Below are 47638 nucleotides of genomic sequence, written 5' to 3' on the forward strand. Positions count from 1 at the left end.
ATAGCTAGAACTGGTATAATATATTTTTTCATAAAAATAAGTTCCTCCTAAGTTTAAATAAAAAATTCCAATTGTCTTTCAAATTTGAATTCTAAGTGCTTTACAACTAAACGCACAATGACAAATCAACTTGAAGTTAAGCTGTATAGCTTCGATAAAGTTTGTGGGCTCGCTACACCGTCTGCTTTGAACCCATATATTCGTTGGAAATCGCCAACCGCATATTTTGTACTCGTATTATAAATTCCATTGATTGGGCCGTTATAGAATCCTAAATTACTCAGCGCTCTTTGTAATTCCGTTACAGCAGCGCCACTAGAACCTGGTCCAAGTGTAGAATAAGAAACACTCGTTTTATTAGCTGTAATTTCATCTATTTTCGCAAGTGTTACAGGGCCAGCAATGCCATCTGCTTTAAATCCATAAGCTCGTTGAAAATCACCAACTGCATATTTCGTGCTCGTATTATAAATCCCATTAACAGGACCTTTATAATAACCCAAACTTTTTAATGTATTTTGTAAAGCGGTAACTTTAGCCCCGCTAGATCCTGTCTTTAATGTAGGATAGCTCACAACTTGATCTTGTGCCGGAGCTGACGGGGGATTAATGGCAGATGTTATCTCATTTATTTTAGATAAAGTTTGTGGGCCAGCTAACCCATCGGCTGTTAGATTTAATGCTCGTTGGAAATCACCAACCGCGTATTTCGTACTTGTATTATAGATGCCATTAATAGGTCCATCATAAAAGCCCAAGTTTTTTAATGTAGTTTGTAGAGATGTAACAGCAACACCACTGGAACCAGGTCCTAAAATAGAACTTGGAGCATCTGTTTGCGGTACTGTAGGTGCTGCTTTATTGCTAGTCACTTCTGCCAATTTCGTTAATGTTTGAGGACCAGCAAGACCATCTGCTTTAAGACTGTATTCACGCTGGAAATCACCAACTGCATATTTGGTACTTGTATTATAGATACCATTAATAGGCCCATCATAATAACCTAATTTTTTTAATGTGTTTTGAAGTTCAGTCACTGCCGTACCAGAGGAACCAGGACCTAACACACTGTTTTCATTACTCGGGGCGGAAATTGCTCCAGGAGTATTAGCAGCAGGTGCTTCAATCTCAGAGGGAACATCGGGATTTGAAACCTTTAATACTTGACCAACAACTATCGTATCACTCGTTAAATTATTCATCGCCTTTAATTGATCGACTGACATATTGTATAAAGTGGCAATTCGCCATAAAGAATCACCAGATTTAACAGTATAGGATGCAGTTGAGTTTACTAGTTCTCCATACTGTCCCGGTGGTAGAAAATCATCTTCATTTGTATGAGTTGTCCAAGAATTATAATATTGCCACATTGAAGCACTTTCCTGTCCTAAACTCCAGCTACCAGCGCCCTTTAAGTTGTATTGGTGAATTAAGTCAAATTTTGCTGCAATGGATTCGTTATTTTCATAATAAATGTGATATGTTCCCGGGCTTAATGTTTTTCCTGCTACGGTACTAGCGGGATCACCTTGTTTAATTGTGATGGTAGCCATAGGCGTTTTAGATACCTGATCAAAAGTCACAGTGCCACCATATTTATTTAAAAGTTCATCTACTTTTACATTGGAAATACCTGTGCCCCACGAAGATATTGGATCTCCAACTTTCCACATCCGTCCGTAGAATGGAAGACCTAAGACTACTTTTTCAGCAGGTACACCTTGATTTAAAGCATATTGAACAGAACGCTCCACCCACTTGTAGCTTGCAACTGGACCCTCAGAACCGCCTTCATAGCTCTCATCGTATGCCATAATCATAAGGTAATCCGCATACTTTGCTAAACCGTTATAGTCGTAGGAACCATGCCAACCTTTCGTCCAGTTGTTCGGATTAGCTGCAACTGCAACAGATACTTCCTTATCACTAGGTAGCTTTTCACGAAGTAAACGAACGAGATCAGTATAAGCTACTCGATCAATTTCCGTAACATTTTCAATATCTACATTGACACCATCTAAATTATTTTTAATGATAAAGTTTGCAATTTGAGTCGATAGCTGCTCTCTATTTTGTAAGGCGGCGCGCCCCACAGTTCGATCCCAATGGTTACTCAAGAATGGGACCACGTCTATTCCTCTGTTATGCATTTCTTTTACGAAATTTGCATCATAGAGATTTGTTATTTTTAAAGAGCCGTCAGAGTTCAAATCAAAATAACTAGGAGAGACGAGACTAAGATTTCCTTGAGCTTTATCGACTTGTGAAATCATTGTTTGAGCACTGCCAAAATATAAATAACTCATATTAAAGTCTACATCATGGGCTTTTGCAGTATTCATTGGAATACTTGTTAAAATAACAGCCCCTGCAACAACTACAACCGTAGCAATTTTTAGTTTTGGATAATGTTTTTTTACAAAGTTGATAGCTGACTGTTTAATATCCGTAACTTTATCCTTTGTAGATATAAGAAATTCCTCTGCAAATTCAGTATCATTTCCACCTCTAACTTCATCTACATGTAAAACAACCGTTAATTCACCATTTACAATTTTTAATTCTACGTTTTCAAATGTCATTATTCACACCGCCTTTCCTTACTGTATATGGTTTACCTTCACAAACCAGCTATACACAAAAATTCTCATAGGATTTCAAAATAGGAAAAGTAGGTAATTAAGTTAATTTTATGTGAAATTAACACTATCTTAATAAAACTTAAACAGCGCCTATACATTTGTAAGCTATCTTTAACATATCAGATTGTATAAGGGGTCGTTTTAAAAGTGAAAATATCACGATACATAAAAGTGAAAGATCGATTAATTCTCTTAATGATTGTGTGTATTATTTCGAATGTTATTCTGGCGGTATTTAGTATTGATTATTTAAGAAAGATGGAAAACAATACGGAAATGATGTACGAACAAAGATTACTAGCTATGAATGCATTCTCTGAATTTGAACTAGCAATTGATCAAGAAGATTTTGATAAAGCAAGTGAAATTCATGCATCTCTTTCAACCTATCAATTTGATTCGAAAATGGAATATTATATAAAAGATCTAAAAACGAGTTTGGAGACTCGAAATATAGATCAAATATTAGCGATTACGGAAGAGACAAAGTTATACATAATTGATCGAGCTGAAAATCAAATACAAATGTATAAAAAGGATATTTCCTTCGGTTATTCGTTGTTAATATCGGTTTCATTAATCATGATTGCCTTTGTCATTTACTTTAGTGTAGTTGGCTCAAGAGCAGTAAACATACCAACAAAGGAATTAAAGAAATTACTTAAACTTGCAGGACAAGGTGACTTCACTAGAAATGCAACCTACGATTCAAAGGATGAACTTGGTGAAGTAATGCGAAGCTATAATGAAATGGCATCAGAAGTAAAAGAATTGCTTAAAATCGTTCATAAAAGTGCAACTTCAGTAGATGAATCAAACTTACGTCTTCAAAATGCTTCTGAAAAAACAACACAGGCTGCTATTCACATTTCAAATGATGCCAGCGATTTAACAAGATCGACGGAGCGTTCAGCAGAACAGTTAATGCTAAATACAGCGGCAGTTCAAGAAATCTTTACTGGCATTGAATATATAGCTGAGAAAATTCATTTTATTGAAACGAGTATGAAGCGAACTGAAGATGAAGCGAATGAAGGCGTACAATTTGTTTCAGACAATAAAGAAAAGATGAGAGAAATTGAAGTCGCTGTAAATCAAACAAATGAAAAAATGCAAATACTTAATGGTCACACAAAGGAAATTGGACAAGTTATTCAATTAATTAACTCCATTGCTGAACAAACGAGCTTACTTGCATTAAACGCTGCCATTGAAGCTGCAAGAGCAGGAGAGTATGGTAAAGGATTTAGCGTAGTTGCAGATGAGGTACGTAAATTAGCAGATCAATCTGTTAAATCAACGAAGGTTATTGAAGAAATTGTGGCTCAAATTCAAATTGATTCAAAAGAGTCGATTCAGTATATGAAAAACGCTATCGAATCCGTTCAAACAGGTATCGAAACAACTGTTCTAAGTGCTTCAAAATTTGAACATATTGCCTCTAGTGTAAATGAAATTAGTCCACATATTGAGGAAGTATCAACTACTATAAATCAAATAAAACAAAATACAAAAGAAGTAGCAGATCACTCCACAGAATTAAGCGATTTGTTCGACCATAATAATGAAAGTATAAAACAAGTATCTAAATCAACGGTTGAGCAATTAAACGCAACAAGAGAAATGCATAGTGAAATTCAAAAAATTACTAAAAATATACGGTCTCTAACTCATTCCATTAGAAGGTTTACAATAAACTAACGATACTAATGACTGAATTCTAGCTTAAACCCTCTCCTAATTTTCATTAAAATGGTAAATAGGAGAGGGTTTTTTGTTTGAATTTAACCATTCTATGTTAAAGTAAAAACGGAATTGTCTTTGCAGGAATTAGAAAAAGTATCTCCTGTAGAAAATGGCTTACAAATTAGGTTTAAGAGGTATGTTTCATCTTATATAAATATGTCGAGGTCACTAAGTATAATAGCAGTTATTAAATTTGAAAAGAAGGTTGCTAAAATGGATAACGTCATTGATTTCATTTCCATTAAAAATAAAAAAATTAATGATGAAATACTGAAAATATTCAGCAGATCCAACTCTTTAGATGAAGCTGAACGAATTGATAAACTGGTAAAAGAAAGTACTCTGTCAGTTACAGATCATCATAAGTTCCTTGCTTTTGTTTCGTTTTTAGAAGAAAAGAAATTAAATCCCGAGGGTATATTCTTGTCAGTTCTAGAATTATCGACACATCAATTTAAGATGAAATATGATTTGAAATGGTCGTCAATTGCACATATGTGTTTTATTTTCATGAAAATATTAAATGATAGTGATCCTGATAAATACGATAAGTTCATAAAGCTGAAGAAACGACAATAAAATGATGGCCATTTTTTAAGATCATAAAATGACAAAATACATAACAATTACGAATTTTTGTTGGTGATTTTTTACATTGTATACATCTTTTAAATTTGTCAAAACAGTATCATTTCAAGCAATGATATTGTTCTTTTAGCCTATTTTTCGTTATAATATTAAAATGGGATTCGAATGTACGAAACCAACCTGAAAGGAGTACTTTAGTTCGATGAATGAAGAACAACGAGTTGCAAGTCAGCAAGTAAATCAACCTAAACCCATCAATACAAAAACTGAAAAAGATTATAGTAAATACTTCGAACGTGTCATTACAGCACCTTCCTTAAAAGATGCAAAAAAACGCGGTAAAGAAGAAGTGAAATATCATAAAGATTTTGCCATTCCCCAAGAATTTAAAGGCATGGGCGAGGGGCGCAAATTTTTCATTCGTACTTACGGTTGTCAAATGAACGAACATGATTCAGAAGTCATGGCTGGTATTTTCATGGAATTAGGCTATGAACCAACTGATAAAATTGAAGAAGCTGATGCTGTATTACTAAATACTTGTGCCATCCGTGAAAATGCTGAAAATAAAGTGTTTGGTGAACTTGGCTACTTACTTAAATATAAACGTGAAAATCCTGAAATGTTAATCGGTGTGTGTGGCTGTATGTCACAAGAAGAATCAGTTGTAAATAAAATCCTTACAACTTACCAGCATGTTGACATGGTATTTGGTACACACAACATTCACCGTTTACCACACATTCTAAAAGAGGCATATATGTCGAAAGAAATGGTAATAGAAGTGTGGTCTAAAGAAGGGGATGTACTTGAGAACCTTCCCAAAAAACGAAACGGTGCGATTAAGGCTTGGGTTAACATCATGTACGGTTGCGACAAATTCTGTACATACTGTATCGTTCCATACACTCGTGGGAAAGAGCGTAGTCGTCGTCCTGAAGAAATTATTCAAGAAGTCCGCGAGCTTGCAGCACATGGCTATCAAGAAATTATGTTGCTAGGTCAAAATGTAAATGCTTACGGGAAAGACTTTACTGATTTGGAATACCGACTTGGCGATTTGATGGACGAATTACGAAAAATTGATATTCCACGAATTCGTTTCACAACAAGCCATCCCCGCGACTTTGATGATCATTTAATCGAAGTATTAGCAAAAGGCGGTAACCTAGTTGAGCATATTCATTTACCAGTACAATCTGGATCAAATGACATTTTGAAAATTATGGCTCGTAAATATACACGCGAGCATTTTTTAGACTTAGTTCGCAAAATTAAAGAAGCAATTCCGAATGTTGCGCTGACAACGGATATTATCGTAGGTTATCCAAACGAAACGGAAGAGCAATTCCAAGAAACAATTGATTTATATCGTGAGGTTGGTTTCGAATCTGCATTCACTTATATTTACTCACCACGTGAAGGAACACCAGCTGCTAAAATGAATGACAATGTTCCACTAGAAGTGAAAAAAGAACGTCTTCAACGTCTAAATGCAGTAGTGGAAGAGTTTTCAGCTGCAGCTTTGAAAAAATATGAAGACCAAGTTGTAGAAGTTTTAGTTGAAGGAAGCAGTAAAAAACGTGATGATGTATTAGCAGGCTATACTCGTCGCAATAAATTAGTAAACTTTGCTGGACCAAAAGAATTAATTGGGCATATCGTTAAAGTAAAAATCACTGATGCAAAAGCGTATTCGTTACGTGGGGAATTTGTAGAAGTAGTAAATCGACAAGAGGTGGAAGTATAATGACAACAAAAGTTTTTACAAAAGATGAGATCGTTGAAAAAGCAAAAGAAATTGCACACATGATTGCCAATACAGAGCAGGTAGAATTTTTCAAAAAAGCGGAAGCACAAATTAATGAAAACCAATACGTTCGTGAAAAAATTGCTAGCTTAAAAACATTACAAAAACAAGCGGTAAACTTCCAACATCTTGGAAAAGAAAGAGCGTTAAAATTAATCGAAGAAAAAATCGAAAAAATTGAACAAGAAATTGATGAACTTCCAATTGTTCAAGAATTTAAACAGTCACAATTTGAAGTAAATAATCTGTTGCAATTAGTGTCTAATGCCATTGCAAACAATGTGACAAATGAAATCATTACTTCTACTGGTGGGGACGTACTTAAGGGAGAAACGGGTTCAAAAGTACAAAATAGCCAACCAGGAAGCTGTTCATAATTTTTACTAATGTTTAATAAACAAATGAGATATTTTGTTTTTAACTAAATGATCGCAAGTTTTAAATCTATACTGCATAAATAAGCAATCCAAAAGAGTCTGGTTCTCTTAAGGATTGCTTTTTACATATGAAATCACTCGTTTAGCCAAACATTATAAAATGTGAATGGCAAATTCACTATTTCTTCTAATTCAACAATTGGTGAAGCCACCTAAAAATTTTTATCCAAAATTCCACTTTTGTCACTATTCATTTTTAAAATTGCCATATCTTAATTATGTATAAAAGGGAGGTGGAATTAATGGGTTCATCTAACTTTGTAGGTGGAGCTGGCTTTGAGCACGGTCATAAAGAAAACGGTGGATTTGCATTGCTTGTTGTTTTATTCATCCTATTAATCATTGTAGGAGCAGCTTTCTTCAATAACTTTGACTATGGTTACTAATTATTAAAATTTCTTTAGTTGTTAAGCTACAGTTTTGACAATACCTTCTTTCGACCAGAACAAAAAAGTTCTGGTCTTTTAATTTTAGTTACTATCTATCATTGACATACGACTAAACGAAAAAAACTATTCACAAAGTTATAGAAAGTTTTAGTCTGTGTATCCGATATTTCGACCTAGTGAAAATTAAATTTTCTACTTACAATACTCCTTATTTTTCTCCATAACGTGGCTTATGCCATATCAAAAATGAAATCTATTAATGCAATAAGAATATGCTCCTATTATTTTTAGGAAATAAAATAGGAATGGCAGGGGATATAATTTTTTTTGATAGTTTAGGATAATGAAGGAAATAGAAAAGAAGATAGAATTCAAATTTAGAAAACCCATATCTTATTTAATCGTCTGATAAAGTAATAATGGCATTTTGAATAAGCTATCCAATATAAGGAGGGGTAATTATGAAAAATGATAAAAGATCCATTAAAGAATTGGAAAAGAAAATATATAGTGTACAGGCACGTATGATCGAAATTGGAATATCAAAAGGTTTAACACACCCCGATACTGTGAAATGTAGTCAGGAGTTAGATCATTTACTAAACGACTTTGAAACTAAGAGAACTTACCATTACGCTTAAGTAGTAATGAATTAGTAACTACTATAATAAAGAGATGAATATTGACTTACACCCGGAAAATGGACATGCTTAATACCTTGTTCATCTTCCGGGATTTTTATTTCCCAACATTTAAAAAATGAACAATACTCTTTAACTTTCATTTTTTCCTCATAAATTATAAACCAATTTTTACTATGCTGCATACAATACATCATGTGAATATAGCCCATATCTTACCATTCCCAACAAGCTTGGATTTCATTTAAAGGTGAATAGTAAGCTTACTTTCAATTAGGGGATTAAAAATGCTGGTTCATTTCACCAATTAGGCACATGCCGCATAGTATATGTCGACTAGAATAAAGGAGGAAATTACTGTGAAACGTTTGCGTCAAATAGTGACAAAAGCGGTTGTTGCGAAAGGTAAAAAGAGAATCGTAGCGAGTGAAGTGTTACGTCCACCAAATACACCGACAAGTATTTTAGGATGCTGGGTAATTAACCATCATTACCATGCAAAAAAGCAAGGTAAATATGTAGAAATTTCAGGGAAATTCGATGTAAACGTATGGTATGCGTACAATAATCATTCAAAAACTGCAGTTTATAGTGAAACAATTAACTATAAAGACCGCATTAAATTACATTATCGTGATGAAGATGTTATCGATTCTGATGATGTAAAAGTACGCGTATTACAACAACCTAACTGTATCGAAGCAGTGATTACAGAAAATGGCGATTGCTTCAAAATCGTTATTGAACGCGAATTCTTAGTGGAAGTAATTGGCGAAACAAAAGTTGTTGTTTCTGTACATCCAGTAGAATTTGAAGAAGAGTGGAAATTTGAAGAGGAAGACGAATCATCCTCAAGCTCATCAAGCTCATCTAGTTCATCATCTTCGAGCTCATCTAGTAGCAGCGAATACAGCCAAGAGTCGTCTTCATTTCGAAAATAACTTTTAAAGAGCGTCTTTTCTACGAAATAAGTAGATATTAGACGCTCTTTTTCCTACTTTTGTTATAATAAAGTAGTACAATTATAAAATTTATTCGAAGAGAAGTCCCATAGCTTGAAAACTTTTTAAAATTATTGATAACTAAAGTTTAAGGTGGGATTATAGAATATTGATTTTCAAGAGAGGTAACTAAAGGATATGACAACATATACACCGATGATGCAACAATATTTATCTATTAAATCTGAATATAAAGATGCTTTTTTATTTTTTCGTTTAGGTGATTTTTACGAAATGTTCTTTGAAGATGCAGAAAAGGCATCTCAAATATTAGAAATCACATTAACGAGCCGTGATGCGGGTAGTCCAGAACGTATCCCAATGTGTGGTGTACCTTATCATTCTGCAAAAGGGTATATTGAAACACTTGTTTCAAAAGGGTACAAGGTAGCCATTTGCGAACAAACGGAAGATCCAAAGCAAGCAAAGGGTGTGGTTAAACGCGAAGTAGTTCAGCTTATTACACCGGGTACGATCACAGAAGGAAAAACAATAGATGGAAAGTCAAACCATTATATTGCAAGTGCTGAACAATTATCGGAGGATTCCTTTGCCTTTGTTTATTTAGATATTTCAACGGGTGAGGCCAACAGTTCTATTATTGAAGGTGGTGCTAAAACGTTACTTCAACAGCTACAAGCCTACAATATCCAAGAGCTAGTGGTAACTGAGCAATTGCATCTAATGTTAGCAGAGCAGGCTATTCAGTTAGGAATTGTTCTATCTATTGAACAGGGAGAGATGAACAATCAACAAGTGGAGCACTATTTAATTGATTTGCCAGAAGCGATAAAAGGTGCTGCCAAAGTATTACTTCAATATATTGAAAGAACGCAAATGCGATCATTATCACACATTAGGCCGTTTAAATATACGGAATCAAAGCAGTACTTACGCATTGATACAAATTCCAAACGCAATTTAGAGCTGTTGGAATCTATTCGAGGTGGCGATCAAAAAGGAACTCTACTTTGGCTACTTGACGAAACCGTTACTGCAATGGGGGGGCGTAAATTAAAACAATGGCTTCATCAACCCCTTGCTAATTTGACTGATATTGAAAATAGATTATCCATTGTAACAGACTTACTGGATGAATTTTTCTTACGTAATGAGCTTCGAGAACTACTAAAAAGCGTATATGACCTAGAAAGGCTAGCAGGACGAATAGCTTTTGGAAATGTGGGAGGGCGTGATTTAGCGCAGCTTCGTGAATCTTTACGTCAGGTTCCTGCCATTAAATCACAATTGTTACAAAGCGGTAAAACGACTTTGATGGCGCTCGGTCAAAAATTAGATGAATGTGCTGAAGTGGAGCAATTGCTTTCACGTGCCATTACTGATCATCCACCGATTGCTGTTAAAGAAGGCGATGTAATACGTGAAGGTTATAACGAAAAGCTGGACGAATTGCGTTTTGCATCTCGCAACGGGAAGGATTGGATCGCTGCTTTAGAGCAAAAAGAACGTGAATTAACTGGAATTAAGAATTTGAAAATTGGTTATAACCGTATTTTTGGCTATTACATTGAAGTAACGAAGTCAAATATCGGTAATGTCGATTTATCTCGTTATAATCGCAAGCAAACATTAGCGAATGCAGAGCGTTATATTACTGAGGAACTTAAAGAAAAAGAAGCAATTATTTTAAATGCAGAGGAACAAAGTTTAGCATTAGAGTATGATTTATTTGTTTCATTACGGGAGGAAATTAAGTCATTTATTCCAAGGTTGCAAGCACTTGCTTCTGAAATAAGTGAGCTTGATGTTTATATTGGTTTTGCTGTTGTAGCAGAGAAATATCGATTTGTAAAACCAACTTTCCATAATGGACGAGCTATGAAAATTGTAAATGGACGTCACCCAGTTGTTGAAAAAATGCTACATAAACAGTCCTACGTGCCGAATGATTGTATTTTAACTGAAGATAAAAATATGATGCTCATTACTGGACCAAACATGTCAGGTAAAAGTACGTATATGAGACAAGTGGCATTAATCGTCGTACTTGCGCAAATGGGTTGTTATGTGCCAGCAGATGAAGCTAATTTGCCCATTACAGATCAAATTTTCACACGTATTGGTGCGGCGGATGATTTAGCTGCTGGTCAGTCAACCTTTATGGTAGAAATGCTCGAATCTCAAAACGCCATTACAAATGCAACGGATCGAAGTCTACTATTATTTGATGAAATTGGCCGTGGTACATCCACATATGATGGTATGGCCCTCGCACAGTCGATGATGGAATATATCCATGATAAAATTGGGGCAAATACACTGTTTTCAACCCATTATCATGAATTAACAGCACTAGAAGAGGACTTGATTCGTCTGCAAAATGTACATGTAAGTGCGTCGGAAAAAGATGGTAGAGTAGTATTTCTTCATAAGGTGAAAAAAGGGGCAGCAGATAAGAGCTATGGAGTCCATGTAGCACAGCTTGCAGAAATGCCAGAAGCCATTATTGAAAGGGCACGTATATTACTTGAACAGTTTGAGTCAAAGGACGTACAGTTCCAACCAAAAGAAAGTGTGAAAGAAGTAGCACAGCTATCCTTATTTGAAGAAGCGACTGTTGTTGAGGAAATTGCAAGTAGTGTCACGACGGATGCTTCAACGGATGAAGAAAAATTGGTTATTGAGAAGCTTGAAAAATTAAATATTATGGGGACAAGTCCAATTCAAGCAATGAACATTTTATATGAATTACAACAAATGTTGTTAAATAAAAAATAAGCGTTTAAATCGTAATACTCATCGTAAAATTGTTTTAATTCCCGAGCAAAACTTAAATAACCCTACAGATAAAAGAGCGGCATTTTTAATATTAAATGATCTATAAATAATCGAAGGAGGAGAATACAAATGGGGAAAATTCAAATTATGGATGAATGGCTATCCAATAAAATTGCTGCAGGTGAAGTAGTAGAACGCCCTTCATCTGTTGTGAAAGAGCTTGTTGAAAATGCCATTGATGCGAAAAGTACGCAAATTGAAGTTTTCCTAGAAGAAGCAGGATTAACCTCCATTCAAGTAACAGATAATGGGAGTGGCATGGATGAAGAAGATGCCCTCCTATCCTTTGGACGACATGCAACATCAAAAATTACAAAAGAACAGGATTTATTCCGTATTCGAACACTTGGGTTCCGCGGAGAGGCGTTGGCTTCCATTGCTTCTGTTTCCAAGGTAACTTTACGTACATCAGACGGTGAAACAAGCGGCATCGAGGTACATCTTGAAGGTGGACATATCGTTTCAAAAAAACCAACAGCCTTTCGTAAGGGGACGGATATCACAGTATCCCAGCTATTTTTCAATACACCTGCTCGACTAAAATATTTAAAAACGATTCAAACAGAGCTTGGTCATTCCATCGATCTGATGAACAGACTTGCCCTTTCTTATCCTAATATTGCTTTTAAGCTTGTACATAATGGTGGGGTTCTTCTTCAAACAAATGGACGAGGCAACATTCAACAAGTATTGGCATCCATTTATGGTGTACCAAATGCGAAAAAGATGATTCCATTTAGTACTGAGAACAAGGATTATAAAGTTTATGGTTATGCTACATTGCCTGAAGTAACTAGAGCATCCAAAAACTATATTTCACTATTTGTAAATGGTCGTTGGGTAAAACATTATTTAATCCAAAAAGCGATTATTGATGCCTATCATACTTACTTACCAATAGAACGTTTCCCTATTGTTGTTTTGTATATTGAGGGGGACCCGTATTTAACAGATGTGAACGTTCATCCTGCAAAGCAACAAATTCGTTTAAGTAAGGAGCAGGAACTATTGCCTTTAATCGAGGGGGCGATTCGTGAAGCAATTCGAAAAACGATTCATGTTCCACTTGCTGAGAAAAAGGAAAAGCCAGTCCGTGTTCCTAGTGAACAAATGAATATGTGGAAAAACTCCACAACTTCAACTTTTAATGAGCCGAAACTAAATGAAATCGTGCAAAAGTTAAATGAAGAAACATCTGTCGTAAGAGAATCTACTGAGGATGTTATGGCAGGAAATAATGCTATTTACAATGAATGGGCAACTGAACGGCATGAGACCGTAACGACTCAATCTGATTTAGCATCAACAATTTTAGTCGATGAAGAAAGAACTTTAGAAGAAATTGAACCACAGCCAATAAAAGAACCATTTCCTGAATTAGAAGTGGTTGGTCAAATTCATGGAACTTATATAGTAGCCCAAATGGAGGATGGTTTTTATTTAATCGACCAGCATGCAGCCCAAGAACGGATTAAATACGAATATTTTCGCGATAAAGTAGGCGAAGTGAACCCAAATGAAAGACAGTCCTTGTTATTACCACTTACTTTCCATTATTCTGCCGACGAAGCTTTACTATTAAAAGAAAACTTACATGTGTTAACAGAAGTTGGGGTATTTTTAGAGGATTTCGGACAATCTTCCTTTGTTGTTCGTGAACATCCAACTTGGTTCCCAAAAGGATTTGAACAGGAAATTATTGAAGAACTCATTGAACAAGTACTGCAACATAAAAAAGCAGATGTGAAAAAGCTTAGGGAAGATGCAGCTATTATGATGAGCTGTAAAAAATCGATCAAAGCGAATTATTATTTAACAAAGGAACAAATGGATGCACTATTAGCAGATTTACGCAAGGCGGAAAATCCATTTACATGTCCACATGGTAGACCAGTGATGATTCACTTTTCTTCATATGAAGTCGAAAAAATGTTTAAGCGAGTAATGTAGGAAAATGCAAGGTGAATTTTGATTCAGGAAGTAAGTAATGATAATGAAAAATCGACAGGATTACATAATTTAAAGGAGGCTTTCCCTTTGTATTCATTTAAGGAACGACCAAAAATAGTAAACACTTTAAATAGCTATTCTTTTGATGTGCTCGTAATAGGTGGAGGAATAACAGGTGCGGGAATTGCTCTTGATGCAGCGTCGCGCGGATTATCTGTTGCCCTTGTAGAAATGCAGGATTTTGCGGCAGGAACTTCTAGTAGATCTACTAAGCTAGTCCATGGGGGATTACGTTATTTAAAGCAATTGGAAGTCGGGCTAGTTGCAGAAGTTGGTCGGGAGCGTGAAATCGTCTATGAAAATGCAGTGCATGTGACGAAGCCTGAATGGATGCTACTTCCTATATATAAAGAGGGCTCCCTTGGTTCCATTACTACATCACTTGCATTAAAAGTATATGATCGATTAGCGCAGGTACGAAAAAACGAAAGACGTAAGATGCTTTCAAAAAAACAGACACTTGATAAAGTTCCATTTTTAAAGAATCAAGGGTTAAAAGGCGCTGGATATTATGTTGAATACAAAACAGATGATGCTCGTTTAACAATTGAAGTCATTAAAAAAGCAATTGAATACAATGCAGTCTGCCTCAACTACGCTAGAGTAACAGACTTTGTTTATAAAAAGAAAAGAATTGTTGCAGCAAATGTTCGAGATGAAATCACTGGTGAAACAATTACTATCCACGCTCATCAAATTGTTAACGCCACTGGACCATGGATTGACGAAGTTCGTAATTTAGATCATGCAAAAAAGAATAAAAAGCACCTTCGCTTAACAAAAGGAATTCATATTGTACTTGATCAAAAAAAATTACCACTAGACCAAGCATTATATTTTGATACACAAGATGACCGAATGGTATTTGCTATTCCAAGAGATGGAAAAACTTATGTTGGAACAACGGATACTTTTTATGATGGAGACCCAATCGCACCTGTTGCAAATAAAGAGGATGTGGACTATTTGCTAGGTGCCATTTCTTACATTTTCCCTGATTTAAGCATATCAGCCGAAGACGTTGAATCCACGTGGGCTGGAGTTCGACCTCTCATATATGAAGAGGGAAAAGATCCTTCTGAAATTTCAAGAAAAGATGAGATTTGGACTGCACCAAGCGGATTGATGACAATTGCTGGTGGGAAATTAACAGGATATCGTCAAATGGCTGAAGAAATAGTAGATAGGATTGTAAAAAAACACCGCTTTAAGCATGCAACAAAATGTATGACGAAAGCATTGGCTTTATCAGGAGCAAAGGGATTAAATTCACGAAATTTTAATGACTATATTAAAAATAAAGCAAAGGTTGGAGAATCCTTAGGCTTTTCCTATGAAGAAGCACTTGCGCTAACAAGCAAATACGGTACAAATGTTGATGATGTATTTACTCATACAAGAACCTATAACAAAATTAAGGACAAGCTTCCATTATCGTTATATGCAGAATTGCACTATTCTATTGAGAAAGAAATGGTCTATACACCATCTGACTTCTTTATTCGTAGAACTGGACTGCTCTATTTTGATATTTCAGCCGTTCAAAAATATAAAGAGACAGTCATTGATATAATGAGTGAAAGAATAGGCTATTCTGAAAACGAAAAGTTCATCTACAAAACGCAGCTTGACCAATTCATTAGCTGGGCAAAGGGAAATAAGTAATAGGCTTGTTACTTAGCATTGGAGCAAGGAAAAAGTTTCATAAACCATGCATTAAAATGCATCTAAACGTTGGACTAGAATTGTAATGAAACAAAGGGGGAATATGTTTGAAAAAGCGTTCGATGGAATTGTTGGTTAGTGATCATACAAGAATATATGTCCGTATTTATGAACCTGAACATGAAGTAATTGGGCGTTTTCATATTCTTCATGGGATGGGGGAACATGGTGGACGCTATGATGCTTTTGCGACAATGCTTTGTGAACAGGGCTATTTTGTCACAATGCATGATCACAGAGGTCATGGGAAAACGGCTGAATTAAACGGCAAACTCGGCTATTTTGCAGATGAAAACGGATTTGAACGTGTTGTAGAGGATGTCTATGATGTCATTCAAAATGTCCGCTATGATTATAAAAAAGTGCCGATTTTCATTTTTGGACATAGTATGGGTTCCTTTATCGCCAGAAGATTTATTCAAGTGTATGGTGAAATTGTAGATGGCTGTATTCTATGTGGTACTGGAGCAACGACTACAATGCACAAAGTAGGGAATATGCTAGCAAAAACAATGGCAAAAACAAAGGGTAAGGATGTCAGAGGCGATCTTTTAAATGAGCTAAGCTTAGGAAGTTTCAATAAGCAATTTAAAAATACTAAAACAGCATTTGATTGGCTTACATCAGATGAAGAAGAAGTACAAAAATATATTGATGACCCTTATTGCGGATTTATTCCAACCAACCAGTTCTTTGCAGATTTAACGGATGGTCTAATTATGATAAATCGTATAGAGGAAAATGCGCGTATTCCGAAAAATCTACTTATTTTATTGATAAGTGGCAGCTCTGACCCTGTTGGTAATAACGGGAAAGGCGTTTACAAGGTAGCGAATCAATTGAAAAATGCAGGTGCACAAAATGTGATCGTCTATTTATTTGAGGAAATGCGTCACGAAATTTTAAATGAACGAAATAAACAACAAGTATTTGATGTAGTATCACGGTGGTTAAAAAAATATGAAAAATGACAAACAAATAGACGTAGTGGCGATCGTAGGACCAACAGCGTCTGGAAAAACAGCATTAAGCATTAAAATGGCGAAACAATTTAATGGTGAAATTATAAACGGCGATTCCATGCAAATTTACAAAGGACTCGATATTGGGACTGCAAAAATTACGGAGGAGGAAGCTGAAGGTGTTCCTCATCACTTATTAGATATAAAAGAACCTACAGAAAGCTTTTCAGTTGCGGAATATCAAACATTAGTCCGAAATAAAATCGCTGAAATACAAAGTCGAGGGAAATTACCGATGATTGTCGGAGGAACAGGGCTATACGTGCAAGCGGTTTTATATGACTTTCAATTTACAGAAGAGGAAGTAGACGAAGAAGCTCGGAAAAAGTATTATGATGAATTGTCGAAAATTGGACCGCAAGCAATGCATGACAGATTAAATGCATTAGATCCAGAAACTGCAAAAACAATTCATCCCAATAATACACGTAGGGTTATTCGTGCCCTTGAAATGATTGAATTGAGCGGAGTATCGAAAGCTTCTGATGAAATGAATCGTGGGAATATTCCAATGTACAATCATCTCATCATTGGGCTTGATATGGATCGAGAAAAATTATATGAGCGGATAAATCTTCGTGTCGATTTAATGATGGAAAAAGGTCTTTTGGAGGAAGTCAAAGGATTATATGACAGAGGTATTCGTGATGTTCAATCTGTTCAAGCAATTGGCTATAAAGAATTTTATGCCTATTTTGATGGGAAATGTACATTGGAAGAAGCGATAGAGCAACTTAAACAAAATTCAAGAAGATATGCTAAAAGGCAGCTTACTTATTTCCGAAATAAACTGGATGTCGAATGGATAGGTCAAAATTGGAAACAAATTCTAGAATATTCAAAATTTTTCGCTTTTCAAGAAGGGAAATCGACATTGGAGATAGAATAGTTAGAGGAATAGAAGTAATGTATACAAAAGAAAATTAGAGATAAAGAGGTGTTTGTGTGAAATCAATTAATTTACAAGATACTTTTCTCAATACGTTGCGTAAGAATGGAACGTTTGTCACAGTATTCTTATTAAATGGGTTTCAGCTAAAAGGGTTAGTAAAGTCTTATGATAATTTCACAGTATTACTCGAATCAGAAGGCAAACAGCAACTAATTTATAAGCACGCTATTTCAACTTTTGTTCCTGCCAAAAACGTACCATTACAAGACAATGGTGAAGAAAATGCATAATGGATGATTAATCGGCAGTGTGTGATACTAGCCGATTTTTTCATTTTTCATTATAATGGCAATGGAAATATAAATATAAATAGAGAATCGTTCTATTTGTTTTTAGAATGTAAATGAGAGGATTTGTAAAAATGAAACATATTACCACTGATGAAATTGTAAATTTATTAGACGCAAATGAAGATTTAAACATTATCGATGTACGCGAGGATTTCGAAGTAGAAAATGGTATGATTCCTGGAGCTGTTCACATACCATTAGGTTCAATCCCTGAAAAAGTAAGCGAATTAGACCCATCAAAAGAATATATTCTTGTATGTCAAGGTGGTGTTCGTAGTGCCAATGCATGCGAATATTTAGAAGCTCAAGGTTTCAACGTGACAAACCTCGAAGGCGGCATGATGAGCTACGACGGAGAATTAGAATTCAAATAACATAATAAAAATGCACATAGAAAGTAATGTCATCTATGTGCATTTTCATTTGTAGGAAGAAATGCAGCTGTTTGCTCTGCATTCTTATTTAAAGTCCGAATAGGTAATTTCCATTTATATATATAGGATAATACCCGTAAGGATGTAATAACGATAAATAATCCATAAAGAAATAAATCATTTTGAAGCACATTCAGGCCTATAATTAACCCGGCTCCTGCTGCCCAAACGGCATAAATTTCATCTCGGAGGACAAGTGGCTTTCTTCGTGCTAACAAATCTCGAATAATTCCACCGCCAGAGCCTGTAAGAACTGCTGCGACAATAACTGCACTAATAGGTAGTTCTAGCGAAACTGCATATATAGCACCTTGAATAGCAAATGCAGATAATCCAATTGCGTCGGTAAAATTTCCCCATCGATTCCAATGCCTAATCAAATGATGCGGAACAAGGAAAAATATGGTAATTGCTGCGATGGCAATTTGGAACATCATTTCTTGCTCCCATAATGTTGACACAGGCAATCCAATTAATAAATTTCGAATGGCGCCCCCACCAAAAGCTGTCACAATTCCAAGAAGATATACGCCAAACAGATCATATTCTTCTTCCATTGCAACAATAGCACCCGATATTGCAAAGGCAATAGTTCCAATAATACTAAATACTTCCCATGCCATGAAAGCATCCCCCTTATATCCAATCCAATTTTGAGAATAGCAGTTTAAAAGGAATTCGTAAAGATGAATTTTTTGACTATGTTAGAGGTGTGAGAAAATGCAGTAGTTTTATTTATTTGAAAAGAAGAAAAGTATTGATATGATAATATAGGAATTTATTCAGAAACTTATTTAATGTGGATCCATACTATAGATATAATTTAGAACGGAGAAGTACATATGACATTTATTTCATCATTGAACGAAGAAACATTAGCATTAGCACAAAAAATTGAAGAAAAAGTTCGCCCGTATTATGAAAAAGTGGACAAAACGGCATTCTTTAATCAACAGAAAGTGCTGACGGCATTTAAAAACAATCAAGTAAGCGATTTTCATCTACATCCTTCAAGTGGGTATGGCTATGATGATGAAGGACGGGACAATTTAGAACGGGTATATGCGGAAACCTTTGGAGCAGAAGCAGCCATCGTGCGCGGACAAATTATTTCTGGAACACACGCCATTACGTTAAGTTTATTCGGCGTATTACGTCCGGGAGACGAATTGGTTTACATCACTGGGAAACCTTACGATACGTTACAATCTATTGTGGATGGCGGTGATAAGGATACTGGTTCATTAAAGGATTTTGGCATTAGCTATTCCCATGTCGATTTAATCGATAACCGTGAAATTGATTGGGAAGGTGTCCGTAATGCAATTAATGAGCACACGAAAATGGTTGCGATTCAGCGTTCAAAAGGCTACGCAACACGCCCATCTTATACTATTAAAGCTATTCAGGAAATGTGTAAAAAAATTAGAGAAATCAAATCAGATGTAGTGATTTTCGTAGATAACTGTTATGGGGAATTTGTTGAGGAATTAGAGCCTACTGAAATAGGTGCGGATTTAATGGCAGGTTCCTTAATTAAGAATCCAGGTGGGGGACTCGCAAAAATTGGCGGCTATATTGCAGGTCGTGCTGATTTAGTTGAAAAATGTGCCTACCGAATGACTTCACCTGGGATTGGCGCTGAAGCAGGTGCTTCATTAAATACACTAGCAGACTTTTATCAGGGATTCTTTCTCGCACCACATGTAGTAGCACAAAGTTTAAAGGGGGCTATTTTTACTTCCGCTATGCTTGAAGAAGTAGGAATGACGACTTTACCACATTATCGTGATGTAAGAACAGATTTAATTCAATCCGTTTCCTTCCAAACGGCTGAACAAATGGTGGCGTTTTGTCAGGAAATCCAAGCAGCATCTCCAATCAATGCCCACTTTGCCCCAGTGCCAGCCTACATGCCAGGATATGAGGATGATGTTATCATGGCAGCTGGCACCTTTGTACAAGGATCTAGTATTGAATTAACAGCTGATGGCCCAATACGCCCACCTTATACTGCCTATATTCAAGGCGGACTAACTTATGAGCATGTGAAATATGCAATCTGTAGCGCAGTGCAGAAGTTAGGTAAGTAGGGGTTAAGGTTTAGAAAACTGAGTAGGGCGATATGGACACAAAATAGATCGATATGGACACAAAAAAGGGCGATATGGACACAAAATAGGGCGATAAAAAAAGGTGAAAAATTGAACAGGGCGATATGGACACAAAATAGATCGATACGGACACAAAACAGGGCGATATAGACACAAAATAGGGCGATAAAAAACTAAACGAACGAGTACATTCCAAAAAGCGATTCAATCTCGAATCGCTTTTTCTTTTGAAATGATTTAACAAACTTGTAATTTGTGCTACTTTTGAAGTAGACAATTGATTAAATACGAATATGCTAGAATCCTAGAAGATTCATTAGCTATTTCTAATAGAACGAGGTTCAAATATGATTACACCAAATCAATTCATCAATCGAGGAGAATACATAGTCCTAACATCTGATACACCACTCAAAACTTTCAGCTCAGCAATGCTGAACCCTGGGTATGGAGAATTTCGAAATTTTATCAATCGCACAGTTGATTTTTCATATAATCCTCAAAATGCAACAGAAGAAATGCAGGATTTCGTTCAGCAAGAAGGTTTCAATACGAAAGAAACAGTTGCCATGATGACAGCGGTAGATATGAAATTTGCTCAGTTCCAATTTATTGAGGATGGGAAAACGTCTATCACATTATTTGTCACTCTCGGATTAGGTAATACAGTTGATGTGACAAAATCCTTTGACCATGCGTATCGTCCATCTGTTGGTACGATTAATATGTTTGTTTTTATTAATGGAATCGTGACAGATGAAGCTTTAATTCAAGCTATGATTTGTGCTGTGGAGACAAAAACGAAAGTAATACATGAGCGGGGAATTATCGATCTTCAAACAGACACCATCGCTACTGGAACTTCTACTGATAGTGTGCTTGTAGCTGCGACACAAGTAGGCGAATTCCATGAGTACGGGGGTTCCATAACGAGGCTTGGTTCATTAGTGGGGAAAGGACTTTATAAAACTTTAAATGATGCGGTTGATGAATATCTCCAATATAAAAAAGAACTGCTCTAAATCAGTCAATTTACATTGAAGCAATAAAAAAGGAGAATCATCATGCACATATTCGCTGTTATTTTCGGGCAAATACTAGACTTAATAATCGGCGATCCACCAAAGTGGCCACATCCCATTCGCTGGGTTGGGAATTTGATCACTTTCCTAACGAAACGACTCAATCGCGGTTCTGCACGGTTCCTCAAGGGTGCAATAGTATCAATAATTGTGGTCGGTTCTGTTACGATAATGACCATGACAATTGTTTACATTGCCTATCGAACCCACCTATATATAGGTATTGCGGTGGAAGTTTTATTAATCGCCATTGGGTTAGCTCAAAAAAGTTTAAAACAAGCTGCAATGGTTGTTTACGATGCGTTGGAAAAAAATGATATCGTAGAAGCCCGCACGAAGTTATCCTGGATTGTTGGCCGAGATACATCGAATTTAGATGAGCCTGAAATTGTTCGAGGTGTTGTTGAAACGGTATCTGAAAATACAAGTGATGGCATTACTGCACCATTATTTTACGCTATTTTATTTGGAGCCCCAGGATTATGGGCGTATAAAGCAATAAATACGCTAGATTCCATGGTAGGCTATAAAAATGAAAAATACATTCAATTTGGGAAGTTTAGTGCACGGTTAGACGATGTGGCAAACTTTATACCAAGCCGAATTACAGGGTTCATCATTTTATTGTTTACGAAAAATCATACAAATCTCCGGTTCAACAAAAGATTCAAATTATGGCTTACAGATGCTAAAAAACATCCAAGTCCAAACAGTGGCTATTTAGAAGCTGCCACAGCCTATCAGCTAGGCATCCGTCTTGGGGGATATAATAGTTATCACGGTATCACTTCATTCCGTGCATATATGGGGGAGCCCCTTGCGTCGCTAAACCGTACACAGATTAAAAAAGCCATCCGCCAAATGTACATAGCGTCTATTCTATTTACTATCATCATTGGAGGTGTATTTGTTGCAATTTCCTATACATGGCGCTAATTTTACTACACTATATCAACGCTTTGATATTGCTCAACCTGAAACAGTATACGATTTAAGTGAAAATGTGAATCATCTTGGTCCACCGAAAGCGGTCGTGGATTCTTGGCTTAGCTTGATTCAAGAAATAAAAACCTACCCGCATCCTGATGGAGAGCCGCTGAAATCCCTTCTAGTAAAAAAACATCATTTAGCATTGGATCAACTATTATTAGGAAACGGTGCCGCAGAGCTATTAACTTTTTTTGCGTTAAGGTTTAAAGGCAAACGAGTTTTGCTCATCCACCCAACCTTCTCAGAATATAAAATGACTTTAGAAGCGGCAGGCGCATTAATCGAAGAAATAAAAATGACTGAAATTCAAAACTATGAGCTGCCACTAGAACAAATTAAACAAGCCATGCAAAATGCTGCTTGCCTGTATCTTTGTAATCCGAATAATCCAACGGGTGCAATAATAAATCGCGCAATTCTTGAGGATATCATCGACCATGGTAAAACTGTCGGTTGTGAAGTGCTAGTAGATGAAGCGTTTATGGACTGGACAGACGAATCGAATTCAGTCATCGATATAACAAAGGAAATGAAACATGTTACAGTATTGCGTTCAATGACGAAAATGTATGGAATTGCGGGACTTCGCCTTGGCTATATCATCGGAAACCCACAGCTAATAAAGGAAATGAAATCAAAACTCCCCCATTGGAATGTAAATGCATTAGCCATTAAAGTAGGGGAAATCTGTTTACAAGATACTCAGTTTCATAACAAAAGTATTCAGTTCATAAAAAATATGAAACAAGACATTCAAGATTACTTAGAAAATAAAGAGTGTATCGTTATGGATAGTGCCGCAAATTTTCTTTGCTTTCAATTAAAAGAGCCAAATAAAACGCGGGATTTTTATTTTTATTGTCTTGAGCGTGGAGTTGTATTACGACATACGGAAAATTATAGTGGGATGGATGGAAAATGGCTTCGTATTGCGATTAAAGGAAATGAAGCAATGAATTATTTTAAAAATGTAATGGATGAATGGAATGGGTAAGATAGAGTTTTATTTTGTAAGGCATGGGGAAACGGAATGGAATAAGGATGGGCGGTTGCAAGGGTGGCTTGATTCTCCTTTAACTAATAAAGGTCGCGAAAGTACCCGTAAGCTATCGGATTTTTTACAGATGCTCGATTTTGATGCTGTCTATTCAAGTATATCCGGACGAGCATTAGAGACAGCAAGAATTTTAATGGAACATCCCATTGAGATTCAAACGGATGAACGTTTGCAAGAAATTCAATTAGGAGCTTGGCAAGGTCAGTACATACAACGGATTTTAAAAGAAGATAGAGTACGTTACCTCAATTATTGTAACCGACCTGAAAAGTACGAACCAAATGGTGGAGAAAGCTTTGAACAGGTAAGTACTAGAATGGTCGAGTTTTTAAAAGATTGCATCTCTAGTTATAAAAATGGACGAATTCTAGTTGTGACACATGCTGTAGCAATACGGTGTTTATTATTGGCGATTCAACATTTATCCATTTCTCAAATTTGGGAAACCGGCGAAATCGAAGGGACAAGCGTTACGAAAATTATCGTTGAAAATAAAGAGATTCGTGTCGAATATATAGGGAGAATTTTTCATAATCAGTTAAAAACGTAAGAACAATTAATATCACTCCACATTCTACAATATAGTAAATTAAAAATAATTGTAGATGGGTGGTAAATAATGGGGCATTATGCAAGAAATCATAACCTAAAGCTCATTCTACAGCACTTTGCAGTTATGTGGGTTTTAACAGTAGTTGGTGTAGTATTTGGGATGTGGTTACCATCAACAATCGTCATTCCATTATCTTTTATTTGTATTATGCTACTGTTCGTTGCATTTTTTATGAGAGGTGTTCGACTTTCTAATTTTATTCTTTATTTGATCCCACCGTTAATGGGTGTAATGCTTTTTTGGATCACCCAGTTTTTCATCGAATGGATTGGCGCGGATTTAGTGCTTACCGTCTTTATATGTACAATCATCATTTTTATTGGACTTGCCGGTATTGGTTTGAAACTGGAACGTGACATTTCTGATTGGGGAAGTGTTTTATTTGCAGCCTTATTTGTTTTAATAGTATTTTCTATAGTTTTTATCTTCTTTCCAGTTAGTAATACTTTTTTGCTAGTGCTTGCAGGACTTTTCGTTCTCGTATTTGCCGTTTATACTGTTTTTGATTTTAATATGATACGACATAATCATGTGAAAGAGGCAGATGTCGTTTGGATGGCGCTCAATTTGTATTTGAATTTCATTAATTTATTTACGAATTTATTAGAAGTGGTCGCTAGATATAGAGAATAAAGAAGGGGTGTTTTTGCGGCATTCCCTTCTTATAGGATTCATATTCCCATTGGACCAGAATAATTAGATTTAAATAAGATGGTATTTCTTGACAAGATGTAAACGTTTACGTTATAGTCAAAGTACCATAAAACATTCTTATTTTTCGTTACAGATAAATGTATATCATTTATCTGTATTTTTTTATTTTATTAGAATTGATAAAATTTTCTGCAAAAAACGATTCTAACATTCGATGTAAGTTTCATTTTATGCTATAAAATGTTGTATTTTCCTTTAATGATGCGGTTTTTCTCGATTACGTTAGTTTTTCTTACGTATGATTGACAACGTAAGTTACGGGGAGTATGATAGGAGCAAGGGAGGTGGATTAAATGGGTAGAGAAAATAGAAGATCCAGTGAACTTCGTCGTTCAATGCCACTATTACCGATGAGTACAGTAATGCAACTAACAGAATTATCTGCTAGACAAATTCGCTATTATGAAGAACATGATTTAATTCAGCCGCACCGTACGGAGGGAAATCGACGTATGTTTTCATTAAACGATGTTGATACTCTTCTTGATATTAAAGATATGCTTGAACAAGGTGTGAACATGGCTGGAATTAAAAAAGTCTTTGATATGAAGAAAAATCCAGCTGTTTTAGCAGCCCAAGCAAAACAAGAACTTTCTGATAGTGAGTTACGTAAAGTTTTACGTGAAGAAATGAAAATGGCACAAGGGCAACAAAAGCCTTCTTTGAGACAAGGGGACTTATCGCGTTTTTATCAATAAAAACGCGGATTCTTATAAATAAATATGTATGAGAGTTTAGGAGAGTGCAAGCTGTGAGTAAATACACTAAAGAAGACATTAAACAAATCGTAAAAGAAAAAAATGTTAAATATATTCGTTTACAATTCACGGATATACTTGGAACTATTAAAAACGTTGAAATTCCTGTAAGCCAACTTGATAAAGCCCTTGATAACAAAATGATGTTCGATGGCTCTTCTATAGAAGGTTTTGTGCGTATCGAAGAATCGGATATGTATTTACAGCCTGACTTAGATACATTTGTAATTTTCCCATGGACAGCAGAAAAAGGTATGGTTGCACGTTTTATCTGTGATATTGCAAATCCAGATGGTACTCCATTTGCTGGAGACCCTCGTTCTAATTTACGACGTGTCCTTAAAAACATGGAAGAACTAGGTTTTACAAGCTTTAACCTAGGGCCTGAGCCAGAGTTTTTCTTATTTAAATTAGATGAAAAAGGCGAACCTACTTTAGAAGTAAATGATCATGGTGGTTACTTTGACTTAGCACCAACAGACTTAGGTGAAAACTGTCGTCGTGACATCGTGCTAGAGCTTGAAGAAATGGGCTTTGAAATTGAAGCATCTCACCACGAGGTTGCACCAGGTCAACACGAAATCGACTTTAAATATGCAGATGCTATAACAGCATGTGATAATATACAAACATTTAAATTAGTAGTAAAAACTATCGCTCGTAAACATGGTTTACATGCGACATTCATGCCTAAACCTTTATTTGGTGAAGCAGGTTCAGGAATGCACTGTAACGTTTCATTGTTTAAAGGAAATGAAAATGTATTCTTTGACCCTTCAACAGAAATTGGTTTATCACAAACAGCGATGCAATTTATGGCTGGAGTTCTAGAGCATGTTCAAGGTTTCACAGCGATCACGAATCCAACAGTAAACTCTTATAAACGTCTAGTTCCTGGCTATGAAGCGCCATGTTACGTTGCTTGGTCTGCTCAAAACCGTTCACCATTAATTCGTGTACCAGCATCTCGCGGTTTATCAACTCGTATTGAAGTACGTTCAGTAGACCCGTCAGCTAATCCATACTTAGCAATGGCTGTTATTTTAGAATCTGGTTTGGAAGGTATTCGTCAGCAATTGACACCTCCAGCACCAATTAACCGTAACATTTACATCATGACTGAAACGGAACGTAAAGCGAACGGTATTGATAATTTACCAGCTGCATTAGATGATGCGCTAGTATTATTAGAAAAAGATGAAATTGTAAAAGGCGCTCTTGGTGAACATATCTACGAAAATTTCAAAGAAGCAAAAGAAATTGAATTCGATATGTATCGTACAGTAGTTCACCCTTGGGAACGTGAACAATACATGAGAATGTACTAATAAATAAAAAAAGGCGGTGCGTAAAGCATCGTCTTTTTGTTGTTTAAAAGATTATAAATATCATAGTTATGGATAGCTTAGTTTTAAAAGGAGCTGGAAAATACTAAGTATAAGTTAAACATTAGGTTCTATTTTCATTAAGGCTCCAAAGTATTGTTGTGCCGTAGTAAAGCAAATAAATGCACAAAGCTCACTTATTTCATTCTCAGCAAAGTGCTCGTTTAATATTTGAAATATTGAATCTGGGATATTAGCCTTTTCGTATTTTAAAAATGCCTCAGCAAATCCTACTGCAACAGATGTTTTCTCATCAAACAATTGAGGGTCAGGTTTCCCTTTTGCTTTACAATACTCACATCCATTACTTTGTGCTAACGTTCTTCTAACTTGTTCTTTTAATTTTGATGATAACAGTCCATCTTTTTCTAAGACATCTCCTAATTCAGACCACGACATCATAACGCTTTTATTATGCCCTAATAGCCTTTGAAAAGGTGTATCTCCAAAATTTGATTGTTTAATTCTTGCCATTTTCATTCCTCCTTGTTACTTTAAATATAAATAATAAAATCTTTGAATCACATTAAATTCGTAACAATTTCCCGTATAATTAATTAAATAATAAATAAAAAGAGAGGGATTTATTTAAAAAATGAAAATAGATGATATTGATAAAAAAATAATAGTTGAGTTAGCTAATAATAGTCGTTTATCAATGAGTGAGCTTGGTAGAAGAGTTCACTTGTCCTCTCCCTCAGTGACTGAACGAGTAAGACAAATGGAGTCTTTTGGAATAATAAAAAAATATACGGTGGAAATTGATTATGAAAAAATAGGGCTGCCTATTCAATGTATCATCGAAGCAACAGTCAAAAATGGCGATTATAAAAGATTTAAACAATACATAGAAAGTCTACCTAATGTGGATTTTTGTTATAGAATTGCAGGAAATGCTTGCTATATGCTTAAAATGCAATTTGAGAATTTTGCTAAGGCGGAAGAGTTTATCGACACAGTAAATCCATATGCTTCTACTGTTACACACTTTATTTTTTCGGAAGTCCAAACGAATTTAACATTAGATTGATATTGATGATTCTAACTATTGCAAGTGCTAATTAATAATTATGGTGGAATTTATATAAATGAGAGGGGAGGGGGGAGTGGAATAAGCAAAAAAGACCCCCATAGGAAGGTCTTTTGCATAGTTATTGTTCTTTCCAAGTTAACACATTATCAAGTTCATATATCAATCCGCCATTTTCTCTATCAAATACTTGGACTAAAGCTCGAGTTAGGTTAGGAATAGTCTCATGGGGTTGAAGACTAAATAATATATAATAGTCTGTTTCATTACTTTGTTTCTTTTCATAAATAGTTGTGACTTTATCGACCTTATTTTCCTCATAGCCTAAGCTTGTAATTGCGTCTTTTTGTTGGTCAACTGTATAATCTACAGAAATTGATGAAGCTTGTGCAAATTCGTTTTGTGCAACTTCTTTTGCTGTAGCAATTTCTTCTTCTGAAAATGTTGCTTTATTAAAATATTGGAAGTAAATGGTTAAACCTCCACCAAGTAATAGCAGGAATATAACAATGATTGAGATTGTTTTAACAGCACTACCACCTTGTTCATTAAGTACCTTTGACTTCGTAAACGTTTTCACCTAAATGCACCTACTTTTCATTGTTGGTTGTCTTATAAATCTCTTGTCATGATTAATTTACACTAATTCAAACGAGAAAACCATGTACAAAAAGGGAACTTACGAGCAGGGAATTAAAAAGCCATTTTAACGAGTTGCTAAAATGGCAGAAAGCTATTTAATTAGTAGAATCGATTTTACGAGTTCAGAAATGAACAAGTATAGACATTACTCAACCTCTATAATTGGAGAGCCAATGATTTGTGTATCCGAACCTATGACTTTAACAAAAGTATTATCAATTCCAGGTTGACCAGTATCAGGGGGAGGGTTATTACAACTACCGTTTTCAGCTATATTAAGAGTGGAACCGCCATTGGCAGTAAACGTACCAGCTACAATGCTAGTTTTTATCTCCGCTCCGCCATTAAGATGAATATTTGAATTAGGAGCAAAAATCCCGCCAATAGTAGTTTCGGCTTGGCCATTTATTTTAACATCACCATTGCCTGCATAGATGAAGCCTGAAACTGTACTATCTTTGTTAATATGAACTCCAGAATTTTTCACATATATTGAACCGTCAATTGAAAATCCACCATTAAAGTTTGAATTGCCCTTTACATACACCATCAAATCATTTGGAGTGCCGCTATGGTTAATTGTTAATCCAGTTTTATTGCCATTAGAATTCACCGTAAATTCATTATTTACATAAATATTCACTTTGCCATTTCCGATGATATTCACGGTTTTTCCGGAAACTTGTAAATTTTCAAAGTAAATATTTCTATCAGCATCACCGACATTGATTGTTATTTCGTTTGTGTTAAAATTTTGAACCCTAATATCATTATTCAAAGTAATTACATTTGAATTAAGATCTATTGCAGGTAACCTTGACAGACTAGTAAAAGTACTATCTGGTGGGAAATCTGGTAGTGTAAAGTTAAATGGCGTATTCCACTGGATTTGACTTAAATATTTACTTTCATTGATAGTATGGCCAGACTTATCTTTGGACGGTGAAAAAATTGTGCCGTTTATCGTTGTATTCCCGTTCAGTTGCATCGTGCCAGAAACATGGACTCCGGTACAAGGAGGAGAGTAAATTGGTAAACTTGGGTTTGATGGGTGACTATTTTCTATAGTAATTTCTGTTGTTACAGGATCAAACTTAATAGAAAAAGTTTGATTCACAATTCTTTCTTGTTTAGTACCAATTCTCCCAATTGATTGAATTTTATATGTTAGATTCGGAGAAGAAGTATCTTTCTGTATTGTTACCAATGCCGTTGCAGGATTATTGAAAACAGGAGTAAATGAATACTCGGTATGATTTTGTATCGTTATTATGTCGTTTTCAATATAGTTTAGAAAAGTTTCTTCAAAATTAAATTGTGTCATTGGATCTAGATGGCTACTATAATGTGCTTCTTGTAGTTGTAATGTTTTATGAAATGCTTCTTGAACAATAGTCTCAAGCTCGGCTTTTTTCTCAACTAAACCAGCTTCAGCGAGGTAATAAACCGCTTGATCCTCTCGTTCATTTGTTGAGATTTTTTTAGTATTTGCAGAAATGGTAAAGATGCTTAAACCTAATACCGTGAAAATAGCAATCGCAAATATTGCTAATAGTAAAGAGTATCCTTGTTCATTCGAAATGGTTGAATAGAATATACGTCTAAACATTTAATTCCCACTCCTTACTACAATTTGTGTTGATATTTCATTACTTTCGTTCTGCAGTTTAATGTTGATAATCTCCACATTTAATCCATTTTTTGAAAAAATAAATTCTACTACATTATCTATGTAAGGGTCTCCGTTTTTAATGAGCTTTTTTTCTATCGGAAAGTATTCAAGACGATCTATTGAACCTGATTCATCTTTTATAGTCATTCTATTAGCACTTGTACTTTCAACACTAAGAGCTTTTCTTAAATCTTTTGTAAATAGTTTTAAACTATATGATAGATCGAACAATTCTTGATTTGTTTGAGATTGATCTTCGTATTGTTCTTTTCCTTGAATAATCACGCCAAATAAAATAGAGCCCACAATTGATAAAATAATAACGATTGCTAGTACTTCTACTAAACTACTCCCTTTTTCATTAAAATAGTAATCATTATTTTTCATCTACTCCCTCCATTGAAGAGTATTTTCCATTTGTGCTTTAATCACTTCTTTTGATTCATTAACTTCTATTACATATATAACGACTCTCGTTAAGTGGTTGTAGCCATTAACTGGTGTTTGAACAGTTAACTTTATATAATTCTTTGAATCTATCGTTTTTGTATAATAATCATCTATTTTTGTATATCCTAAATTAGATATAGCATCTTCATAGTTGTTTATTGAGTAAACTCCATTTTTTGTTTGTAAATAAAGCTCCTCCATATTTTTTTGTGCAATATACGTTGCATCAACGATTTCTTCAGAGGTTTGAGTCGTTTTTGCCGATTGTAAAAACATTCCGAAAAAACCTAATAGGATAATCGTCAAAATAACAACAGATGCAACTACTTCAATTAATGAAATACCAGATTCATTATTCATATTAGATAGCTTCAATAGTTCATCAACCTCATTTGCGAAATACATATTCGAATTAATAGAATATTGTAATTTATTACTAATAATTTAATAATACCAAAGATTTACGTGTGATAAAAGTCTTAGTGAAACTATCCAAATAATGACAAGTGCGCCTACATCCAAAACAAAAAGCCTCTGTTTTATGACAGAAGCTTTATAGTTTAATGATGTTATTTACTTATTCTTCTTCTAATAATGAGTGTAGGTATACTAAATCGTAGGCCTGTAAATAATTTTTTACAATCACTGTTGTTTTTGTACCATCACCAGTACCGGGGTTTATAATTCCACCATCCTGTTGAGGGGGGATAATCGTTGCGCCGCCAGACATTGTATAGTTTTTTGCTACGACATTTCCTTTTATAGTTCCGTTACTATGAATAAATTCACTATTTGGTGCTAAAAACAATTGTTCAGTTACCGAACTGCCACCTGTAACGGTAACTTTATTGTTACCATAAACGTAAACATTCCCTTTAACGCTTCCACCTGACGTAAATGTAACATCAGCGTTTTTTATATGAAGGCTTGAGTTTATATTGAGATCACTTCCAAAAGTAATCGGATTTGTACCTGAATAGTAAATGTTAGCCGAAGAATGGTTATTATTATTACTATTGAACGATCCACCAGAATAATTTAAATTATTTAACACATATATATTTAAAACTCCTGGGTTAACGAGGTTAATGTGACCTGCTACGTTTAGTGAATCTACAAAAATAGACCGTGTTTCACCTTTTAAGTCAATGTTTAAACTATTATAACTATCAATATTGATATTACTGAAATACATATCCCTTGATAAATCTAATGTATAGCCATTTGTTTTATAATGTGAAATGTTTAAAACACCGTTTTTTATTACATCTACATCACTGTTTGAATCACTGTTAAATACGGTTGCATTTGGTGCTACCGCAACGCCGCTTTTACTTTTGAATGTAGAAGAAACATCTGGGAGTGTCGGCATTTGTTCTGTACATGAGTTTATAATATCACCGTACTCATTTGTATTGATAAAATCATCATTCAAAATAATATTTTTCTCATTAGCAGATAGTGGTTTTAATTTTGAACCTGCGTCTACATTTTGATTGAATTGAATCGACCCACCATATCGATAATTGCCACCTACATTAAACCATTGTCTTACATAAATGTTATTAAGGGCAATGATATCTTTTGCAATACTAGGGTATGCAAGAATATCGACATTATTTTTGGAAAGGACATTGCCATTTACATTCCCACTTGAAGCGGTAATCGTATCAACAGCTTTAATGTCACCTTTTACTGTGCCACCAGTAATGTTAATTTTTTGGCCAGCCGATACAGTGCCGTTAATGGTACCCCCAGTAATGGTAATATTCTTAGGGGAATACACGTTTTTAATACCTTCTGAACCTTTAATCTCAATATCCTCCGTTGAAAATACATTCCCGCTAAGTGAAGCACCGCTATTGTTAATAACTAACTTCGATTTCGAATAAATATCTCCAGTTATTGAGCCGCTACCAGCATTGACTGAACCGTTCGTAAAAAGGGCATAACACGCTTTTACTTCATAAGGGTCAGTATTATCTTCTATAACAACTTCTACCTCTTCAACTTCAGCGTTTAATGTGATTTCTACCTTTTGAGAAACATTTCTCATTTTGTTTTCAACCAGTCCATTTGATCTAATTATATATGTTAGCTTTTTGGAATTGGATTCTGTACTAAGGAATTCAACTGTTGTTTCTGAAACTGGTAGTGCTGCGTTATTTAACTGCTTTTCATACTGTTTATTAATATTTTCAGATATAAAATTAGTGGTAGGGTTTACTCCGTTAAAGTAAAGGGCATTAATTTTATTTTTTGTTTTCTGTATAAAGTTCCCTTCGAAATCGTATTCAGATTTTTCCACTGGATCTTCAATAGCGTTATATGTTTCCAAAGTTTCAGAGTAAGCTGATTTCGCAATTTCATGGAGACTAGTACGCATTTCAACAAGTCCAGCTTCGGCAATGTAAAAGGCTGATTGATCATCTCTTTCGGTATTCATTGTTTTCAGCGTATTTGAAGAAAGCGCTAGTAAGCCAGTGCCGACTATACTCAATACGACAAAAACAAGAAGAACTAAAATGAGAGTATAGCCATTTTCGTTATTAGGATCATTGTGTTTATTTTTAAATGGCCACATCATCTATCATCACCGCCTTAATACAATTTCAGTTTTTTGCGTAATTCCATCGATGCTTGTGATTTGAATCGTAATTTTATTCAATACCTTATTTACTTGAAATTGATTAATATTATTTTGAAAAACATCCCCATTTTTAGTAATGGTATTATCTGCTGAATTGAAGGTATAAATATCATTATCGATGATTAGAGTATCATTATTTTGCACTTCAACAATATCAGTTTTGCGAATTTCTCTTGTTAGCACTTTTAAAACATATGCAACGTCGATTAATTGTAAATTTTTATCTCTTTGGGTTTGTGCTTGGTTTTGACCATTTAAAAAAATACTAAAAAGGACAATCATAATAATTGAAGAAATAACAATTACCGCTAACAGTTCAACTAAGGTTAATCCTTTATTATTTTTAAGCAAGCTTTTCATATAAAGTTATCTCCATGCTAATATGTTTTCCATTTGAGCAGTTAGTTTCTCTTCGCTATTCCTAACTTCAAATACTTTAATGATGATTGGGGTCAGATTAGGTAAGCTACTATGATTTCTAAGTTCAAGTTGAATGATGACTTCATTACTCTCTATTATTTTCGTTTTCCTAAATATTAGAGCTCCATTAGTCGAAATGGGGGGTGGATAATTTAATTGGTTTTGAATGCTAGTAATTCTTTCATCAAAATTACTAGAATTACTTACGGCAAAAGCGTTCTCCATTTCAGTTTGAGCAATATAAGTGGCATCGATTATATTTTCTGAAACTTCTCTAGTTTTCATCGCTTGGATAATTAGTGAGAAAATGCTTAGCAAAATAATAGTAAGGATGACTAATGAAATAATAACTTCTATCAAGCTAAATCCGTCTTCACTTCGCATTTTATTTAACTTTTTTAACATATATCATCACCATCTTTTTACTCCAAATCAACTTTAAAAAATAGAAACAACAACCTATTCACTTTAATGGAAGAGGAAATATGAAATCAATTTGAGAATTAATAAATATAGATCTGTAATAATGTTTTATCAATATAGTTATACAATTTAGTATAGTTAATTGTACAAATAATGGAGTGGTTTTAATATAAAAGTTATAGAATTGTTCATTTTTATTCCATAATTATTAATATAATGCGAAAAAAAGACTATATAGATTGAAATTTTTTATATAATTTAGTAATTAATAGTATTATAGTTTTTTTGTAAAATCTTTCTGCAAGATATTCCATAACATATTTCCTATGTTTTAGCTAAAAATAATGAAAACTGTAAATTAACTTTACAATACATTGTTATGATAGACGAAAAAGTATAAATAATGCATTTCTAATTATAGTACGAAAATTTATGTACATTCTTTTAAATAAGCTGAAAATGGATATACAATTTATCCTGATTTGTGTATTCTTAGCAATATAAGACATTAGTATTATATTTTTCTAAATATATGTGCGAAGGTGTGAAAAAATATACACTTTATGTTAAATTCTAGTAATTTTATGGGGTGAGAATCATGAATATACAATTTAAAATGTTCATCCTTGCTGTTATGTGTGTGTTTCTTGTTTATTTATGGTTACCGATTAACGATTTGAAAACAGCTTATGCAGATAATGATGATAATCGATCATCTATCGCAGGAGTTAATGTGGAAGGCTTAGATCGAAATGAAATCATCGATGCTTTAACTAATGCAATTAATGATTGGACGAATGAAGATATTCGAGTAAAGGGTGGGGGAATCGAGATTTCTATCGATGCTACTCAATTACAATTTGATATAGAATCATCTATTGAACAATATAAAACCTTAACCAAAAAACCATGGTATGCCTTTTGGCAATCAGCTAGGGTAGTTCACATTCCCTTAAAAATATTACCAAATGAACAAATAAAAACTGAACTTGCAGGAATTGCTGCATGGAATACAGACGAAACGTATAACCAATTATTATCACAGGCTTCATTTTTAAAAGATCATCAAGTTGAAGCAGCCGTAAAAGATACAACCGTTTATGAAAACGAAAGATTAGCATTAGTCATTGAGGATATTCCAACGAATGCTTTTGAACCAGAAGAACTAGTTCATCTGTTAGACGATACAATGATTAACCCTAGTGAACAATTTTCCTTGCTTGAAACGCTTGATGAAAATATAACAAAAGTTAATAATGAATCATTAAATTTTGTTGCTTCCTTATTATACAGTGCTGTTCTACAGACAGAATTTGAGATTTTAGAACGTCATCACCAAGAGGAAAGTCCTACTTACCTCTCACTCGGAAATGATGCAAAATTGAATGTTGCACTGAATGAAGATTTGAAATTTTTAAACAATACGGATTATGTGGCAAAAATTAATGTTTCAAAAGAAGGTAGTACGATGAAGTTGGAGATTACATCCAACACAAAAGAAAATGAAGTATTCGTTCATGTAGAAAAAGAAAGACTTTCCCCTCGGATTATTTACCGTTATTCAAATGACTTACCACTTGGGTATGAACAAGTGCTTCAAGAGGGTAGTGAAGGGTATCGTGTAATTGTTACTCGCACAATCTCAAGGGACGGAAGTACTGAGGAACAAAGAGTGAGTCGCGATTATTATCCTCCAGTAAATGAAATAGTATTAAAATCTTCAAAAGAACCTGAAACAACAGAAGGTTCGGATACGAGTACCGACGAAACTGTACCGAATCAACCTGATCCAAATATGGATATTGATTTAGATGGTGATGGATTACCTGACATTGAAGTACCGGTTGAAGATAAAACACCTCCTGTCTATGACAAAGGTGGAAATGTAGTCACTCCATAGAAAGGAGAGGAGCCTTATGCGCGGAACAACTAGAAAAAGACTTGGAGATTTGCTTGTAGAATCGGGTGTAGTAACATCAGAGCAAATTGAATATGCGTTAAATAATAAAAGTCAGGGTGAGAAATTAGGAGACTTTCTCATTCGTGAAAACTTTATTACAGAACAGCAATTAATTGAAGTATTAGAATTTCAATTAGGTGTACCACATATCAATTTAAACCAATTTACAATCGATCCTGAATTGTTGCAGCTAGTTCCAGGAGAGCTTGCAAAACGAGCAATGATCATGCCGATTCGTCGAGATAAAAACAAATTATTTATCGCGATGGCAGATCCAATGGACTATTTCGCTATTGAAGAAGTTCGGATGGCTACAGGATGTCAAATTGAGACAAGCATTGCAGCGAAAGATGATTTATATAGAACGATTACAAAATATTATGACTTACAAGAATCAATGGAAGCAGCACTAACGGATTTAGGTGTTGAAACAACCGAAGCTCAGCAAGAAATTACCGATGAAGATTCGCCGATTGTACGATTAGTAAATCAAATTATTGCAAACGGTGTTGCCCAACGTGCGAGTGACATACACTTTGACCCACAAGAAACGGATTTTAGAGTACGCTACCGTGTCGATGGTATATTGCGCACAGAGCGTTCATTACCGAAACATATGCAAAATATGATTACAGCCCGTATTAAAATCATGGGAAATTTGAATATTACTGAGAACCGTGTGCCACAGGATGGTCGTATTAAAACGAATATAAATTTTAAACCGGTTGATATTCGTTTATCTACATTACCAACTGTATTTGGAGAAAAAGTAGTAATGCGTATCCTGGACTTAAGTAATGCTTTGAATGATGTTTCAAAATTAGGCTTTACAAAAGAAAATGAGGATATGTTCCGCAGGATGATTGCGCATCCTAATGGTATTGTGTTAATTACTGGTCCAACTGGTTCAGGTAAGTCTTCGACATTGTATGCAGCTTTGAATAATTTAAATGAAGAGGGTGTCAATATTATTACAGTTGAAGACCCTGTTGAATATCAGCTTGAAGGAATTAATCAGATTCAAGTGAAAGAGGAAGTTGGGCTAACCTTTGCTATGGGACTACGCTCCATTCTACGTCAAGACCCAGATATCGTCATGATCGGGGAAATACGAGACTTAGAAACAGCAGAAATTGCTGTGCGTGCTTCTTTAACGGGTCACTTAGTTTTAAGTACATTGCATACAAATAGTGCGGTCGAATCAATTTCAAGGTTGAAGGATATGGGTATTGAACCATTTTTAATTTCATCTTCACTAATTGGAATTATGGCACAACGATTAGTGAGAAGGGTTTGTCGAGATTGTGCAAAAACAGTTCCAGCTACAGACCGGGAAAAAGAAATTTTTGCAGAAGCTGGTATGAACATTGAGACCGTACAAAGAGGTCGAGGATGCCCGGCTTGTAATCATACTGGGTATAGAGGTCGACTTGCAATACATGAAATTTTACCAGTTGACCGAGTAATTAAAGACCACATCTTACAAAGAAGTACGATATCTGTGATTAAAGATTATATGAAGCAAAAAGGTATTCCTTCCTTGCTTGACGATGGGTTAATTAAAGTAATCGAAGGTGCTACAACAACTGAAGAAGTACTACGAGTTGCAACATTTGATTAGGAAGTGAAAAGATGAATAAATTTTCTATCGACGCTTTACTAAGAAGAGCATTTGAAGAAAAAGCTTCTGACCTACACATTACAGTGGGAATTCCACCTGTTTATCGTATTAATGGTCGATTGGAGCAGTATGGTGAAGTGATTATTGAACCATCTGACGTAAAGGAAATGGTAAAAGAAATTTTACCTAAACATAAGGTAGACGAGTATGAAGATAAAGGGGAAACAGACTTTAACTATTCATTAGAAGATATTTGTCGTTTCCGTGTCAATGCATACCATCAAAGAAATGTTGGGGCCATTGCATTTCGTTTAATCCCATCAAAAATACCAACGATTGAAGCATTAGGGATGCCAAAAGTGTTATATGATCTTGCAGAAAAGCCTCAAGGATTAATTTTAGTTACAGGTCCAACTGGTTCAGGGAAATCGACTACTTTGGCAGCAATGTTGAATTACATTAATGAAACGAAATCAAAACATATTATTACCCTTGAAGATCCCATCGAGTATTTACACCATCATAAACAATCCGTTATAAACCAACGAGAAATTGGTGTTGATACAGGTGATTTTGCAAGTGGTTTACGCGCTTCACTGCGACAAGACCCTGATGTAATTTTAGTCGGTGAGATGCGTGATTTAGAAACGATTTCTACTGCAATTACTGCTGCTGAAACTGGTCATTTAGTGTTTGCAACATTGCATACATCGAGCGCACCAACAACAATTGACCGTATTATTGACGTTTTTCCTCCGCATCAACAAGGTCAAATCCGTATTCAGCTAGCCAATGTAATTCAGGGGATTATCTCACAAAGACTTTTTGTACGGAAAGATGAAAAAGGACGAATCGCAGCAACTGAAATTATGGTGGCGGTACCTGCTGTGACGAATCTAATCCGAAATGAAAAGATTCATCAAATCCCAAGTGTTATGCAAACAAGTAGAGCGCTAGGCATGCATACATTACAAGCTTCACTTCAAGATTTAGTATCGAGAGGAAAAGTTTCATTAGAGGAAGCAAGACCCTATTTGAACGTTGGTGAATATAGTTGACCGTTTACAAATATATAGGCCGAACAAAAACGGGTGCACCTGCAAAAGGTACGATTGATGCAGCAAATAAAAATGCAGCCATTACAAAACTTCGTGAAAAAGGCATTAATCCACGTGAGCTGACTGAATCTAAAAGTATTTTGCATATGGAATTAAGTCTTGGTGGTGCAAAAGTTAAAAATGAAGATTTTGTTATTTACTGCCGCCAATTTGCAACGCTAATACGTGCAGGGGTTTCCATTGTTGAGGCAACAAATATTTTAGCACGCCAATCTACAAGCAAGCCGCTAAAAAAAGCATTGGATCAAATTGAGGATGACATCCGAACAGGGTTACCTTTTTCAGAAGCAACATTAAAACATCCAAAGGTATTTCCTGCATTATTTACCAACATGATGCGTTCAGGTGAAGCAACTGGTAATATTGACGAAACATTGGAACGTTTAGCGAATACCTTTGAGAAGCAATATAACCTTAAGAAAAAAATACAATCAACTTTAACATATCCAGCCGTATTACTAGTTATAACAATCTTTGTTGTATTTTTCTTATTAATTTTCATCGTACCTACATTCGTTTCAACTTTTGAAGAGATGGATGCGGAGCTACCATGGATTACTGTTTTTACAGTGGCATTAAGTAAATGGTTGCAAAGTTTTTGGTGGTTGGTAATCGGTCTAGTATTAATCGTCATAGTTGTCTTTCGATTCCTTTATAAAAGTAACAAAGACTTTAACTATGGAGTGCACTATGCAGTATTAAAAATGCCTATTTTTGGACAACTTCTCCAAAAATCAGTCATTGCGCGTTTAATGAGGACACTTTCTTCCTTATTCAGTAGTGCTGTACCGATTTTACAAGCTTTAACAATTTCTCATAAAGTCGTCGGCAATCCTGTGGTTGGAAAAGTAGTACTGGAAGCACGAGCAAGTCTTGAAAAAGGAAGTTCTTTAACAGAACCATTAGAAAAAAGCTGGCTATTTCCACCACTTGTTACTTCAATGACTTCCATTGGCGAGTCAACGGGCTCTTTAGATTACATGTTAGAAAAAATCGCGGATTTCTATGAGGCTGAAGTAGATCGCGCGGTTGATACAATAAAGTCTTTAATTGAGCCGATGATGATTCTGTTCTTAGCTGTCATTGTTGGATTTATCGTAGCAGCTATTATGATGCCAATGTTTAGCCTGTACGAACAAATATAGATTATTCGGATTGCTGAGGGCGTTTTGCTGGGAGGTGAATAAATTGCAACAAACGCCCATGCAAAAACAATTATTAGAAAAAGAGAATAATTTGGGAGGATTAACAATGAAAAAATTTTTAAAGCAATTATTAAACAAACGTCTTAACAATGAAAAAGGTTTAACTTTGATTGAATTATTGGCTGTTATTGTTATTTTGGCGATTGTAGCAGCGATTGCTGTACCTGCGATTGGGAATATTATTAATAATAGCCGTGTAGATGCTATAAAATCAGATGCAATTAACGCTATAAATGCTGCAGGATTATATTTTATAGAGAATTCTAATGATAACGATGTTACAGTTCAAGAATTACAAAATGCAGGTTTTTTAGAAACAGTAGGAAGTTTGGATCCTGACGGTACAACTATAACTGAGGTTGCTAATGGTGAAGATACTATTGATGGTTCTGGAACAAATGGTGACATCACCATTACATTTAATTATGCTACTATAACAGAAATTAATGCCCATACTAGCGATAATACAATAGGTAATGGTAATGGTACTGATTAATTAGTTTTTGATACTAATCCTGATAATTCTTTATCAGGATTGGGAGTGAAAAACTAATAAATTTAATAAGATATTATGTTTACAAAGGAGCCCTGCACATGTTCAAAACAAAAAAGAAACAATCCCATGTATCTATAGAATTAAATGATTATGTGCTTCGAGCGATTGTGATGAAGGGCCCATCGATTGAGCAAGCGAGCTTATTTGAAATGGTACTGCCTCAAGGATTGATAGAAGAAGCATCTATAAAAGATGAAATGGAGTTATTTAATGTATTTAAGGCAAACGTATCTTCTTTGGGAGGGAAACACCAAAGTGTCCGTTTTTTTGTACCTGATCCAATCATACTTTTAAAATCCTTCGATCACCCTAAAGAAGTAGTAGGTGATAAACTAAAAGAGTTTGTTCAAATGGAAATAGGTCGTTCCATTCATTTACCATTTCAGGAACCTTTAATTGATGTCTATGACTCAAATCCCGGAGATGGACAAGCGATGCTTTTTGCAGCTGCACCTGAAGAAGTACATAAAATGACAAATTTATTATTGGATATTGACTTAGATCCAGAAGTTGCAGATATTCGAGCATTATGTAATTTGCGATTCCTTGAAATGATAAATGCTATAGAACCTAATAAAACGTATTTACTAGCCAATTGGTTAGTAAATGAATTATCCATTTGTATATATTCTGATGGCCAAGTGGATTTTTTACGTTATCAACCTATTGAAACAGACCTATCTTTATGGTTAGGAAGTCGTACTGAAACCGGAGATGTTGAATTTAGTTTTTCTGGTGATGTGGAAGAATATCGTATGACATTAGCAGACCAAGTTTTAGAATTAGATCGAATAATGAACTTCTTTCGATTCTCTTTATACAAAGGAGAAAAATCCGTAGATGAAATTATAGTAATGGGTGATAATCCATTTTTAGAACAAATTCAGCAGTTGTTGCAGGAGAATTTGCCATTGCCTGTGAATGTTGTTAATGATTACGTAGTAAATGAACATTTCCCAGGCTATAAAGCGAAACACACTTCCTTATTAGGCCTTGCATTAAAGGTGGTTTAAAATAGATGATTCCAGATATAAACCTGATACCGAAACTTGAAAAACAACAGACTACACCATTGTGGATTTATATTATGGTAGGAATTATTTCAGTGCTTGCCCTTGCCATTTTATCATGGCAGTATTTTAGCGCAATTGGAGCCGTTTCCTCATTAGAGTCTGAAAAAGAGATTTTACAGCAACAACGAGATCAGTTACAGGCAAAATTAACTGAATTAAATTCTACTCAGCAAGGTTCTATTGAAGAAACGATTGAATATGTGGACATGATCTCATACCCAGTTCTACCTTTAATTACGGAAATTGAAGCATTGCAACCGAACAATGCTTACTTACGCCAATATTCATTTGGTGTTGAAAGTGTTACGATTACGGTTGATTTCGAAACATTAAATGATGTATCGGAATATGTATCCCGTTTATCAAATAGTCCTTACTTTGTCGATATTCAATTATCAGACGTAACGCAATTTGACTTAAGTAATGATGGAACAGCAGAAGGTACAGAGACAGAAAACTTTAATGTTATTCCAAGACATACTTCGAATCTAACATTGTTTATTGATCAAATATATTTAGCTACGGGAGGTGTCCAATAATGAAACTCTCCAGTGGTAAAAATACACAGATGATTCTACTGATTGCATTGATTGCGGCATTAATTTTTGCTGTTTATTATTATGTAGTACTGCCAAAACAAAGTGATGCGGATTCATTAAATCGTTCTGTAAACGATCTGAATAACGAAATATCAACATTACAATCTTCAATCACTCAAATAGAGGCAGATCGAGCACAAAATAAATCTAATATTTTCGCGCTTCGAAAAAAAGTGCCACAGACACGTGAAGTAGACGAGCTACTACTAAATATTGAAGAAATCGAATATGTGACAAATTCATTCGTATCATCGATTGCATTCAATAATTACGATTCTTCTGCTGCGGATGCAGGAATTGGAATCACTGTACCGGAAGCTGAACAAGCTCCAGAAGATGGTACTGTAGATCCCAATACTAATAATCTAACAGAAACAGACACTGAAAATACTGAAGGGGAACCAGTAGATGAAACGGCACCGGAGAACTCTAGTTTAGCTGGGACATTACCTCCAGAATTGAAATTGATTTCCTTTAGTCTTCAAGTGGAGTCTCCTGATTATGTACGATTGCTTCGATTCATTGACGAAATTGAAAATTTGGAGCGTATTATGCATGTGGATTCAATAAGTTTTTCTTTACCCGGTGAAGAGGTTGAATTCATGGAGGAAGAACCGAATTCTGTTTCTGCATCTATTCAAGTGACAACTTTTTATTATGAAGGTGAATAAAAGGGCTTTTGACAATCTGAAACGAAAACATTTATACTAGTGAATAGCTGATTTTTTCGGTATGAGGTTAGGAGTTGGATTTATTGGAATATGTGATTACTATATTTGCATTCCTTTTTGGGATGGTTTTTGGTTCGTTTTTCAACGTTGTTGGATTACGAGTACCTTTAAAAATGTCGATAGCGTACCCGGCTTCACATTGTACAAAATGTATGCATCGTTTATCTGCTCTTGACCTAATACCGATTTTTTCATATATATTTTTAAAAGGGAAATGCCGTTACTGTGGTGAAAGGGTGTCACCTATCTATATGATAACGGAAATTGCCACAGGATTTTTATTTGCATTAGCTTATTGGGAATTACGCTTTACACCAGAGTTAATAGTAGGCTTACTATTTATTTCACTACTTGCAATTATTATTGTTTCTGATATTACGTACATGATTATTCCTGATAAAGTGTTATTATTCTTTTTACCACTATTAGCTTTAGGAAGATTCTTTGCCCACACTGAACCTTGGTGGGATAGTTTACTAGGTCCTGTAGTAGGGTTTACTGTTTTATTTTTAGTAGCTCTACTTTCAAAAGGCGGTATGGGTGGGGGAGATATAAAATTATTCTTCCTTATCGGTCTTGCATTAGGAACAATTGGTACATTAGTCACCTTGTTCTTTGCTTCTGTTATTGGCTTAATTGTTGGCTTTGTTTTTTTAAAGATACGTGGTCAAGACCGGAAGACGCCAATCCCATTTGGACCATCCATAGCCATAGCAGCACTAGTCGTTTATTTTTATGGTGATTATATTATAGAGTGGTACATAAATATTTTTTAATTTCTAATATCATATACTCCAAGTCTAGCGGATATCGTTAGGCTTTTTTGTTGGATTAGTTGATTTTTATGTGTGGATGATACTTTTGATGAAATAGACTATAGAAAACACATTGATGAAAATTAACAGAAGAGGAGCTTTGTGAGATGAAAGTATCCAAATGAAATTGAAACTTGGAGTGAAGTGGAACTTTCGAAGAAGAAAGTGCCCGAATGGAATCGGGGATTGAAGGAAAAGGGAACTTTGAGTGATGAAAGTGCCCAAATGAAATTGAAACTTGGAGTGAAGTGGAACTTTCGAAGAAGAAAGTGCCCAAATGGAACTGGTAATCGGAGGAAAAGGGAACTTTCGAAGAAGAAAGTGCCCAAATGAAAATGGTAATCGGGGGAAAAGGGAACTTTGGGAGACGAAAGTGCCCGAATGGAAATGGTAATCGGAGGAAAAGGGAACTTTGGGAGCTGAAAGTGCCCAAATGGAAATGGTAATCGAAGGAAAAGGGAACTTTGGAAGATGAAAGTGCGCGAATGGAAATGGAAATCGCTGCAATGAGGAACTTTCAAAGAAGATAATACCCAAAAAAATGGAGAATCTTCGCAAAAGGGAACATTCAATGATCAATGTTCCAAAACACATTTAAAAATCAGAGCAGATAGAGTTAAGAAGCGATTTGTAAATAGATAAGTTGAAAATTGAAGAAGATAAATAAAACGGGTCTTAGCTAATAATTTGTTAAGATTCTTTTTATTAGACGTATTGTAAAGGTTGTACATTCATACATACATATTTATATTCGAGGGAATATTATTCTCTGACTAATTAAATAGGAGGTTATTCTATGGAACATGCCGATAAAGAATTAAATCCAATGAATATTATGATGCCAATTAATTTGAGTTCACAAGAATTAGACGAATCTCAACCTTTAACGGTTGTTGAAATAGGTAAACTTTGGACTACTTATATGGGAAACAGTATGTCTAGTCAAATCCTAACTTATTTTCTTCAACATTGTGAGGATGAACATATTAAAACATTATTGGAAAATGGCTTAGCAATAAGTAAGGATTTTTTGCAGAGGATTGAGAAGTTTTTTGAAGATGAAAATTTCCCTATACCACAAGGATTTTCCCAAGAGGATGTAAATCTTGGTGCCCCTCGTTTATACGAGGATGAATTTTATGTGCATTATTTAAAATATGCGGCTAAAGCGGGCATGAGCATATACGCAGTAGCAATTCCGTTAGCCATGAGGGAGGATATAAGAGAATTTTTCGCTTATGCAAATCAATGTACGAATATCCTAGTAGGACAAATCAATAATGTTTTATTTGACAAGAAATTGATTGCAAAACCTCCAATTATTCCAACACCCGAAAAAAACGATTTCATAAATAATCAAAGCTTTCTAAACGGTTGGCTTGGAGAAGTTAGACCCCTACATGCACTGGAAATTATTCACCTTTACGATAACATTGAAAATAATACAACAAGTAAAGCGTTGTTAATAGGATTTTATCAGACCGTTAAAGACGAAAAAATAAAGTCATTGTTTAAACGAGGTTTAGAAATGACTGATAAGGCGGTAAAGCAATTCACTGAGAAACTTCATATTGAAAAGTTACAAGCACCATCGCCAATAGACCATTTGGTTACAACATCTACCATTTCACCTTTTTCAGATAAAATAATGTTATTCCATAAATTTGACATGTTTTCTATAAAGATAAGAACAATGGGAGATTCACTAGCGGTTAATGGAAGAAGAGATATTAGCGCATTATATGGGAGAGCTATAATTAATATAGGTTTATTTGTTGATGATGCTACAAATATTTTAATTGATAAAGGTTGGCTGGAATCACCACCAAAAGCATTTGATAGAAGAGAACATTAAAAAATAAGAAGTTGATAAATAATGTCAAAGGAAAGTCGAATCGAGAAAGTTCTTTGGATTATTGCCTTACTAGGCTTTGGACAAATCAAAATTCTACACGGATAAGAATGAGTTTATCAAGGAGCATAGCGATACGTTAAAGTCACTCATTATAGGAATTGAAAATTTGCATATTAGTTAGTATATTATTATTCAATACAAATGAACAACCTTCGTAGTAAATTCTACAAAGGTTGTTCATTTATATTTTTCCATTAATTTAATTGGGTTAGTTTTATAACGCATATCTTCGCTAATATCATAAAAATAATCTTTGGATTCAACGTCAGGATTATATCCTAGGCTTTTAACTTTCTCTCCGTTATTTTTAAAAATGAGCATATAATTTGGCAAAGCAATATTGGCGTTTTCAAGGCTTTCACTTTCAGCGCCTTCAATGGATTTAATGATTTTGCTTATTTCTTCTTCGGATGTTATTACAGATATTACTTCTCCCTCTTCGTTATAGTATTCTTCAGTTGGGGGGGAGTTTTTGAATTTCATAATTTCAATACTTGTTATTGTAATATTATCCTGAAAAACGTTATTCGAACAACCTACCACCAATAAAAGTAGAATTAGTAATAATAATTGTAATAGATTTCTGATAATGAGTTCCTCCAATTTTAAGGGTTATTTTTACCTAGTTAAATTATGTTTCCTAACATAACTAAATTCTAATGTTATCTATTACAATTTTAACAATTTCCCCCTGTTCTTCATAGCAAAACGACGAATCTCCGCAAAGGATTCTTTCCTAGCTTTTTTCCGTTATAGGGTCAGATAATGGAGCAACTCCAAAAAAATATTGGATATTTATGTTAAAATTTAGGTATGTTGTGAACTATTAACTTAAACGATCGGACCATGTTGTTTAAGCAAAATTATGAGTTTATAAACATAGCTTTGAGAAACATAAGACTAGTATCTATTGCTTTTCCATTGATTTTAATCATTTTCTTGGTAGGCTGTTCTAAAGAAATTTCATTTGAGGATGAAATCGTAAAAATACTTGAAAGCGATGAAGGTAAAGATTATGAAAGAGTAATCGACTATGATATAAGAGGAGATTATATAGTTGTAATCTATAAGAGTAAGAAAAATCAGCAGTTAAATATCGGATTTATCAAGATGAACGACGGTAAATTAAACTGGGAGGTAGGTATAGGAGGCCCTGAATTAATTGGTGGTGATGCTTTTATTTCTGACCCTTTATATGTGAATGTTATGATCCCAAATGAGTCTAATATAAAGCACGTAAAAGTTTTTGGTGAATATGCAAAACAAGTAAAGTACTCTAATGAAATTAAGTATTGGATTTTATATACGAATAAATCACCAAACAGTTTAGATGTTGAATACATAAAATAACATACTATCTTCACTATCTTCTTAAACTGTATGTAATTACATAATTAGATAAATTTAAAAGACGATTTCTTATGATTTAAGAATTCGTCTTTTTAGATTGAAAACACCATAAATTACGCCAATCATTCTCTGTGCTCTGTATTTCGCAAGTAAAAATTGAGCCACTTAAAGCTGACTATTTTCTAGCCATTCTTTTGTATCTAATA

46 protein-coding genes (1 of these 46 running past the window's edge) are annotated in these 47638 nt (G+C 34.8%); 34 read left to right on the forward strand and 12 right to left on the reverse strand.

All coding sequences use genetic code 11. The features are described from left to right. Positions 1 to 32, reverse strand: the beginning of a protein-coding gene (locus CD30_RS06990; RefSeq protein ID WP_036174463.1) for a hypothetical protein. Its footprint begins 430 nt before the window's first position; the window shows 32 of its 462 coding nt (coding positions 1–32); its start codon is at positions 30 to 32; the stop codon falls past the left edge of the window. A 93-nt stretch (positions 33 to 125) separates the two neighbouring features. Continuing rightward, positions 126 to 2585 carry a peptidoglycan-binding protein gene (locus CD30_RS20700; RefSeq protein ID WP_084077693.1) on the reverse strand — a complete coding sequence of 820 codons (2460 nt, stop codon included), beginning with the start codon at positions 2583 to 2585 and terminating at the stop codon, positions 126 to 128. Between the two features lie 207 nt (positions 2586 to 2792). Here CD30_RS20700 and CD30_RS07000 point away from each other — a divergent pair, with 207 nt between their 5' ends. The 14 genes from CD30_RS07000 to CD30_RS07065 all read left to right on the forward strand — a co-directional run bounded on the left by CD30_RS07000 (position 2793) and on the right by CD30_RS07065 (position 18429). Beyond that, a complete protein-coding gene (locus CD30_RS07000) occupies positions 2793 to 4346 on the forward strand; it encodes a methyl-accepting chemotaxis protein (RefSeq protein ID WP_036174466.1) in 1554 nt (517 codons plus the stop codon). A gap of 258 nt (positions 4347 to 4604) precedes the next feature. Continuing rightward, positions 4605 to 4970 carry a hypothetical protein gene (locus CD30_RS07005; RefSeq protein WP_141096039.1) on the forward strand — a complete coding sequence of 122 codons (366 nt, stop codon included), beginning with the start codon at positions 4605 to 4607 and terminating at the stop codon, positions 4968 to 4970. Between the two features lie 211 nt (positions 4971 to 5181). Beyond that, a complete protein-coding gene (gene miaB / locus CD30_RS07010) occupies positions 5182 to 6729 on the forward strand; it encodes a tRNA (N6-isopentenyl adenosine(37)-C2)-methylthiotransferase MiaB (RefSeq protein ID WP_036174471.1) in 1548 nt (515 codons plus the stop codon). Beyond that, the gene (locus CD30_RS07015) at positions 6729 to 7166 is read left to right on the forward strand and encodes a YlbF/YmcA family competence regulator (RefSeq protein ID WP_036174474.1); all 438 of its coding nucleotides are present in this window, start codon (positions 6729 to 6731) and stop codon (positions 7164 to 7166) included. The genes miaB and CD30_RS07015 overlap by 1 nt, the downstream gene beginning before the upstream one ends. A gap of 302 nt (positions 7167 to 7468) precedes the next feature. Beyond that, entirely contained in the window at positions 7469 to 7612 is a 144-nt protein-coding gene (locus CD30_RS19725) for a YjcZ family sporulation protein (RefSeq protein WP_116525411.1), read from the forward strand. A gap of 464 nt (positions 7613 to 8076) precedes the next feature. Further along, positions 8077 to 8256: an aspartyl-phosphate phosphatase Spo0E family protein gene (locus tag CD30_RS07020; protein ID WP_036174477.1), complete on the forward strand. Its 180-nt coding sequence runs from the start codon at positions 8077 to 8079 to the stop codon at positions 8254 to 8256. Between the two features lie 359 nt (positions 8257 to 8615). Continuing rightward, complete coding sequence (cotE, locus tag CD30_RS07030) at positions 8616 to 9197, forward strand: outer spore coat protein CotE (RefSeq protein WP_036174483.1); 582 nt, start codon at positions 8616 to 8618, stop codon at positions 9195 to 9197. A 198-nt stretch (positions 9198 to 9395) separates the two neighbouring features. Then, the gene (mutS, locus tag CD30_RS07035; protein WP_036174484.1) at positions 9396 to 11996 is read left to right on the forward strand and encodes a DNA mismatch repair protein MutS; all 2601 of its coding nucleotides are present in this window, start codon (positions 9396 to 9398) and stop codon (positions 11994 to 11996) included. A 129-nt stretch (positions 11997 to 12125) separates the two neighbouring features. Then, entirely contained in the window at positions 12126 to 14006 is a 1881-nt protein-coding gene (mutL, locus tag CD30_RS07040; RefSeq protein WP_036174486.1) for a DNA mismatch repair endonuclease MutL, read from the forward strand. Between the two features lie 87 nt (positions 14007 to 14093). Then, the gene (locus CD30_RS07045) at positions 14094 to 15731 is read left to right on the forward strand and encodes a glycerol-3-phosphate dehydrogenase/oxidase (protein WP_036174594.1); all 1638 of its coding nucleotides are present in this window, start codon (positions 14094 to 14096) and stop codon (positions 15729 to 15731) included. Between the two features lie 107 nt (positions 15732 to 15838). Continuing rightward, positions 15839 to 16762 carry an alpha/beta hydrolase gene (locus tag CD30_RS07050; protein ID WP_328286122.1) on the forward strand — a complete coding sequence of 308 codons (924 nt, stop codon included), beginning with the start codon at positions 15839 to 15841 and terminating at the stop codon, positions 16760 to 16762. Continuing rightward, positions 16752 to 17702 (forward strand): tRNA (adenosine(37)-N6)-dimethylallyltransferase MiaA, encoded by a 951-nt coding sequence (gene miaA / locus CD30_RS07055; RefSeq protein WP_036174488.1) that lies wholly within the window; start codon positions 16752 to 16754, stop codon positions 17700 to 17702. The genes CD30_RS07050 and miaA overlap by 11 nt, the downstream gene beginning before the upstream one ends. A gap of 56 nt (positions 17703 to 17758) precedes the next feature. Further along, positions 17759 to 17995: an RNA chaperone Hfq gene (gene hfq / locus CD30_RS07060; RefSeq protein ID WP_036174490.1), complete on the forward strand. Its 237-nt coding sequence runs from the start codon at positions 17759 to 17761 to the stop codon at positions 17993 to 17995. Positions 17996 to 18126: 131 nt separating this feature from the next. After that, the gene (locus tag CD30_RS07065; protein ID WP_036174492.1) at positions 18127 to 18429 is read left to right on the forward strand and encodes a rhodanese-like domain-containing protein; all 303 of its coding nucleotides are present in this window, start codon (positions 18127 to 18129) and stop codon (positions 18427 to 18429) included. Between the two features lie 29 nt (positions 18430 to 18458). On the opposite strand, the gene CD30_RS07070 is transcribed toward CD30_RS07065, so the two are convergent. Continuing rightward, positions 18459 to 19112, reverse strand: coding sequence for a trimeric intracellular cation channel family protein (locus CD30_RS07070; protein ID WP_052126088.1), 654 nt, complete (start codon positions 19110 to 19112; stop codon positions 18459 to 18461). A gap of 219 nt (positions 19113 to 19331) precedes the next feature. Here CD30_RS07070 and CD30_RS07075 point away from each other — a divergent pair, with 219 nt between their 5' ends. The 8 genes from CD30_RS07075 (at position 19332) to glnA (ending at position 27145) form a co-directional block, all read left to right on the forward strand. Next, complete coding sequence (locus CD30_RS07075) at positions 19332 to 20582, forward strand: methionine gamma-lyase family protein (RefSeq protein WP_036174494.1); 1251 nt, start codon at positions 19332 to 19334, stop codon at positions 20580 to 20582. Positions 20583 to 20950: 368 nt separating this feature from the next. Continuing rightward, a complete protein-coding gene (locus CD30_RS07080; protein WP_036174497.1) occupies positions 20951 to 21625 on the forward strand; it encodes an adenosylcobinamide amidohydrolase in 675 nt (224 codons plus the stop codon). 42 nt (positions 21626 to 21667) lie between these two features. Beyond that, positions 21668 to 22621 (forward strand): adenosylcobinamide-phosphate synthase CbiB, encoded by a 954-nt coding sequence (cbiB, locus tag CD30_RS07085; protein WP_036174500.1) that lies wholly within the window; start codon positions 21668 to 21670, stop codon positions 22619 to 22621. After that, positions 22596 to 23669, forward strand: coding sequence for a pyridoxal phosphate-dependent aminotransferase (locus CD30_RS07090; RefSeq protein WP_036174503.1), 1074 nt, complete (start codon positions 22596 to 22598; stop codon positions 23667 to 23669). The genes cbiB and CD30_RS07090 overlap by 26 nt, the downstream gene beginning before the upstream one ends. Further along, positions 23662 to 24282, forward strand: a complete 621-nt coding sequence (locus tag CD30_RS07095; RefSeq protein ID WP_036174507.1) for a histidine phosphatase family protein — start codon at positions 23662 to 23664, stop codon at positions 24280 to 24282. The genes CD30_RS07090 and CD30_RS07095 overlap by 8 nt, the downstream gene beginning before the upstream one ends. A gap of 69 nt (positions 24283 to 24351) precedes the next feature. After that, on the forward strand, positions 24352 to 24978 hold the full coding sequence (locus CD30_RS07100; protein WP_036174510.1) for a Bax inhibitor-1/YccA family protein: 627 nt from the start codon (positions 24352 to 24354) through the stop codon (positions 24976 to 24978). A gap of 374 nt (positions 24979 to 25352) precedes the next feature. After that, complete coding sequence (locus CD30_RS07105) at positions 25353 to 25757, forward strand: MerR family transcriptional regulator (RefSeq protein ID WP_036174513.1); 405 nt, start codon at positions 25353 to 25355, stop codon at positions 25755 to 25757. A 53-nt stretch (positions 25758 to 25810) separates the two neighbouring features. After that, positions 25811 to 27145 (forward strand): type I glutamate--ammonia ligase, encoded by a 1335-nt coding sequence (gene glnA, locus CD30_RS07110; protein WP_036174516.1) that lies wholly within the window; start codon positions 25811 to 25813, stop codon positions 27143 to 27145. Between the two features lie 114 nt (positions 27146 to 27259). Here glnA and CD30_RS07115 read toward each other — a convergent pair whose 3' ends face one another. Beyond that, positions 27260 to 27676, reverse strand: coding sequence for a carboxymuconolactone decarboxylase family protein (locus CD30_RS07115; RefSeq protein WP_036174519.1), 417 nt, complete (start codon positions 27674 to 27676; stop codon positions 27260 to 27262). A gap of 121 nt (positions 27677 to 27797) precedes the next feature. Between CD30_RS07115 and CD30_RS07120 the strand changes: the two genes are divergently transcribed. Next, complete coding sequence (locus CD30_RS07120) at positions 27798 to 28232, forward strand: Lrp/AsnC family transcriptional regulator (protein ID WP_036174523.1); 435 nt, start codon at positions 27798 to 27800, stop codon at positions 28230 to 28232. 121 nt (positions 28233 to 28353) lie between these two features. Here the strand turns inward: CD30_RS07120 and CD30_RS07125 are convergent, their stop codons facing one another. From CD30_RS07125 to CD30_RS07155, 7 genes are all read right to left on the reverse strand, one after another. Then, positions 28354 to 28812 (reverse strand): hypothetical protein, encoded by a 459-nt coding sequence (locus CD30_RS07125; RefSeq protein ID WP_036174526.1) that lies wholly within the window; start codon positions 28810 to 28812, stop codon positions 28354 to 28356. A 207-nt stretch (positions 28813 to 29019) separates the two neighbouring features. Then, a complete protein-coding gene (locus CD30_RS07130; protein ID WP_036174529.1) occupies positions 29020 to 30483 on the reverse strand; it encodes a DUF7305 domain-containing protein in 1464 nt (487 codons plus the stop codon). After that, complete coding sequence (locus tag CD30_RS07135; protein WP_036174532.1) at positions 30484 to 30933, reverse strand: type IV pilus modification PilV family protein; 450 nt, start codon at positions 30931 to 30933, stop codon at positions 30484 to 30486. Beyond that, positions 30934 to 31371 (reverse strand): type IV pilus modification PilV family protein, encoded by a 438-nt coding sequence (locus CD30_RS07140; RefSeq protein ID WP_036174535.1) that lies wholly within the window; start codon positions 31369 to 31371, stop codon positions 30934 to 30936. It abuts the gene before it with no gap. Between the two features lie 202 nt (positions 31372 to 31573). Continuing rightward, the gene (locus CD30_RS07145; RefSeq protein WP_036174539.1) at positions 31574 to 33583 is read right to left on the reverse strand and encodes a polymer-forming cytoskeletal protein; all 2010 of its coding nucleotides are present in this window, start codon (positions 33581 to 33583) and stop codon (positions 31574 to 31576) included. A gap of 6 nt (positions 33584 to 33589) precedes the next feature. Further along, entirely contained in the window at positions 33590 to 34006 is a 417-nt protein-coding gene (locus CD30_RS07150) for a prepilin-type N-terminal cleavage/methylation domain-containing protein (RefSeq protein WP_036174542.1), read from the reverse strand. A gap of 6 nt (positions 34007 to 34012) precedes the next feature. Further along, positions 34013 to 34471 carry a type IV pilus modification PilV family protein gene (locus CD30_RS07155; protein ID WP_036174545.1) on the reverse strand — a complete coding sequence of 153 codons (459 nt, stop codon included), beginning with the start codon at positions 34469 to 34471 and terminating at the stop codon, positions 34013 to 34015. Positions 34472 to 35087: 616 nt separating this feature from the next. On the opposite strand from CD30_RS07155, the gene CD30_RS07160 reads away from it, so the two are divergent. The 10 genes from CD30_RS07160 (at position 35088) to CD30_RS07210 (ending at position 46022) form a co-directional block, all read left to right on the forward strand. Further along, entirely contained in the window at positions 35088 to 36389 is a 1302-nt protein-coding gene (locus tag CD30_RS07160; RefSeq protein ID WP_036174548.1) for a VanW family protein, read from the forward strand. 16 nt (positions 36390 to 36405) lie between these two features. Then, positions 36406 to 38070 carry a GspE/PulE family protein gene (locus CD30_RS07165; protein WP_036174551.1) on the forward strand — a complete coding sequence of 555 codons (1665 nt, stop codon included), beginning with the start codon at positions 36406 to 36408 and terminating at the stop codon, positions 38068 to 38070. Positions 38071 to 38081: 11 nt separating this feature from the next. After that, a complete protein-coding gene (locus tag CD30_RS07170; RefSeq protein WP_036174554.1) occupies positions 38082 to 39128 on the forward strand; it encodes a type IV pilus twitching motility protein PilT in 1047 nt (348 codons plus the stop codon). After that, on the forward strand, positions 39125 to 40333 hold the full coding sequence (locus tag CD30_RS07175; RefSeq protein WP_052126089.1) for a type II secretion system F family protein: 1209 nt from the start codon (positions 39125 to 39127) through the stop codon (positions 40331 to 40333). The genes CD30_RS07170 and CD30_RS07175 overlap by 4 nt, the downstream gene beginning before the upstream one ends. A 43-nt stretch (positions 40334 to 40376) precedes the next feature. Further along, positions 40377 to 40889, forward strand: coding sequence for a prepilin-type N-terminal cleavage/methylation domain-containing protein (locus CD30_RS07180; RefSeq protein ID WP_328286123.1), 513 nt, complete (start codon positions 40377 to 40379; stop codon positions 40887 to 40889). A gap of 98 nt (positions 40890 to 40987) precedes the next feature. Then, on the forward strand, positions 40988 to 41962 hold the full coding sequence (gene pilM, locus CD30_RS07185; RefSeq protein ID WP_036174556.1) for a type IV pilus biogenesis protein PilM: 975 nt from the start codon (positions 40988 to 40990) through the stop codon (positions 41960 to 41962). A 5-nt stretch (positions 41963 to 41967) separates the two neighbouring features. Then, positions 41968 to 42561: a PilN domain-containing protein gene (locus CD30_RS07190; RefSeq protein ID WP_036174559.1), complete on the forward strand. Its 594-nt coding sequence runs from the start codon at positions 41968 to 41970 to the stop codon at positions 42559 to 42561. After that, positions 42561 to 43292 (forward strand): coiled-coil domain-containing protein, encoded by a 732-nt coding sequence (locus CD30_RS07195; RefSeq protein ID WP_036174562.1) that lies wholly within the window; start codon positions 42561 to 42563, stop codon positions 43290 to 43292. The genes CD30_RS07190 and CD30_RS07195 overlap by 1 nt, the downstream gene beginning before the upstream one ends. Positions 43293 to 43375: 83 nt before the next feature. Then, positions 43376 to 44128 carry a prepilin peptidase gene (locus CD30_RS07200; protein ID WP_036174565.1) on the forward strand — a complete coding sequence of 251 codons (753 nt, stop codon included), beginning with the start codon at positions 43376 to 43378 and terminating at the stop codon, positions 44126 to 44128. 835 nt (positions 44129 to 44963) lie between these two features. Next, positions 44964 to 46022, forward strand: coding sequence for a DUF3231 family protein (locus tag CD30_RS07210; RefSeq protein ID WP_235802016.1), 1059 nt, complete (start codon positions 44964 to 44966; stop codon positions 46020 to 46022). Positions 46023 to 46259: 237 nt separating this feature from the next. Here CD30_RS07210 and CD30_RS07215 read toward each other — a convergent pair whose 3' ends face one another. Next, the gene (locus CD30_RS07215) at positions 46260 to 46565 is read right to left on the reverse strand and encodes a hypothetical protein (protein WP_170215812.1); all 306 of its coding nucleotides are present in this window, start codon (positions 46563 to 46565) and stop codon (positions 46260 to 46262) included. 402 nt (positions 46566 to 46967) lie between these two features. Here CD30_RS07215 and CD30_RS07220 point away from each other — a divergent pair, with 402 nt between their 5' ends. Continuing rightward, entirely contained in the window at positions 46968 to 47432 is a 465-nt protein-coding gene (locus tag CD30_RS07220; protein ID WP_036174573.1) for a hypothetical protein, read from the forward strand. Positions 47433 to 47638: the final 206 nt, after the last annotated feature.

Source organism: Ureibacillus massiliensis 4400831 = CIP 108448 = CCUG 49529 (assembly GCF_000772965.1).
GTDB lineage: Bacteria > Bacillota > Bacilli > Bacillales_A > Planococcaceae > Ureibacillus > Ureibacillus massiliensis.

Coding starts and splice junctions, on each gene's coding strand:
- CD30_RS07100 (WP_036174510.1), top strand. CDS start 24,352: ATGGGGCATTATGCAAGAAATCATAACCTAAAGCTCATTCTACAGCAC.
- CD30_RS07130 (WP_036174529.1), bottom strand. CDS start 30,483: ATGTTTAGACGTATATTCTATTCAACCATTTCGAATGAACAAGGATAC.
- miaA (WP_036174488.1), top strand. CDS start 16,752: ATGAAAAATGACAAACAAATAGACGTAGTGGCGATCGTAGGACCAACA.
- CD30_RS20700 (WP_084077693.1), bottom strand. CDS start 2,585: ATGACATTTGAAAACGTAGAATTAAAAATTGTAAATGGTGAATTAACG.
- CD30_RS07150 (WP_036174542.1), bottom strand. CDS start 34,006: ATGAAAAGCTTGCTTAAAAATAATAAAGGATTAACCTTAGTTGAACTG.
- miaB (WP_036174471.1), top strand. CDS start 5,182: ATGAATGAAGAACAACGAGTTGCAAGTCAGCAAGTAAATCAACCTAAA.
- CD30_RS07135 (WP_036174532.1), bottom strand. CDS start 30,933: ATGAAAAATAATGATTACTATTTTAATGAAAAAGGGAGTAGTTTAGTA.
- CD30_RS07170 (WP_036174554.1), top strand. CDS start 38,082: ATGAATAAATTTTCTATCGACGCTTTACTAAGAAGAGCATTTGAAGAA.
- cbiB (WP_036174500.1), top strand. CDS start 21,668: ATGCACATATTCGCTGTTATTTTCGGGCAAATACTAGACTTAATAATC.
- CD30_RS07190 (WP_036174559.1), top strand. CDS start 41,968: ATGATTCCAGATATAAACCTGATACCGAAACTTGAAAAACAACAGACT.
- CD30_RS07155 (WP_036174545.1), bottom strand. CDS start 34,471: ATGTTAAAAAAGTTAAATAAAATGCGAAGTGAAGACGGATTTAGCTTG.
- CD30_RS07145 (WP_036174539.1), bottom strand. CDS start 33,583: ATGATGTGGCCATTTAAAAATAAACACAATGATCCTAATAACGAAAAT.
- CD30_RS07160 (WP_036174548.1), top strand. CDS start 35,088: ATGAATATACAATTTAAAATGTTCATCCTTGCTGTTATGTGTGTGTTT.
- CD30_RS07065 (WP_036174492.1), top strand. CDS start 18,127: ATGAAACATATTACCACTGATGAAATTGTAAATTTATTAGACGCAAAT.
- CD30_RS07075 (WP_036174494.1), top strand. CDS start 19,332: ATGACATTTATTTCATCATTGAACGAAGAAACATTAGCATTAGCACAA.
- CD30_RS07165 (WP_036174551.1), top strand. CDS start 36,406: ATGCGCGGAACAACTAGAAAAAGACTTGGAGATTTGCTTGTAGAATCG.
- CD30_RS19725 (WP_116525411.1), top strand. CDS start 7,469: ATGGGTTCATCTAACTTTGTAGGTGGAGCTGGCTTTGAGCACGGTCAT.
- CD30_RS07210 (WP_235802016.1), top strand. CDS start 44,964: ATGGAACATGCCGATAAAGAATTAAATCCAATGAATATTATGATGCCA.
- mutS (WP_036174484.1), top strand. CDS start 9,396: ATGACAACATATACACCGATGATGCAACAATATTTATCTATTAAATCT.
- CD30_RS07015 (WP_036174474.1), top strand. CDS start 6,729: ATGACAACAAAAGTTTTTACAAAAGATGAGATCGTTGAAAAAGCAAAA.
- CD30_RS07080 (WP_036174497.1), top strand. CDS start 20,951: ATGATTACACCAAATCAATTCATCAATCGAGGAGAATACATAGTCCTA.
- CD30_RS07215 (WP_170215812.1), bottom strand. CDS start 46,565: ATGAAATTCAAAAACTCCCCCCCAACTGAAGAATACTATAACGAAGAG.
- CD30_RS07070 (WP_052126088.1), bottom strand. CDS start 19,112: ATGGCATGGGAAGTATTTAGTATTATTGGAACTATTGCCTTTGCAATA.
- CD30_RS07105 (WP_036174513.1), top strand. CDS start 25,353: ATGGGTAGAGAAAATAGAAGATCCAGTGAACTTCGTCGTTCAATGCCA.
- CD30_RS07020 (WP_036174477.1), top strand. CDS start 8,077: ATGAAAAATGATAAAAGATCCATTAAAGAATTGGAAAAGAAAATATAT.
- CD30_RS07095 (WP_036174507.1), top strand. CDS start 23,662: ATGGGTAAGATAGAGTTTTATTTTGTAAGGCATGGGGAAACGGAATGG.
- CD30_RS07120 (WP_036174523.1), top strand. CDS start 27,798: ATGAAAATAGATGATATTGATAAAAAAATAATAGTTGAGTTAGCTAAT.
- CD30_RS07115 (WP_036174519.1), bottom strand. CDS start 27,676: ATGGCAAGAATTAAACAATCAAATTTTGGAGATACACCTTTTCAAAGG.
- mutL (WP_036174486.1), top strand. CDS start 12,126: ATGGGGAAAATTCAAATTATGGATGAATGGCTATCCAATAAAATTGCT.
- pilM (WP_036174556.1), top strand. CDS start 40,988: ATGTTCAAAACAAAAAAGAAACAATCCCATGTATCTATAGAATTAAAT.
- CD30_RS07005 (WP_141096039.1), top strand. CDS start 4,605: ATGGATAACGTCATTGATTTCATTTCCATTAAAAATAAAAAAATTAAT.
- CD30_RS07195 (WP_036174562.1), top strand. CDS start 42,561: ATGAAACTCTCCAGTGGTAAAAATACACAGATGATTCTACTGATTGCA.